This window comes from Flagellimonas aequoris, from assembly GCF_003584165.1.
GTDB lineage: Bacteria > Bacteroidota > Bacteroidia > Flavobacteriales > Flavobacteriaceae > Flagellimonas > Flagellimonas aequoris.
In genome coordinates, this window is sequence record NZ_QXFJ01000030.1 from 345,184 (window position 1) to 402,854 (window position 57,671).

Below are 57,671 nucleotides of genomic sequence, written 5' to 3' on the forward strand. Positions count from 1 at the left end.
AAAACCCCAATGAGGCCCATGATGCCCACAAGGGTTTCCATGACCGTCCACGTAGATAGGGTTTCCTTTACCGTAAGGTTGAAGTATTCCTTGAACATCCAAAATCCGGTGTCGTTTACATGGGAAAGCATCAAGCTTCCGGAACCAATGGCCAAAACCATTAATTCTGCACTGACACCTGTACTTGAAGCCAAGGGCAACACAATTCCCGCGGCGGTCAATCCTGCAACGGTGGCAGAACCAACACTGACCCTGATGGCCGTAGCGATAAGCCAAGCTAAAATTAAGGGGGAAATGCTGGAGCCTTTCAAACTGTCGGCAATATAATCGCTCACATGGCTGTCTATCAACACTTCTTTCAAAGCCCCTGCACCGGCAATGATCAATAAGATCATGGTGATGCCAGTAACGGAGGAAGTTAAGGACTCCATGATTTTGGACATTTCCTTCCCTTTGGCAATCCCTAAGGTATAAATCGCCAATAGTACGGAAATCAGTAAGGCAATCACAGGATTTCCGATGAACGTTAGGACACTTCGAAGCAAACTTTCCTCCATAAAATGTTCCGCCGCAATAGCTATCCCAATCAAAAGGATGGGCGATAGGGCAGTAAAAATACTGATGAAGGTAGATGGCAGCTCTTCTTCCGGAACGCTGTTCGGGTTATAAAACTCCTTGAGTGGTTTTGCCTCCACCTTTTTGATGGTACGCGCAAACAAAGGTCCAGCCACAATGATGGCGGGAATAGCAATGAAAAGCCCGTACAGCAAGGTTTTTCCAATATCCGCATTGAACATGGCCGCAATGGCGGTGGGTGCGGGGTGGGGCGGAAGGTAGCCATGGGTCACCGATAATGAGGTAAGCATGGGCAACCCGACGTACAATAAAGGAAGTCCCGTGGAATATGCTACGGTAAACACTAAGGGAATCAAAATCACAAATCCGACGGAATAGAACATGGGGATTCCGACAATGAAACCAGTGATGACCATGGCCCACTGTACGTGTTTCAATCCAAATTTGGCCACCAATTGGGTGGTTATCCGTTGTGCAGCGCCACTATCTGCAACCAATTTGCCCAACATGGCCCCAAGTCCAAGAATCAATACCAAAAAGCCCAAGGTATTGCCAATTCCCCGTTGAATGGACAGCACCAGGTTTCCCAGTTCCATGCCCTGAAAAATCCCAACGAAAAGACATACGATGATGAAGGATAGAAAGGCATTCAGTTTAAACTTGGCAATCAGTATGAACAAAAGGAAGATCCCGAGAACGGCAATAACGAGTGGCATAGGGTTGGAGTGTTTGTAGCTAAAATATGTGTCGCTAGCTAAAATAAGGATTTAAATGTAAAGACCTAGTCCGATTTTGATATCCAACAAATTTGGATTGATAGTAAACAAAAACCTTCCCCAATCGCTTAGGGAAGGTTTCGCCTTGTAGTGTATGTAATTAATTATTTCTGAATCAACTCATCCTGATTTCTGAACACCAGTTCGTCATCGAACGAATCCAATAACACAATACTGTCCGATTGGATCTTGCCTGCCAACAATTCCTTGGATAGGTTGTTAAGCACCTCTTTCTGAATCAATCGTTTAACTGGCCTTGCTCCATATTGGGGATCGTACCCTTTTTCTGCCAAATAGTTGATGGCTTCTTGGGTGGCATCCAAAGTGATGTGCTGTTTGGCCAACATTTTCTTCAAGCTGTTCAGCTGAAGTCCCACAATATCCTTGATGTCCTTTTTGTTCAATGGGGCGAACATGATGATGTCGTCAATTCGGTTCAAGAACTCGGGTCGGATGGTTTTACGTAACAATCCCAAAACTTCCACTCGAGCGGCTTCCGAAGCACTTTCCAAATCGATGGCATTTTCAAATTTCTCCTGAATGATATCGCTTCCCATGTTACTGGTCATGATGATGATGGAGTTTTTGAAATCGGCCAAGCGCCCCTTGTTATCGGTCAACCTACCTTCATCCAACACCTGGAGGAGAATGTTGAAGGTATCGGGGTGCGCCTTTTCTATCTCGTCCAACAAGACCACGGAATAGGGTTTCCTTCTCACGGCCTCGGTCAACTGACCTCCTTCGTCATAACCCACATATCCTGGAGGTGCACCGACCAAACGGCTCACGGAGTGGCGTTCTTGGTACTCGCTCATGTCGATTCGGGTGATGGCATTTTCATCATCGAACAGATAGGCGGCCAAGGTTTTGGCCAATTCCGTTTTACCCACACCGGTCGTTCCCAAGAAAAGGAAGGAACCAATAGGTTTCTTCTCGTCCTGTAGACCGGCACGACTTCTTCGGATGGCATCGGAAACGGCTGTAATGGCTTCATCCTGACCGACCACCCGTTGATGGAGCACATCTTCCAACTTCAATAATTTTTCACGCTCGCTCTGCATCATTTTGGTCACGGGGATTCCGGTCCATTTGGCAACCACTTCGGCAATATCTTCATAGGTTACCTCTTCTTTGATCAAAGTGCCTGCGGTTTGCTGTTTAGCAAGCTCATCTTCCAATTTGTCCAGCTTTTCTTGGGCCTCTTTGATCTTGCCATATCGTAACTCGGCCACTTTACCATAGTCTCCGTTACGTTCGGCGCGTTCGGCTTCCAGTTTGAAGTTTTCAATATCTTCCTTGGTCTTTTGGATATTGTCCACCACCGTTTTTTCACTTTCCCATTTGGCAAAGATCTCGTTTCGTTCTTCTTTGAGATTGGCCAAGTCTAAGTTCAAGGTCTGTAATTTGGCCTTGTCGTTTTCCCTTTTGATGGCCTCGATCTCAATCTCCAACTGCATGATCTTTCTGTCCAATACATCCAATTCTTCTGGTTTGGAGTTGATTTCCATCCGAAGTTTGGAAGCGGCTTCGTCCATAAGGTCGATGGCCTTATCGGGCAAGAAACGGTTGGTGATATAGCGTTGTGACAATTCCACGGCACCAATCACTGCCTCGTCTTTGATGCGAACCTTGTGGTGTGCCTCATATTTTTCTTTGATACCCCTAAGGATGGAAATGGCACTTTCGGTATCGGGCTCGTCCACCATGACCTTTTGGAACCTACGCTCCAATGCTTTGTCTTTCTCAAAGTATTTTTGGTATTCGTCCAAAGTAGTGGCACCAATGGCACGGAGTTCGCCTCTTGCCAAGGCGGGTTTGAGGATGTTTGCGGCATCCATGGCACCTTGTCCACCCCCAGCACCTACCAAGGTATGGATCTCATCAATAAACAACACAATATTGCCATCCGATGAGGTTACTTCTTTGATTACAGCTTTGAGACGCTCCTCAAATTCTCCTTTGTATTTGGCTCCAGCGATCAAGGCGCCCATATCCAGGGAGTAAATGATCTTGTCCTTTAGGTTTTCAGGAACGTCGCCCTGTACAATTCGGTGTGCCAACCCTTCCGCGATGGCGGTCTTACCCACACCGGGTTCACCCACCAACATGGGGTTGTTCTTGGTCCGTCTGGACAAAATCTGAAGAACCCTTCTGATTTCCTCGTCCCTTCCGATGACGGGGTCCAATTTGCCACTATCAGCCAATTGGTTCAGGTTCTTGGCGTATTTGTCCAGAGAGTTATAAGTTTCCTCGGCACTTTGTGAGGTCACCTTGCCACCTTTGCGCAATTCTTGGATGGCGGCCGTCAAATCTTTTTCGGTTACGCCTTGATCTTTGAGGATTTGGGAGACCTTGCTTTTTGATTTGAAGATGGCCAATAACAAATGCTCTAAGGAAACGAATTCATCACCCATGTTCTTGGCAATGATACTGGCTTCGTTCACGGTCTTGCCCGCTTCTCTTGACAACATGATCTCTCCTCCAGAAACCTTGGCAAAACTTTGAAGTTCCTTATCCAAGATTTGGTTGAGTAGGTTTACGTTCACGTTCAATTTTTTCAAAATAAAGGGAAGCACGTTTTCATCCACTTCCGCAATGGCTTTGAACAGGTGTTCGTTTTCAATTTGTTGATGCCCTAATTCTTTGGCCAATTGCTGGGCCCGTTGAATGGCTTCCTGTGATTTTATCGTAAAATTATTAAAGTTCATAGTCGTTGTTTTTCTCTGTAATGACAAGAATCCTACCAGCAACACATTACAGTCAAAATGTCCGAAGAATATTGAAAATAAAGGACATTTCGTCAGGTGTAAGCTTTTGGAAGTACTGCGACCTATGAACTAAATTTGCAGTATGGGAATATTTGACAGTGTCTTTGGAAAGAAGGAAAAACAAGGGCGTGAGAAAAAGCAGTTACCTTGGATAGAATTGGAGGAATTCGCGCAATTGGATGCAATTTCACGGAAATCAAAGGATAAAACTCAGGTAATTTACAAACACTCCAGTACGTGTGGGATCAGTAGTATGGTGTTGAGCATGTTTACCCAATCGTATGATTTGGATACGGATTGTGACCTGTATTTTTTGACCATTCAGCACCACAGGGACATTTCCAATGAAATTGCCCAAAAGTTTGGGGTAAGGCACGAATCCCCACAGTTGTTGGTCGTTAAGAATGGGGAAGTGACATTTCATACTTCGCACGGGGCGATAGCAGATATTGACTTTTCAAAATATTTGTAGAGACGAGAAAATCGAGAAAATGTCGGTTCGAGCGCAGTCGAGAACTTTTTTCTCATCTCGACTGCGCTCGATGTGACACTATTCCAAAATTGAATTAATTGAATTGATATTTTGAGACAATGCCCTTCAGTCTCGCCTTGAGGTCTTCTCCGGCATCATATACCATTTGTTCGTTGGATGGAAAGGGAACCTCCCTGGCATTTAGAAAGACCAAAAGGTCATCTTCCAAAGCTCTTTTATCCCCTTGGTAATTGGCAAATACATGCTCGAACACAAATTGACTGGATAGGGGGTAGGCGTTTATTTCCTGTCCGCTGTTCAAATCGGTGAACCGAACCTTAGCCCCAATTTGGGCACTTTTGGTTTGGGTGAACTGGAAGAATTTACACGTAACGGTACGCATTTTGTCTACCTTGATCTTGTTTCCTAAACTGTCCTTTACTACGTTTCCATTGGTATCCAACAGATATTCCCAGCCATCCTTGATTTGTTTCTCTTTGATGATTTGGGTTTCGTTTACACGCTCAGGAGAGACATTGATTTCCATGAAATCCAGGTTCATGGCATAATCATATTTTACATTGGCCAATGGGTTGGTGTGGTATTGCAACCAGAAATTGTCAATGCCGAAAGCATTAAAATCCAAAAGCTCACTTTCCAAGCGTTCTGGAATGATCTGCTCGGTTTGGTTGGCAATATCCACTCGGACATATTCCAATCCCTTGTTATAGGCTTCGTCCATTTTGGCAACGGTTTCCTTATACCCAGGATTGATTTCCTGTAGGTATTTCAAATCATCGTACGCGGCCCGAAAATCTGCCTTGTATTTGGCATTGGCCAATAAGCTGGAGGCATTTTCGTAAAGATGCTCTGAAAGGTCATCCTTGGTGGCCAAGATTTTGTTGTCGTAGTTCACAAAATTGAATTTGGCATTTCTACCTTCATCATTGATATGAAGTGGAAGCAGAGGTTTGATCCTTTCTTGGATTTGCTTCAACTGCAAATACCTGTTATAGATGTTTTCCAAATTGGCAGGATTGCCATCATTTTGCAAGAAAGCGATTTCTTGCTGCTCCCTTTCGGCATGTTTGGCAAAGGCTTCTTCCAAAAGGGTGATGTATTCCTGATTACCTTTTTTGGTCTTGTTTTCCGACAAATTTTTAATGGCCTTGTTCATGGCGGTAACATAGTTTCCGGTATTTAAGGCCTCTTGTGTTTTCTTGACACCTCCACAGGCGGCAAGAACAATAATTGCGGTTAAGAGTAGAACTTTTTTCATGGTCGTCGATTTTATTGGTTATTTAGGCGGGTTCAAGAGCTGTGCCAAAAAACCACATCTTATAAACGAAAAAGGATGAACGGTAGTATATTTTCGGTGAAAAGCTTAAAAATGAGTGTTTTGAGGCAATCTTCAAAAAGTTGAAAATTGTTAATTGCCGTTTGATAAATTTGATGGTCATTGCGCATTTTTTAGGATGTAATCCCCTTTCAATTTGTAATTTTACCGCTTATTAAAAACAATAGGCAATGCAACGAGACCAAGCGATTTTTGATTTGATAGCACAAGAAAGGGAGAGACAGATTGAAGGTATAGAACTGATAGCTTCGGAAAATTTTACCAGTCCACAGGTAATGGAAGCGGCAGGTTCCGTATTGACCAATAAATATGCCGAAGGCTATCCTGGAAAACGCTATTATGGTGGTTGTGAGGTTGTGGATCAGGTGGAACAACTGGCCATTGACCGGGCCAAGGAATTGTTCGGTGCCGTGTATGCCAACGTCCAGCCCCACTCGGGATCTCAGGCAAATGCTTCGGTGTACCATGCCTGTTTGCAACCTGGCGATACTATTTTAGGCTTTGACCTATCCCATGGTGGTCACTTGACCCACGGATCCCCCGTGAATTTTTCCGGTAAGTTGTACAATCCTGTGTTTTATGGTGTGGATGAAGAAACTGGAACCTTGAACTATGACAAGATCCAAGAAGTTGCCGATAAGGAAAAACCGAAATTGATTATTGCGGGTGCTTCTGCCTATTCCAGGGACATGGATTTTAAACGTTTCCGTGAGATTGCCGATAGTGTCGGAGCCATTTTGGTTGCAGATATTTCGCACCCTGCGGGACTTATTGCCAAAGGCATCCTGAACGACCCCATACCTCATTGTCATATTGTGACCACCACTACACACAAGACCCTGCGAGGTCCTCGTGGCGGTTTGATCTTGATGGGTGAGAACTTTGATAATCCATTTGGTATCAAACTAAAAAGCGGAGAGTTAAGAAAAATGTCTGCCCTTTTGGACCTTGCCGTTTTCCCAGGGAACCAGGGTGGCCCGTTGGAGCATATCATTGCTGCAAAAGCTGTAGCTTTTGGTGAAGCGCTTTCAGATGACTTCCTACACTATATGATTCAAGTGAAGAAAAATGCGGCAGCCATGGCCAAGGCATTCATGTCACTTGATTACAAAGTAATTTCAGGTGGTACGGACAACCATATGATGCTTATCGACTTAAGAAATAAGAACATTACCGGAAAAGATGCGGAAAAGGCCTTGGAGCATGCCGCGATTACGGCCAACAAGAATATGGTGCCTTTCGATACCCAATCACCTTTCATTACTTCGGGTATACGTTTCGGTACCCCGGCCATTACCACAAGGGGACTGAAGGAAGCGGATATGGAGACCATTGTCGGATTTATCGATGAGGTGATCATGGACCCCGAAAACGAAAAGAAAATAGGACAGATAAAACAAAAGGTCAACGATTTGATGAAATCGCGACCTTTGTTCAGTGCTTAGTATTTACTTGTAAGTACTTTTCTTTATTCGAAGAGGAACAAATCCTCTTTTTCCAGTTTCTTGCTTTTTAGGGAATAGATCATCACTTGGTGTTGGGCCTGGTCCTCAAAATATAGCCCCCAATAATCCAGATATCCGCATTGGCCGATTTTGGATTGGGAGTGATCCAACGTGGTATCTTCAAAAACGGGCACGAAAATCTCATACGGCATTTCGGTCAATCCCTTGGTGAAGTATACAAAATGCTCCCCAATACTGGATATGATGAGTCCCAATTGTTTAGGGATGCTTTGTTCGTATAATCTCGAGATAATGATAGAGGTTTCCCTAAAATGAAGGGAAAGCTCCATAATATCAAGGGAATGACTGTTCAAGGCGTTCAATTTTTCAAGCGCCTTTTCTACAGAAGACGACATATTGGACTGGCTTTCCTCGGAAAAGGCCAAACCTCCCCAGTCTCCATTGTTAAAATGTCTAAGACAATCCATTAACCCAAAGTTGAGATATAGGTCGATGATCAAATCGGCCCTGTTCTCAAGATTGTTGAATTTACATTGGACTTTGGCCGTTGCAAAAAAATCCTTTTCCAAGGTTTTAAGGAAATCGTCCAGTCCATTGGCGGCCTCAAAGACTTTTGCGCCGCTATTGCGATAATTGGTGTTAGCTTTTTTTGGGAACGACATGTTTTTGTGGGTTGTAATTTTCTCTTCACCTTAAAATTAGGATGAATCTTTTTGATGGGATTGCAGAAAATCCTTAAAAATTCTATGGGTTTTCCTTAATTGTAAGGATTTTAGCTCAGTGAAAGTCCAAAAACAATTGCCAAAATTGGCTTAAGTGGGTACTTGTCGCTATTAAGGCTAGATAAAGCCTCTATTTTTTGCAGCTAGAATCAAGGCCAAATCGTTCTCATTTTCGGTGCCGAAGAGGGTTTTTAAATGTCGTTTTCTGTTTTCAATGGAGGAAGGCGAGAGTCTGATATATTTTTCGAGATCCTTGTTCTTGGTACCCTTGGAGAGGTGGAACAAAATTTGTTTGTCCTTCTCATCCAGTTCTATATCATTGGCCATTTTCTTGCGAATGGCAGAAAGTGCCTTGGAAGAGTAGTAGGGAGGGTTGGATATGATGGTTTTTACGGCATCTTCCAAAGTTCTTGGGTCTATGTCTGTCTTTACCAAATAGCCATCTGGATCTACGGACTTTAAAATACTGTTGATCCTGTAGTTGTCACTAAAAGAAGACATGAATACGATCTTGCTTTCCGGTACTATTTTTCGAGCCAGGATTCCCAGATCCTCCCCGGTATACGGTTGTTCTTCGTTGGGTGCGAACAACTGCACGTCCAAAAAGAGGATATCGTATTTGAACGAGTGTACGGAATCTTCAATGAGTTTTTTTCCGGCGTCGTAGGTGGTGGCCGTATCCACAATAATATGGTGACCCTCTAGTTCAATGCCCTCAAGTATGAACTTGTAGCCGAGCATGGTCATCTCGTGGTCATCTATGGCTAATATTCTAAGCGTTTCCATTTGGTTCTTTTGTTGCAAGATTTAGGTGTTCAATACTTCTTTACGTTCCGCCACGTCGGAATCTATGTATGTGGCGGGAATGGTCACTATTATCGTGGTTCCTTTTCCTTTTTTACTGTCAATGTCCAACTTGGCATGTATTTTTTTAGATCGTGAAATAATGTTGCGCAACCCTATTCCACGTTTTCCCTTGTTCACGTCAAAACCGACACCGTCATCCACAATGGTCAACTTCAAGTTTTTCCCGAAGGATTCGAAGGAAATATCAACATACTGACTTTTAGCGTGTTTTACGCAGTTTTTAAGGGCTTCTTGGACGATCCTGTAGGCGTTGATCTTAATATCGCCCAACAAATTGTCCCAACTTACCTTATCATCAAATGTAAAGGAACATGATATGCCGGAAGAGTTTTGGATACCATCGATCAAGTCTTCCAACGATACAATAAAATTATGAAATTTTTCATAAGAGGCATTGTTGAGCTCATGGGAAATGGTCCTGATCTCTTCCTCTACCTCCCGTAATTTTTCAATGAGTTCCGCACGTTGGGCAATGGATGCCGGGTCTTCGCGTTCGTTCAAACCACTCAAGATGAGACGTATGCCCAGCATTTCACCCAAAATACCGTCGTGGAGTTCTTCGGAAATACGCTTTTGTTCCAGTTGCTTGCCTTCTTCAAACTTGCCCTGCTGGGAAAGCATCAGGTTGTAGATTTCTTGGTTGCTCTCCTGCTGTTTTTGCCTGAACTTGAGCCGGTTGTTGTTGATGTAAAGGGTAACGATGATCAAAAATGCGGTACCGAAAAGAATTAACGCAAAGGCGGCACCGACCCATACTTGTTTTTCCTGGGTCAGGATTTCATTTTTTTCGATTATTTCATCCGTTTCCATGCGAATACGGGCGAATTTATCCCTTTTGGTACGCTCCTCTTCTTTGATGGTTTCATTGAGTTTGTAATAATCATCAGCATAGGTGGAACCATTCGCAGGGTCCAATTTGGTCAACAACATCAGTGCTTCCAAGGAACGGTCATTGTTATAGGTTTCCTTGGCAATGGCATACGATTCTTGGGCTAGTTGGATGGCTTGTGATGTATCTCCCTTAGAGGCCAGAAGTTCGGCATAGTATTGTTTGGGGCGTGCCATCTCATAGAGTTGCTCGTTACTATTGTTAATTTCAATAGCCTCTTGCAGTAGACTTTCTACTTTATCTTGGTTACCGCCAGATTTGAATATGGAATAAGCGAGACCTGATATTGATTTGGTATAGAGCTCAGGGTCCTTGTCCTTAAATTCTTCGTCAGTTATAAGTTCTTGATATGATTCCTTTGCCTTTGGATAATTCTCCATATTCAAAAAAGCACTGGCTATATTATTTTGGTTTATCCAGCTTAGACGATTATTGGAAGAACCTGAAGTATTCAAATACTCACCAGCTTTTTTGTAGTATTCCAGTGATTTTTGGCTATCACCTATACCATTGGCAATAACACCCAGGACATTGTAACAATTGTGAATCCTTAAATCATCGCCAAGTTCATCAAAAATTTTTAAAGCGGAGGTAATGCTTATCTCAGCTCCTAAATAATCTTTATAAGAATCCTGAATCCTTCCCATGTTATACAACATTATCCCCTTTGACTGGAGCGATTCATCAGCAGGGAGTCTTTCAAAACTATTCAATGCCTTTTTGTAATGGTAAAACGCACTGTCTAACACTGCATATGATTCAAAAAAGAAGGCCAAATCCCAATGTGAATTACCTAAAACGTTAAATAACTTGACATTTTCAGCCATTTTTAAGATCTCTGTATTGGTCTGTCTAAAGTTGAGAGAGTCTTTCAAAGTTCTGTACACTAAAGAAACATCAGACAATTTTTCTATCCGATTAGTGTCATTAGATAATTGGTTGGCAGCATTTTGCGCCTTCGTTAGATAGAATTTTCTGTCGCTTAAAGTTAATTCTTTTCCGTTTCGGGCGATTTTAATCCATTCTTGAATCGAATCCAAATCAGGATTTGATGCAGATGTACCTTTTTTTGCCTCATAGGTACAACCCCAAAACAGGAGTAACGACAGTATTAAGGATTTAAATTTCAAAAACGAATAGTGTTAATATATCCAAGGTAACAAAAAAGCCCCAAACCATTAAAGGAAAGGGGCTGTGATATTGTGCAAAGTTGTTTATAAATCTCGTTGTTCACTAATGCTTTGTTCTAATCGCAACAGAGTCTGCTTCTGGATGCCTAGCTTAACTCTTTCTTTGGGGAGATTAGACTCGGTAAAATCAAATGCATTAATTGTCATATAGTTCGAAGAATTCTTGCTTGAAACTTTTTTATCATCGTTATTATTAAAAAGAAGCAGACCTAAAATGAACATATTTAGGAGGATTTTTATAACTCTTCGCATGATAGATTAATTACTGCCTTCTCTGCCTTCAGCAACAGTCTCATCTCCATCCGTTGCACTCTGGTCTACTTTTAATTGTTTAAAAGTTGCTTCGGTGTCCTGCACATCGGTATCGGCTTCACAGGAATAGAATCCAACGGTCAATAATGCCAGGGCCAAAATGCTTACTACTTTTCTCATAATGTTAGGTTTTAGGGGTGTTAAAATTGGTTTATGAGGCTAAGATATTTAAGCACAATACGGATATTGCCCCAACCCTTATGACTTTAGTGAAATATGGAAATCTGTTAGAATTTTGCGGTATTCTGCTAGAATTTTGCTAATTGAGTGCCTTTACGGCCGTTTTGGAGAGCATTTCCTTTAAGGTGTCTATTTTGTCCTTATAGGTCTTGGAGAAGGGGAGCTCCTCTTCGCGGTCATGGCTCAAGGTGCAAATGGATTTGCCATAATTGATCCGTGAAACATACCTGCTGTTCAAAATATAGCTTTGGTGGATTCTGATGAATCCTTCGGGAAGTTTGTCCTCAAACGATTTTAAGGTCTTGAAAGCGCTGATGACATTACCATCCCTCATGTAAAAGTCCGTGGTATTGTTGTCGGATTTTAGATAAAGAATGTTTTTGGTGTCCAAATACCTATAATCATTATAGGACTTAAGGCAAATGGTGGAGGGAATATCATCCTTTGGATGTTTCTTCCTAAGACGTAAAATGGTCTTTCTTACGTCAAATTCGTTGTGGGGGAGGATCCAATAATCAAAGAAACCGCTCTTTATGGCATTATATGCATATTTTTTGGTAGTGGAGTAACCTATAATAATAGGTAGCGTTTGCATGTATTGGTTCAATTCGGTCACCATTTGAAAATACTCCATCCCATCTTCCCCTAAATTGACCAGCACAAGGTCCGGCGTGTGCTTTAATATGGAGTCCAATCCTTCCGCGGCACTGGTGGCCACCCCGGTACAGGTCAAATCTTCATACTCTTCCAAATAGAGCTGTAACTGTAGCTTGGAAGTAGCGTTCGAGTCAATGATGTTGTAGGTATATTCCATGTGCAAAATGCTGATTGCAAGTTACTAACGCCCACAAAAATCTCATTGCAGTTTTCCCTTAAAAAAACTATGGGTTTCTCTCTAATTTGATTGATTTTCCTACAGTTTTCCTTAAAATTTCGTTAATGGATGCGTAATCGTAACGAAATGGTCGGTTTGCAACAAGCTATTTTTGTGTGGTGCTCGGAATGAAGATCTTAACCTTCAAAGCTTTGGAAGTTGGGTCTGCGGTGCCTGAATTTGTAGATTTTTCGCATAAGGTTTGGTCGGTTTTTAAGTGGGTTGTTATTTAGGTTTCCTACTAGTTTACGATTTGAGACCGTATTTTCCTAATTTTTGGGACCTTAAAGACGAATCAATAAGATGAAATTCGACGAACTGCATAAAACATTACGAACCAAACTTAAAAATCCGATCAAGTGAGGGGGTAGTAGGGATTCAGGATATGATTATGCAAACAAGGCCTGAACACGTTCCGGAACCCGTTTTGGTCTAAAGGTGGTGGCATCCAAAAGGCACCATTCGGTAATGCCCTTCACCAAGAGTTCATTGGTGTCTTTCTTCTTGATTTCCACAATCCTGGTAGAGATGGGGCCTTTGTTGCCCTCTATGTAGGTGTTTACCTGAATGGTGTCGCCCAACAGGGCAGATTTGTGGTATGAGATGTTATGGTTCCGAACCACCCAGATCATTTCTTTTCTCATGTCCTCCGTGGTCTCTTTTTCCCAATGTTTTTTGGAGATGGCCTGGATCCATTCCACATATCGGATGTTGTTCACATGGTTCAGGTCGTCAAGGTCATCCTGCACTACTTCAAAAACTTCGGAAAAGGCCTTCATCAATTCTTTTTAAGGATATGGACCTCAAAAAGCTTGTCCCAGTTTTTGCCGGTTACAAAGAAAGTCTCTCTTTCCGGGTGATAGGCTACCCCGTTCAGAACAGAATTGGTGTCATCCCATTCAGCACCCTTCTTCACCTGACTTTTTAAACCTCCAAAATTGATGACCCCCTCAATGGCGCCGGAAGTGGCATCGATGATCATCATACTTTCTTTTTGATACACGTTGGCGTAGATTTTTCCATCCACATATTCCAGCTCGTTGGCCATATTGAAGATGGACTTGTTGGTTACGGTCTCCACATGCCCTGTTTCTTCCAAGGTCTCTGGGTCAAGGAACCAGATTTTTTCGGTACCATCACTTTTGAATATTTTTTTGCCATCGTTGCAAAGGCCCCAGCCTTCCCTGCTTTTACCATAGGTAAAGCTTTTGATTTTTTCAAGGTTGGTGGCGTCGTACACAAAGCCCATTCCACTTTGCCAGGTAAGTTGATACAGTTTATTGTTCATCAAGGTGATGCCCTCGCCGAACATGGAGTTGTCCAGATCTATTTTTTGTAGCACCTCACCTGTTTCAAAATTCACCTTTCTTACTGTTGATGCTCCCTTTTTGCCAGTGCTTTCATAGAGCATGCCATCATGAAACTCCAAGCCCTGGGTATAGGCCTTGGTGTCGTGCGGATAGGTATTGATGATTTCATAGGTGTACACTTCTGGGGCGGAAGCGGCCAAAAGCCTCAAATCTTCTTCAACTTCCACAGATTGATCATCCAAATCAAATTTGGCGATCAATTTTTTATTTCCCAGGGTGGGAAGATTCAAAGTGATTTTTCCATTTTCAACAGGTAGCTCCTGTCCATCCATATAATAATGAAGGTTGGAAATTTCGAGTCCTTTCTTGTTTTTTAAGGCGACGCCAACCTGTTCATTTTGATGTAGGGTCTTGTTTTCCAATTGAATGGAAAAGAGTTTGGAAGGGTCCGAATTGCCTCCGCAGGCCAAAAAGAAGAGTAGTACCCCCGTTAAAGAAAAAAGTTTCACCATAATGTTCCGTTCATGTTTCATGCGATCTATTCCTAGAACTTCGAAATTAAGAATGAATTGGGATTGCGACAAATTTAAAAGGTCGTATATTTGCACTCGGCAAGTCCTACACGACCAGCTCCTGTAGAATCCCCCAGGGTGGGAACGCAGCAAGGGTATACGGTCGTAGCGGTGCGATGTAGGTAGCTTGCCGTTTTTTGTTTCCAGAATTTAAGCAATCATGGAAAATAAAGTTGTACTGATCACAGGAGGTTCATCCGGCATCGGAAAATCCATCGGAACCTTTTTATCAGCCAAGGGATGCAAAGTATACGGTACTGCACGTAATCCCCAAAACTACCCCGATTTTGACGCCTTTGAGTTGGTCCAATTGGACGTAAAGGATACTGATAGTGTCCAAAACGCCGTGAAGCAGGTCATCTCCAAAGAAGGTCGTTTGGACGTATTGATCAATAACGCTGGAGTAGGTATCACGGGGCCTATCGAGGAAACCCCACATGAAGAGATCTTGAATGTTTTTGATACCAATTTCCACGGTCCCGTACACATGATGAAGGCTGTATTACCACAAATGCGCAAGCAGGGTGGGGGTACTATCATCAATATCACATCAATTGCCGGATATATGGGCTTGCCCTATCGTGGATTTTACTCGGCCACCAAAGGTGCTTTGGGTCTGATTACCGAGGCCTTACGCATGGAAGTCAAAGATTTTGGAGTGACGGTCACCAATATAGCACCGGGGGATTTCGCCACCAATATTGCCGCTGGAAGATATCATGCGCCTGTTCTGGATGGCTCGGCCTATGAAGATAAATATGCTCAGACCCTGAACGCCATAGATGCCGATGTGGACAGTGCCGGGGACCCAATTCAGGTGGCAAAAGCGGTGTATAAGATCATCCAGCAGGATAAGCCCAAAGTACACAACCCCGTTGGAGCATTTATGCAAAAGTTCTCCTTGAAACTCAAGAGCATATTGCCCGATAAAGTCTACGAAAAGCTATTGATCAACCATTATAAATTGTAGCTTTATACTTCTTTAATACAAATCATAAACAGTTACTGATGAAATTTTTTATTGATACCGCAAATCTTGACCAGATTAAGGAAGCCCAGGCATTGGGTGTGCTTGATGGGGTAACCACCAATCCATCCCTAATGGCCAAGGAAGGCATTACAGGAAAAGACAATATTCTAAAACACTACGTGCACATCTGCAACATTGTGGAAGGCGATGTTTCTGCTGAAGTGGTCGCCACCGATTTGGAGGGGATGATCAGGGAAGGGGAGGAGCTTGCCGACCTTCACGAGCAGATCGTGGTGAAAATACCGATGATCAAGGATGGGGTAAAGGCCCTGAAATATTTCTCGGACAAGGGAATCCGTACCAATTGTACGTTGGTGTTCTCCCCAGGGCAGGCCTTATTGGCCGCCAAGGCGGGAGCTACCTACGTTTCCCCGTTTTTGGGAAGGTTGGATGATATTTCCACCGATGGACTTAACCTGATTTCCGAGATTCGCTTGATCTATGACAACTACGATTTTGAAACGCAGATATTGGCCGCATCCATTCGCCATACCATGCACGTGATCGATTGTGCCAAGATAGGGGCAGACGTCATGACAGGTCCATTGTCCTCCATCGAAGGCCTATTGAAACACCCGCTTACCGATATTGGGTTGGCCAAGTTTTTGGAAGATTATAAAAAAGGAAATCCCTAAAAGAAACTTAAGATACATTGAAATAGCCCTGGATGAAAATTCAGGGTTTTTTATTTATAAGGATTTAAAGAGGTCGGCAAAACCATCTATGACTACGGTATCCTTGGCAATCACACATTTGTTGAGACCGTCAATGATCATGGCCATTTGGATTTCCTTGAAGTTTTCCCCATAAAATTGTTTGTTCTTGTCCAAGTGGTACTCATCCATCAGCATTTTCCATTGGGGGTAACTGGTCCTTAGGTTGATACCCACAAAATTGTAACGGGGATATTTTTTTTCCAGTTCGGTAATGTGCTGGTTCACATTTCTAAAATGTTTCTTTTGGGAAGCGGTCCAAAAATAAAATACCGTATTCTTTTTGCTATTGGCCAACTCTTTGAGGGAAATTTCGTTGTTGTCCGCATCTTTCAGTGCCAAATTAGGAAGCGTAGTGTTAGGCTGAAGGTTTTTGATGCTTTTGTAGAGTAAGTCGATTTCTTCCTTATGTTCCTCGTTGGAGGAAAGTGATCTGAATTTATCGATGAACAAACGACATTCCTCGCTGGGGTTGTGTTCCTTCAATAGATAGTCAATGGCAATGTTACGAAATAGAATATCCCTGAGGTTTTGCTGTTTCACGATGCTGTCCACAAGCGTCAGCTTATGTTTGTTCAGGTGCAAACGATCGCTGACGGGCTGCCCTTCGTCGGCACAGTTTTCCAAACAGGTCATATAGGCCAAATTCCCAAAGTGCCACTTCATATAATCAAAGTAGGGCTTGAAATAGGTAAAGTCCTTATTGTCTAGATTTATGGTCTTTCTGAAATCATAAAAAGAAGCAGGTAGATCATGAAAGGCCACTTCCCCGGTCTTTTTCTTATGATAAAATGGATATTTTTCCTTAGTGATATAGATACTGTAATCTATGGATGCCTTGGCCATATCCAATACGCGGTCAGACAATTGGTTGTCAGTGGCAAATTGGTGTAAATGTTCCAATTTAATGTCCCGTAAGGAATCCATTTTATCACTGAATTCATTGGGGTCCAAAGGATAGAAATCCTGAATCAGGGGTTCGTCCTTTTCGTTGCTCAGGAACATCTCGATCAAAAAGTTGTTGATTTCACTCCCTTTGCCGGAATACACCAAGGATTCGTCGAACTCTACCGTATTCAAACGGGCCAACAGACTATCGCCCTGTTGAAGGTACACGTATTGAAGTTCCGGTGTGTGGTCAAAATGGTACAGGCCTTCGTCAATACCGTCAAGATGGAATGCAAAGCGGTTATTATCATCCAGCTTCACGGAGTCCACATAAGTGTCGTTGTGGTAAAGTACCACATAGTCACTAGTAGGATTTACGATTTCACCCCCAAAAAATACAGTGGATTGTTGTTCTGTTTTGTCGGAACAAGAGAAAATGAATAGTAAGGTGAGGCCGAGTAAAAATTTTACCATATGCAGGGAACCTTCCATTAGGCTACCAAAAATAGCAATACGGGTGGGTCGACGCTGTTAAGGGGTCGTTAAATGTTGTTAATGTGTTCATTTAAGCCGTTCAATTAACTTGGTTTATGTTAGAAATAAGGATTCGTTTTAGCTACTTTTGCACAAAAATTACATAGTTGCATGTTATCAGTATCCAATTTATCCGTACAGTTTGGCAAAAGAGTATTGTTCGATGAAGTGAACGTAACCTTCACCCATGGTAACTGTTACGGGATCATTGGCGCCAACGGTGCCGGAAAATCAACATTTCTTAAGATTCTTTCGGGACAGATCGACCCTACCTCGGGACATGTGCATTTGGAGCCGGGCAAGAGGATGTCCATATTGGAACAGAACCACAACGCTTATGATGAGTTTTCGGTGTTGGAATCCGTGGTGATGGGTAACAAACCCCTGTTCAAGATCAAAAAGGAGATAGATGCACTTTATGCGGACTATACAGATGAAAATGCCGAGAAGATAGGGGAACTTCAGGTGCAGTTCGAAGAAATGAATGGCTGGAACGCGGACAGTGATGCCGCCGCACTCCTGTCTAATTTGGGCATTACCGAAGACCTGCACTATACCACCATGGCGGACATGGATTCCAAATTAAAGGTGAGGGTGCTTTTGGCACAGGCCCTTTTCGGAAACCCGGATGTATTGATCATGGATGAGCCTACCAACGACCTGGATTATGAGACCATCAACTGGTTGGAAAACTTTTTGGGCAACTATGAAAATACGGTGATCGTAGTGTCCCACGACAGGCACTTTTTGGATGCGGTCTGTACCAACATTGCGGATATCGACTTTGGTAAGATCAATCTGTATTCCGGAAACTATTCGTTCTGGTACGAGAGTAGCCAATTGGCGGCCCGCCAACGTGCCCAACAGAACAAAAAGGCCGAGGAAAAGGCCAAGGAACTCCAAGAGTTTATCATGCGTTTCAGTGCCAACGTAGCCAAGAGCAAACAGGCCACATCGCGTAAAAAAATGTTGGATAAATTGAAGGTGGAGGATATCAAACCGTCGAGCAGAAGATACCCGGCCATCATTTTTGAAAGGGAGCGTGAAGCGGGCGATCAGATATTGAACGTTGAAAAACTTTCTGCCACCTCTGATGATGGGGATTTGCTGTTTCAGGATGTGAACATCAACTTGGCAAAAGGGGACAAGGTGGCCATTCTATCAAAAGACTCTAGAGCCACTACGGCTTTTTACGATATCATTTCTGGGAAAACGAAGGCCACCAGTGGCAACTATCAATGGGGGGTGACCACTACTCAATCCTATTTGCCAGCAGACAATTCAGACTTTTTTAAAGACAACATCAATTTGGTGGATTGGCTCCGTCAATGGGCCAAGACCGAAGAGGAAAGGGAAGAAGTGTACATCAGGGGATTCTTGGGTAAAATGTTGTTCAGCGGGGAAGAGGCACTTAAAAAGTGTACGGTTTTGTCCGGAGGAGAAAAAGTGCGTTGTATGCTAAGCCGTATGATGATGATCCGTGCCAATGTGCTTTTGCTGGACGAACCTACCAACCACTTGGACCTGGAGAGTATCACGGCCTTCAACAACTCCCTGAAAAACTTTAAGGGAACGGTACTATTGACCACTCATGACCACGAATTCGTCCATACTGTCGCCAATAGGATCATTGAACTTACCCCCAAGGGTACCATTGATCGTTACTTGACCTTTGATGATTACATGTCCGACAAAACCATTAGGGAGCAGCGCGAAAAAATGTATGCCGTTACGGCCTAGGCATTGAAATACTTGCTGTTCCAAATGGCGGGGTTAAAGTTTTTCCCCAAGGCAAATCCGTAATAGATTACCACGGATGCAATGCATTTGAACATAAAAAAGTAAATGATCCAGAACTCTGCCGTAGTGTTTTTCTTTGAAAAAAGACCATCTGGCACCATTAAGGTCACCAAATAGCTGATCATTAGGACCAACACCACCAAGTTTCCGATATTCTTGAAGGGCCATACCAGCAATTTTCGTAGTGGATGAAGGTCATTGCCCCATTTGTGCACCAAATAAAAATAATCGTTGCCGATGGGTGCAAACAATAAGGGGTCGTCCTTGTCTTCCAGTTTGAACAGCTTGGAAGGGGCCATGATCTTGAATCCTTTGAGTTCCGTGTTGTGGATACTTTCCAGATGCTTTATTTTGGAAATAGCCTCTTGCGGAATCTCTCCTTTAAAGTAAGAGCTGTTCAAAAATCGTAATCGGTAATCGATACAGATTTCCTTGATTTGATCAATGTGGAAGATTTTGTCGGTCTCCAAAAGGTCAAATTCGAAAGCATTGGTATTTGCGGTGTTCTTTGTGTTCAGTTGTCGGTTGATTTTTTCCTCTTTCAAGGTATCCTGCCTTAAAATTTCCTGAACATCGGCCAAGATTTCGGCTTCGCTTTTTTGTTTTCCCTTGGTTTGTTGGAGTTTACGTTCAATGTCGGTACTTCGGAGCATCATATCAATTTTCTTAGCAATGTTCTCAAAGTTAAGCAATTGAAATCTCGAATATGACACATGTCATAAAATTCAATATGTTAAGATTTTGTTAAATGAAATCCCGTACCGAAAAACTGCCACGTAATTCGTTAAAATGATGTAACTTATCGACGTTTTTGGTATTTAATCGTATAACCATACTTTAAAAAAGGAAAGTCCCAAATCGTCAGAACACTAATGAAAGCCCCCATAACCAAAATCCTACTCGGCATCTGTATGGTCTTTACCATCTCCACTTTTGCCCAAAACACATCCAAATCCCTAGATTTTAATTCCGAAGAAGCCAGCAATCACAAGATTCTTTTGGCGGCCGTTAAGGCCACACAATTGGAAGATTTGCTCGATAAATCTGGACCGTTCACCATTTTTGCTCCTTCCGATGCCGCTTTTGAAAGATTTTCAAGCGAAAAGATAGCCCAACTCATCAACGCCAAGGACAAAAGTGAACTGAAATCCTTGCTTACCTATCACATCGTGGCAGGGCAATTGACGGCAAGCCGCATTTTAAGGGCTATGTGTAGGGGTAATGGCAAAGCGAGCTTTACCACGGTCCAGGGTAAAAAATTAATGGCCCACATGGATGGTTACGATATTGTCCTCACGGATCCCATGGGCAATACGGCACGCATTACAGCTGCCGACCTTAATTTGAACAAGGACGATGTGGTTCACGAAATTGACAGTGTGATCCTACCTACCCAAATGTAATCAACGAAGTTCCGCTCCCAACTCTTTTTGATACTGGGCCAAGAGTTTGCCCATAATCTTATCGATTTGCTTATCGGTAAGGGTTTTTTCCTCATCCAACAACGTAAAGCTCACCGCATACGACTTTTTCCCTTTGGGAAGGTTTTTTCCTGTGTATACATCAAACAGATTGACCTTTTTAAGGAGTTTTTTCTCTGTCTTCCAGGCCATGTCATAAACCTTTTGAAAACTTACGGATTCATCCAACAAAAGGGCAAAATCCCGGGTTACTTCGGGGAATTTTGGAATCTCTTTGAAAGTCACATTTTGAGTAGTAATGGATTCCAAAATGGTATCCCAATCAAAATCGGCATAAAAAACCTCCTGTTTCAGGTCGAACTTTTTCAGTTCTTTTTTGGAGACCAATCCAAAGGAAGCCAATATTGCTTTGTTTTTAACAAGACATAGTCCTTCGGATAAATGGGTTGCATGCAAGGGTTGCGCCTCTACATCTTTAATACCCAAACGCTCAAATACGGTCTCTACAACTCCTTTTACATAAAAGAAATCGGTTTTTTTGGATGATGCGGCCCAAGAATCCTGCTTGCGCTCGCCTGAAATGTAGAGCGCCAAATGACGTTTTTCTTGGTGACCACCATCCACCTTATGATAGGTTTTGCCAAATTCAAAAAGCTTAAGATCCGTTTTCTGCCTATTGTGATTGTATCCCACAGTCTGAAGGCCGGAATATAGCATGGAGGTCCTCATCACGGATAGGTCCGAACTCAGGGGATTCAACATTTGCACAACAGTGCTATCTTCCTCGGAAGAAATAGTATCCGAAGAAACCAAGCTGTTGGTCATGATCTCATAAAAGCCTTTGGCGGCCAAAGTATCGCCGATAATGTCCTGGATCCTGTGGTTCTCAAACCTAGAGGTCTTGGCTATAGAAGCGTTCAGTTTTTCCTTGAAATCGATATTGTTGTAGCCATATACCCTTAGAATTTCCTCGATGACGTCCACCTCACGGGTAACATCCACACGGTAAGTGGGAATAGTCAATCCAAGGCCGGATTCCGTAACGTTGTTGATGCGGATTTCCAAGGAAGACAAAATGGATTTGATCTTATCCTTGGGAATCTCCTGTCCGATTAGGTTGAATATTTTATCAAAAGTCAAAAAAACGTGTCTTTCCTGTGGTTTTTTAGGATACAGGTCCACAATTTCTGAACTGATGTAGCCTCCGGCAATTTCTCTGATCAACAACGCAGCGCGTTTTAACGCATATTCCGTCATGTTGATGTCGATGCCCCGCTCAAAACGGAAAGAGGCATCGGTATTGAGTCCGTGTCTTTTGGCCGTTTTTCGAATGGCAATGGGGTCAAAATAGGCACTTTCCAAAAATATGGCCGAGGTATTTTCCGTAACCCCAGAGTTGATTCCACCAAAAACACCTGCGATACACATGGGTTTTTCGGAGTCACAGATCATTAGGTCATCCGAATGTAGTTCCCTTTCCACACCGTCCAGGGTCTTGAACTTGGTTCCGGAGGGCAGTGTTTTCACTTCTATTTTATTGCCTTTGATTTTGGAGGCATCAAAAGCGTGCAAAGGTTGGCCCAGGTCATGGAGCACATAGTTGGTCACATCCACCACATTGTTGATGGGGGATAGGCCAATGGCCTTCAATCGGTTTTTTAACCAATCTGGGGAATCTTGAACAATAAGGTTGCTGATGGTCACCCCACAATATCTTGGCGCCAACTGGCTGTCCTTTACCTCTACATCAATCTTCAGGGACCGATTATCAATGGAAAAGTTACTGGTCGATGGGGTGACCAGCTCTTTTTGTATCTCTTTCTGTTCCAATCCCGCCTTCAGGTCGCGCGCCACGCCAAAATGGCTCATGGCATCGGCACGGTTGGGGGTAAGTCCTATTTCGAACACCTCATCATCCTCTACATCAAAAATTTTGGAGCAAGGGGTACCTGGTTTTAGTTCTTCATTGAGGATCATGATGCCATCGTGACTGTTGCCCAACCCAATTTCATCCTCGGCGCAGATCATCCCTTGACTTTCCTCTCCGCGAATCTTTCCCTTTTTGATAACCCAAGCTTCACCTTCTTTGGTGTAAAGGGTAGTGCCAATGGTGGCCACGGGCACTTTTTGTCCGGCCGCCACATTGGGGGCACCACAGACAATCTGTAACGGGGTTTCTTGACCAATGTCCACAGTGGTCAATTTGAGTCGGTCTGCGTTCGGATGCTGCACGCAAGTAAGCACATGTCCTACTACAATACCCTTTAAACTGCCTTTCACTGATTCGAAATTGGATATACCCTCAACTTCCAGGCCCAAATCTGTTAAAAGTTCGCCTGTTTTTTGCGAGTCCCAATCAATATGCAAAAATTGCTTCAACCAGTTGTAAGAAATCTTCATACCCCAATTTTAGAGTGGACAAATATAAAACAATAGGGGAACAGATTCAACGTAAATAACGACCGTATACCGTTTGGTTTGATATGTTATCGATTGGTTTTGCTACTTTTAAGAAAAATCTTTCATTATATGAGAAGGAATTGGCCGTTGTTATTGATTGTGGCACTGTTGATTACCTCCTGTAAGAAGGAGGTGAAAAAGGAATTGACATTGGGCGACTGGAGGGGAGAAATGGGAGTCTCCGAAGGAAAGTCATTGCCTTTTAATTTCACTTTGTCCAAAGATGGGGAGGGAAACTACATCATGAAAATGTACAATGCGGAGGAAGAAGTTGTGGTGGACGAGTTCAACTTTGAAGGTGATTCCATCAACATTAGGATGCCCATTTTTGAAGGACACATTTCCGGGACCTTTTCGAAAAACGAGATTACTGGGGAATTTATTGAGGAGAGCAAAGAACGTAGGGTACCGTTTAGAGCTATTTATGGAGAACATGATCGTTTTGCGGTACAGCAGGACGCAGCAGTGAATATTTCAGGAATATGGGAAACCTATTTCAACGTGAATACCGATGGGGAATACCCTGCCAAGGGCATCTTCATGCAAAATGGCAACACAGTCAAGGGTACCTTTAGGACCAATACCGGGGATTACCGCTATCTTGAAGGGGTGGTTTCTGGAGATAGCCTAAAACTTTCCGCTTTTGATGGTTCTCACGTGTTCCTATTCTTGGCTCAGGTTACCGACAGTACTTTGGATGGTAAGTTTTATTCAGGTAGGCATAGTGTACAGGAATTTTTGGGCGCCCGTAACGAAGCCTTTGACCTTCCCGATTCGGACAATCTCACCTTTCTACGGGAAGGTTACGATAAATTGGATTTCGCCTTCCCGGATGAAACGGGTAAAATGGTGAGCCTTTCCGATCCTCGTTTCAAGGATAAGGCGGTACTTATTCAGATTATGGGAACCTGGTGCACCAATTGCTTGGATGAGACTCGTTTTTATGTGGACTTTTTAAAGAACAACCCCAATCTGGATGTCCAATTTATTGGTCTGGCCTTTGAGTATGCCAAAACAGAGGAAAAAGCTTTTGAGGGCATTAAGCGGTTAAAAGAACGCGAAGAAGTGACCTATCCGATATTGTTGGCCCAGTATGGCACTTCCAACAAACAAAAGGCAAACGAAAAATTGCCGATGCTCAACCATATTTTATCGTACCCTACAACTATCTATATTGACAGGAATGGGGAGGTCCAAAAAATACATACAGGGTTCAATGGCCCAGCCACAGGCGAAAAATTTGAACAGTTCAAGCAACAGTTCGATGAAACTTTGGAAAAACTGACAGGGGAAAAAGTGGTGGCTATATAATGGTAGATTTGCCGAGGTCTATGTTCTCATCGTTCATATTGAAGTTGTCCTCAATATCCACAATGTTATGCGCGATAAAATCACCCACTTGGTTGGTCCCGTATTGACTTTTGGACTTTAAATCTGAAGTTACGATTCCTTTTTTAAGGGATTTGTCCACCGCCTTTTTTACCGCCATGGCTTCTTCATGTAATCCAAAATGTTCCAAGAGCATGGCCGCGGATAGAATGGAGGCAATAGGGTTGGCAATGTCCTTGCCCTTGGCTTGTGGGTATGATCCGTGGATGGGTTCAAATAGGGCATTTTCATCCCCAACAGAGGCAGAGGCCAATAATCCAATGGAACCGCTGATGACACTTCCCTCATCGGAAAGGATGTCGCCGAACATATTTTCGGTCAAGATCACATCAAACTGGGTCGGGTTCAAAATAATCTGCATGGCTGCATTGTCCACAAACAGATAATCCAAGGTAACTTCAGGATAACTTTCCCCGATTCGGGTCACCACTTTCCTCCAAAGCCTTGAAGATTCCAGCACGTTGGCCTTGTCCACCAAAGTAAGTTTCTTTTTTCTTCCTTTTGCGGCCTTAAAGGCCAAATGGGCCACACGGCTGATTTCCTCTTCGGAGTATTCGCAAAGGTCGGAAGCAACAGTGCCTGCTTCGTTCAATTTTTTCTCCCCAAAATAAATGCCACCAGTAAGCTCTCGATAGATTACAAAATCCGTCCCGGATATGATTTCCTTTTTGAGCGGGGATTTGTTTAATAGGGTAGGATGTGAAAGTACAGGTCGGATATTGGCAAATAGGCCAAGTTCTTTCCGTAATTGTAACAACCCTTGTTCGGGTCGTACCTTGGCATCGGGATCGTTATCATATTTGGGGTCACCAATGGCACCGAACAAAATGGCATCGGCTTCGTGACAGAGTTTGAGGGTGCTTTCGGGCAGGGGAGTGCCTTTTTTGTCTATGGCAATGGCTCCAACGGGAGCTTCCTTGTATGCAAAGGTATGGTTAAAGGTTTCCTCTACGGCCTGCAAGCATTTGACTGCCTGGGCCAACACTTCCGGGCCAATTCCATCTCCAGGGAGCAAGGCAATCTTTAGGTTCATAACCGTGGTTTAGGCAATGTTCTGAATACTGATATTGCTGGTTTCCACAATCTCATGGATGTCGTTGTCCAAGATTTCCTTTTTGCGGTCAGCATATTTAAGGAAGTTTTCATAGACCACATCCAATTGCAGTTTGGTGAGCTCGTAGCCTACCTTTTTGGCACGATAGGCCAAGGCGGCACGTCCACTTCTGGCGGTCAGAACAATGGAGGATTCGCTTACCCCAACATCTTTCGGATCGATGATTTCATAGGTTTCCCGCTGCTTGATCACCCCATCTTGGTGGATCCCTGAACTGTGGGCAAAGGCATTGGATCCCACAATGGCCTTATTGGGTTGCACTGGCATTCCCATTTTTTGGGAAACCATTTGGCTGGTATCCCACAACAGTTTACTGTTGATATTGGTGTCCAGGTTCAGGTAGGGGTGTTGTCTCAAAATCATGACCACTTCCTCCAATGAAGTGTTCCCTGCACGTTCCCCGATACCGTTGATGGTGCACTCAATCTGTCTTGCCCCATTGATCACCCCGGCGATGGAGTTTGCGGTGGCAAGACCTAGGTCGTTATGGCAATGGCAAGAAAGAATGGCCTTGTCGATGCCCTTTACGTTTTCCTTTAGATATTTCATTTTGGCACCATACTCCTCTGGAAGGCAATATCCAGTGGTGTCCGGGATATTCAATACGGTAGCACCAGCTTTGATGACCGCTTCACAAACTTGGGCCAAATATTCATTGTCGGTACGGCCTGCGTCCTCTGCATAAAATTCCACATCCTCAACAAAGGTCTTTGCGTAGGCTACGGCCTCAACGGCTCTTTCTATGATTTGTTCCCTAGTGGAGTTGAATTTGAACTTGATGTGGGAATCGGAAGTTCCGATACCGGTGTGTATTCTTGGCTTTTTAGCAATTTTGATGGCCTCGGCGGCCACTTCGATATCTTTTTTAACGGCACGGGTCAACCCGCAAACCGTTGCATTCTTGACCAATTTGGCAATTTCATGTACAGATTTGAAGTCGCCCGGGGATGAAATGGGAAAGCCGGCCTCGATCACATCAACCCCTAGTTGATCTAACCGTTCAGCGATGACCAATTTTTGTTCCGTGTCCAATTTGCAACCCGGAACTTGTTCTCCATCTCTTAGCGTTGTATCAAAAATTTGTACCTTATCTTTACCCATTATTCCAATCTGTTTTTCTAAGACATACGAAAATAGAGAAGGTAGGGCGAAGATGAAAAGTAGGCTGATGTTTGTTACAACGTTAAATCACACACTGAGTAGTTTAATTTGCTGAATTACAATATTTTAAATTGATTTTTTTACGATGACAAATGCCCATAAGGACGCGTTGTTCGTGTTGATAAAATCGCTTTCCAAATCGGAAAAGCGCCAATTTAAACTCTATGTTGGCCGATTGGGGGTCAATACGGATGCAAAGTTTTTGGCCCTTTTTAATCTGTTGGACAAGATGCGGAGGTATGATGAACGCCAAATTTTGGAAAGCGGCATTGTTAAAAAAGCACAACTTTCAAACCTGAAAGCACACCTTTACAAGCAAATTTTGGTAAGCTTGAGGTTGAACCCAGTGAACCAAAATGTTCGAATCCAGATCAGGGAGCAATTGGATTTTGCCACCATACTATACCAGAAAGGACTCTACAAGCAAAGCTTGAAGATTTTGGACAAGGCCAAAAGTTTTGCCATAGAAAACGAGGAAAAAAATGTGGCCTACGAAATTGTGGAGCTCGAAAAGGTAATCGAGACCCAATATATTACCCGAAGCATCCCAGACCGGGCAGATGAACTGGCGGTACAGGCCAAGGAACTCAGTGCCCATAATGTCATGACCAGTAAATTGTCCAACCTTTCCCTTCAACTGTACAGTATGATGTTGAAGGTAGGATATGTACGGAGTGACGAGGATCTTAAGATAGTAAAGAATTATTTTGAGGCACATTTGCCCAATTACGATATCGATAGTCTGGGGTTCCGGGAGAAACTATGGTTGTACAAAGCCTATTTGTGGTACAGTCTTTTGACCCAGGACTTTTTGTCAGCGTACAAATATGCCAGTAAATGGGTGGATCTCTTCAATGACAATAAAGGGATGATTCCCTTGAACCCCGTGTTCTATTTGAAAGGGAACCATTATTTATTGGAGTCCCTCTTTTTTGTAAAATATGCTTCCCAGTTCAGGGAAACCTTGGAACGGTTGGAGGAACAAGTGGAGGATCCCAATTTTCCACAAAACGACAACATTGCTTCCTTGGCATTCTTGTACATCAACACCAATAAATTGAACCTTCATTTTTTGGAAGGGACCTTTGACAAGGGACTCTATTTGGTGAATATCATTGAATACGGAATCAAAAAACACAAGGAAAGGATAGATGAGCATCACATCATGTTACTCTATTATAAAATTGCCTGTCTGTACTTCGGTAATGGTGACAACAAGAACTGTATTGTCTATCTGAAAAAGATCATTTCCAACAAGAATCTAAAAATGCGGGAGGATTTGATGTGCTTCGCCCGGGTGTTGAGCTTGGTTGCACATTATGAGGCAGGTATGGACTATCATTTGGAAGTACAGCTTAAAAGTACCTATAAGTTTTTGTTGAAAATGAACGACTTACATGCTGTTCAAAAGGAAATGATTAAATTCTTGAGAAACCTTGGGGACATCTACCCAACGGACCTCAGGAACGAGTTCCAAAAGCTGTACAACGAGTTGAAGAAATACGAGAATCACCCCTATGAAAAGAGGGCTTTTCTGTATCTGGATATCCTTTCTTGGCTGGAAAGTCATTTGGAGAACAAGCCCGTGGGGCAAATTATTCGGGAAAAGGCCATGGCCCTTACCCGGTAGTACAGGCATCCCAAAGCGGATCTTTTGGTGGCGGTGCCACAAATTTGATGTTTTCCTTGGTAACGGGATGTTCCAATTCCAAGCTTCTGGCGTGTAAATGTATACCACCGTCTTGGTTGCTTCGGTCCGCACCGTATTTAAGATCGCCTTTGATCCAGCATCCGATGGCGGCCAATTGGGCCCTAATTTGGTGGTGCCTTCCAGTTTTTAAATCTATTTCCAACAAATAGTAAGTATCCAGCTTTTGGATCAACCTGTAGTCGAGGATGGCTTTTTTACTGTTCGGTACTTCCTTAGGATGGGCATAGGATTTGTTCTGCTTTGGGTTGCGCACCATCCAATGGATTAGCGTATCGCTTTCCTTTTCGGGTGGATTTTTCACTAAGGCCCAATACGTTTTTTTGGTCTTTCCTTCGGAAAAAAGTTTGTTGAGTCTTGGAAGCGCTTTGGAGGTCTTTGCAAAAACAACAAGTCCAGAAGTAGGTCGGTCCAACCGATGGACCACACCCAAGTACACATTGCCAGGCTTGTTATATTTTTCCTTGAGGTATTCCTTGACTACATCGCTCAAAGGCGCGTCCCCTGTTTTATCGCCTTGTACAATATCGCCAACCCTTTTATTGATGACAATAAGATGGTTGTCCTCAAAAAGTACTTGGAGGTTGGATTTGTCAGATCTTAAGATTTTTGGACTGTTGGATTGTTGGATTTCGGGTTTGTTAGATTTCACGCTAGGGTTGATTTGAACTTTGAGGTCATTTTGATAATCCCATTCAGTTTTTCGATGAGTTCCTGTGTTTTTTCTTTTGAGACAAATCCCAGGTCATTTGAAATTAGAAGTTGTGTTTCCAATTCATACATGGAGCCTATTGCAATTTCCAAAAACCTTGAGAAATCTTTGTTTGATTTTCTGGAACAACCTTCTGCAATATTGGATGGAACAGAAACAGAGGCCCGTCTTAACTGATTGATGATTCCAAATTTTTCGGTTTCAGGAAATGAAGTGGTGACCTCATAAATATCTGAGCAAAATTCCTTGCTCAGCTTCCATGTGGTCAGCTCTTTAAATCGATGCATATCTGTTGATCTAAGGAGGCTGAAATTATTATGTTATCTTTTTATTGATTTTCCAATAATCAAACTATCCAATTGTCCAATAGTCTAGTATGATTCTTCCTCGTTGGGAAAATCCTTGGATTTCACATCATCCACATATTGGGAAATGGCGGCACTCATTTCATCGTAAAGATTCAAATATCTTCTGAGGAACCTTGGGTGGAACTCATGGGTCATGCCCAACATGTCGTGGACCACCAAAACCTGTCCATCGACTCCGCCTCCAGCACCAATTCCAATTACAGGAATGGAAACACTTTCCGCTACTTCCTTGGCCAATTTGGCTGGAATTTTTTCAAGAACAATGGCAAAGCAACCTAGTTCCTCCAGCAATTTGGCATCCTCCTTCAATTTGTCAGCTTCTTCCTCTTCCTTGGCTCTTACGGTGTAGGTTCCAAATTTGTAGATAGATTGCGGTGTAAGCCCCAAATGTCCCATCACGGGAATACCTGCTTCGAGAATCCGGCTGATGGAAATCTTGATTTCTGCACCACCTTCGACCTTCACGGCATGGGCACCACTCTCCTTCATGATCCTGATAGCCGAGCGTAAAGCCTCTTTGGAATCACCTTGGTAACTCCCAAAGGGGATATCCACGACCACCAGTGCTCTTTTGGCGGCACGTACCACCGAAGAAGCGTGGTATATCATTTGATCGAGGGTAATGGGCAAAGTAGTTTCATGGCCTGCCATGACATTACTGGCCGAATCACCCACCAAAATGGCGTCCACATTGGCGGCATCCACAATTTTTGCCATGGAATAGTCGTAGGAGGTCAACATGGAAATTTTTTCCCCGGTTTGTTTCATTTCTACCAAAGACTTTACCGTGACCCTTTTGTATTCTTTTTTTGCAACAGACATTATCTTCTTTATTTACCAGCTAAATGTAAGCAGATTTGTTTAATTTGGGCTTCAATCAAAAAACTAAAGAGATGAGAAAACTACTCAGCGTACTGATACTGTTTCTTTTAGCCATTGCTGTCAATGCGCAAGGTTCAAATCCATCCGAGGAAGCGACCAAAGACAAAATCAGAGGGGTGATCGAAACCTTTTTTGATGGTTTCCATAAACAGGATTCCACCATCATTAAATCAACGGTTGCCAATCATGTGGTGCTGCAGACTACAGGTAAAAATCAGGAAGGAAAAACATTGTTCAAAAACGAGGAGTTTTCCAAATTCCTGAAATCTATTGTCAGCATTCCTGATAGTGTGAAGTTTGAGGAGAAATTGACTTCCTTTTCCATTCAAATTGACCGAACCATGGCCAATGCTTGGGTGGGGTATGAATTTTGGTTGAACGATACCTTTAGCCACTGTGGTATTGACTCCTTTCAATTGGTGGATTTTGATGGGGAGTGGAAAATTGTGTATCTGATAGACACTAGGGGAAAAGAAGGGTGTTTGGATTAACAGTCACTCAAAAATACCCCAACAGCAAGACCTCCTTCGGAGGTTTCCTTGTATTTGGAACTCATATCCTTTGCAGTTTCCCACATAGTGTTCACCACTTTATCCAGAGGTACTTTGGCGTCCTTGGGGTCGGTGTCTAATGCCAATTCCGCAGCATTGATGGCCTTTATGGCACCCATGGCATTGCGTTCAATACAAGGCACCTGCACCAATCCGCCAATAGGGTCGCAGGTAAGCCCAAGATGGTGTTCCATGGCAATCTCGGCGGCCATCAATACCTGTTCAGGGGTACCACCCATGAGTTCGGTCAATCCTGCTGCGGCCATGGCCGATGAAACCCCAATTTCTGCCTGACAACCACCCATGGCAGCGGATATGGTGGCCCCTTTCTTGAAAATACTGCCCACTTCACTGGCCACTAGTAGAAACTGCTTGACATCATCAAAGTTGGCGTCGTGGTTTTCGATAACCATATAGTACATCAGCACGGCTGGGATGACCCCTGCACTTCCATTGGTGGGAGCGGTGACCACCCTGCCCAATGATGCATTCACCTCATTCACACTCAGGGCAAAACAACTGACCCATTTGATGATCTGGCGGAATTTCACCTCGGTATCCCGAATACCCTCAAGCCATTCCTGTGGATTGGAGTAGGGGACTGTCCCTTTCAGCTTTTGGTGTAGGTCATAGGCGCGTCGTCTTACGTTGAGTCCGCCTGGGAGTATGCCTTCGGTATGACAGCCCACGTACATGCACTCCAGCATGGTGTTCCATATGCTTTGTAGGCCTTCATCAATTTCCGTTGCTGTTCTCAAGGACAGCTCGTTTTCCATGACAATTTCTGAAATGGATTTCTTCTCCGTCTCACAGAAATGGAGCAGTTCGTTCCCTGTTTTAATAGGATAAGGAAAGGTTTTGAAGGTCTCCTTGTTCTCTTTGGAATGGATGAGTTCCTCTTTCACCACAAACCCACCACCAATGGAATAATAGGTTTCTTCTGAAATCTCCCCATTCGAGAGTTGAGCGGTGAAGCGAATTCCGTTGGCATGAAAAGGTAAAAATTCTTTTTTGAAGGAAATATCCTGGGTATAATCAAACGGAACTTCCCGTTTTTCACCAAAAAGTATCTTGCCTTGGTCTTTTATGCTGTCAATACTTCCTGAAATACTGTCAATGGGTACCGTCACCGGATCGGCTCCCAATAGGCCCATGGCCACGGCAATATCGGTGGCATGCCCTTTGCCTGTGAGTGAAAGCGACCCGTAAAGGGAAACCGAAACGGACTGTACTTGGTCAAAAACACCATCCTCCTCCAACTCGGCTATCCACCGTTCCGCGGCACGCCATGGGCCTAGGGTATGTGAGCTGGAAGGGCCAACCCCAATCTTGAGCATGTCAAACACACTGATACATTCCATTGGTTCAATTTATGTCTCCAAATATAACATCTTGCACCTAAAAAATTGAGAATTTCGAATTGGGAAAGGCTTCATTTTGATTTTTGATCAAACGGTGCTGGATTAAGGGCGTTCCAGAAAAATATCCTCAATTAGCTGACACCTTGTCAGATTATCGCCCGTGGCATGATCATTGACATTTCATGTCCGAAGACAAAAAGAATTTTAAACAGATATAACTTAGATACAATGAGCAAAATTATAGGTATAGACTTGGGTACGACCAACTCCTGTGTCTCTGTAATGGAGGGGAACGAACCAGTGGTGATTCCAAATGCCGAAGGTAAACGTACAACCCCATCCATGATTGCCTTTGTTGAAGGCGGGGAGATCAAAGTGGGAGACCCAGCTAAAAGACAAGCGGTAACCAATCCACACAAAACGATTTATTCCATTAAGCGGTTCATGGGTAACAAATACTCAGAATCACAAAAGGAAGCGGAAAGGGTTCCATACAAAGTGGTAAAAGGCGATAACGATACCCCAAGGGTGGATATCGATGGTCGTTTGTATACCCCACAAGAACTTTCGGCCATGATCCTTCAAAAAATGAAGAAGACTGCCGAGGACTACTTGGGACAAGATGTGACCAGGGCGGTAATCACCGTTCCTGCTTACTTTAACGACTCCCAAAGACAGGCCACCAAAGAAGCCGGTGAAATTGCCGGGCTTACCGTGGAACGTATCATTAATGAGCCAACCGCAGCCTCTTTGGCCTACGGTCTGGACAAAAAGGACAAAGACCAAAAGATTGTAGTGTTCGACTTTGGTGGTGGTACGCATGACGTTTCCATTTTGGAATTGGGTGATGGTGTATTCGAGGTTTTGGCCACAGACGGTGACACTCACTTGGGTGGTGACGACGTGGACCAAAAAATCATTGATTGGTTGGCCGAAGAGTTCAAGAAAGATGAGGACATGGATCTTAGAAAAGACCCCATGGCCCTTCAAAGATTGCGTGAAGCTGCCGAGAAAGCCAAAATCGAATTGTCCTCTTCTGCACAGACAGAGATCAACTTGCCTTACGTGACGGCAACAGCTTCTGGACCAAAACACTTGGTGAGAACGTTGACCAGGGCCAAGTTTGAGCAATTGATCGAGGATTTGGTAAAAAGAACCATCGCTCCTTGTGAGACGGCATTGAAATCTGCAGGACTTTCAAAAAGCGATATAGATGAGATCATCTTGGTAGGTGGTTCTACCCGTATCCCTGCGGTACAGGAAGCCGTTGAAAAATTCTTCGGTAAAAAACCATCCAAAGGAGTGAATCCAGATGAGGTGGTGGCCATTGGTGCCGCTATCCAAGGGGGTGTATTGACCGGAGATGTGAAGGATGTATTGCTATTGGATGTTACGCCTCTATCCTTGGGTATCGAGACCATGGGTGGTGTAATGACCAAATTAATTGAGTCCAACACGACCATTCCGACCAAGAAGTCACAAGTGTTCTCCACAGCGGCGGACAATCAACCTTCGGTAGAAATCCACGTGCTACAAGGGGAAAGACCTATGGCAGGGGACAACAAAACCATCGGAAGGTTCCACTTGGACGGTATTCCACCAGCACCAAGAGGTACCCCTCAAATTGAAGTGACCTTCGATATTGATGCCAACGGTATCATCAAGGTTTCCGCAACGGACAAAGCCACGAACAAGACCCAGGATATCCGAATCGAGGCTTCTTCAGGTTTGACCGAGGAAGAAATCAAAAAGATGAAGGCCGAAGCCGAGGCCAATGCCGAAGCGGATAAGAAAGCGAAGGAAACTGCCGATAAGTTGAACGAGGCCGACGGTATGATTTTCCAGACCGAAAAGCAGTTGAAGGAGTTTGGTGATAAATTGTCAGCCGACAAGAAAAAGCCAATTGAAGATGCTTTGGAAGAATTGAAGAAGGCTTATGAAGGTAAGGACCTTGTAGTGATCGAGCCGGCTTTGAACAAGATCAACGAAGCTTGGAAAGTAGCTTCCGAGGAAATGTACAAGGCACAAGCCGACGCAGCTCAGGCGAACGGAGCCGACACTTCTGCAGGTGCAGATAGCGCTGCCAGTGGTGGAGCCACTGAAGGCGACAATGTGGAAGACGTTGACTTCGAAGAAGTGAAATAATACACATTCAGTTATAATCAACAACAGAAAAGCCCCGATTTGAGTCGGGGCTTTTTTTATTCCAAAAGTGTTCAGGTCAGGACTATCCCATAAAAGGTGTAAGTGAAAATAGCAAAGCAATTTTTTGTATATTTAAGCATAGCACATAGGAGCACCTCAAATTCCCTCCCCCATATGATGTAAGGTGCCTGTGATTGACTAAACACTAAAATCATGAAAAACAAAGTTCGAGGGTTACTTTCTACGTTTATTATTTTCTTTTTTTGCATTACCGTGGGCCTTGCCCAAAGCTTGGATTTTAATCATAACAAACCGTATTGGAGCAGGCTGTCCTTTGACTTTCAGGACAATTTCAGGGATTCCCTGGCATTATGGCCGGAGCGTGTGATGCTCCAGATTGCCAATGAACATATTGATGCCGACGAACCTCTTTTTTTCAAGGCATATCTTACCACAGAGAAACAACCCAAGCGATATAGCAAAAGTGCGGTGTTGAATGTGGAATTGTTGGATGACAATGGAACGTTGCTGAAACGGCAATTCCATAAAATAGTAGATGGCATGGTTCAAGGGCAATTGGAACTCCCTAAAAATATGAAGTCCGGCAGCTATGCGGTCAAGGCATACACCCGTTGGTCGCAGAATTATGGTCCTGATTTCGTTGCAAAGGAGAAAATTCGGATAGGAGACTTAACAAACGGGAAAGAAATAACAAACGCTGTTTTCAAGGTGTCCATCATGCCCGAAGGTGGAACACTTTTAAATGGTCATGAGAATAGGGTCATCATCAAATTCCCTTTGGACCAGAACCTAAAAATGGTTCAAAGAGGAAGAATACTGGATGAAAACAAGCAAGAGGTGGCCCATGTTTCCTTTTACTCTTCAGGTCTGGGCACTGCCATTTTTAAACCGATGAAGGATAGTACTTATCAATTGGAATTGGAAGATGGAACGCTTTTCCCCATTCCGATGGCAGAAACAGAGGGATATCTTTTACATGTGAACAATCTGGATGAAAACAATGCCAAAATCCGGATCACTGCATCGGACAATGCCCCAAAATCTGAATTGAGGCTGATAGGAACGTCCGGGGGAATAACCTATTTTGAAAAGAAATTGAATTTCCACAATGACAAAATTTTGGATGTGGAACTTTCCAAGGCCAATTTTCCGCATGGTGTCTTTACTTTAAAATTGGTGGACAACCTTGGTTCGGAATTGGCAGACAGACCTATCTGGATAGACGGGGCTAGACTTCATATAGACATAAAACCTGTTGGCTCAGGTGCCGATACCAATCAAAAAACATACAAAATAAAGGTGACCGACCATACCAATACACCTATAAAATCACAGCTTGCCGTAAGTGTCAATCGACATCATTTGGAAACCGAAAAGAGTTTGGATGAAAATAGTGTGGAACAAAGCAGTTTGTACACTTTCTCTGAAATCTTGGACGAAAGCAAAGTGTCGACCTACAGAAAAAAAACATTTTTAAAAGATTTGGACCTTTTGTCATCTGCCAATGAGTTTGGGACCCTTTCCAAGGAAGAAGACATGACCAGCGATATCAAATTTTCATTTCAGAAGGGATTGGAGATTATGGGACATGCTTTTGATTTGAACAATACGCTATTGAGAAATACCACGATACAAGTGGTAGCCTCAAATGATAAAGATGTTTGGATCGGGGAGGTTGAAACGGATGGGCAGGGACTATTGAAATTAGACGATATCCAGATAGAAGGGGAGGCCACCTTAATATCCAGGACGAAAGGCGATGATGTGAAATCCAGATTGGTAAAGATTGTGCCCATACCCATGATGAAACAGAAAAAAAAGGTTTTAATGCCCTATGTGGCGGAAAACCCGAAACAAGTAGAAGAAGGTAAACCAACCGTTGTTTCGGAACCTTTCTATATTGATAAATCGGAAAAAATCATTGAACTGGGAGAAGTGGAAGTAGAGGGAAAAAGCGTTGAAAGGAAAAAATATACCCCGTCCTTGTATGGTATCAATTTGCCTCCAAACCGAATAAAATATCAGGATTTTGAAAAACCCAAAAGCTTACTTCAGCTACTTGCGGAACTTCCCGGGGTTATAGTAAGTGGTGTGGAAACATTAAACCCAAAGGCGAGTGTATTGGGAGCAGTAGGACCCATTTTATGGGTCGTGGATGGCTTTCCATTGTCCCAAGAAGGGACCGGAACGCAGATGGGTACCAGTTCCCAAAGTGCTCTTGTTGAAATTATGACCCTGGTCAGTGACAGGGATGTTGAAAGAATAGAATTGTTGAAAGGACCAGAAGCATCCATTTTTGGAAGCAGGGCTTCTGGAGGTGTTTTTATCATTTACACCCGGAAAGGGAACGAGTTGGAATATATTCCAAGGAAGGAAGGCCAATTGACCTTTGAAGGGTACACCACCGCTCTCGATTTTAATGAATACAAGGAAAGCCTTTCCCGAAGAAAGGGGGAAAAAATCAATTTGCTGTATTGGAACCCACAACTGGAAACCGATGAAAATGGGGAGGCGACCATAACGATCCCTCTGCCTTCCGATAATTCTGGTATCAAGATTGAAGCGAGTACCATATCGCTGGATGGAAAGATTGGGATGGCGAGTATCATAAATTAAAAAGCGGGGGCCCGCCCCCCGCTTTTTCTGTGATAACATTTTTTGGGCCTAGGCCGCATTGAGTTGGCGAATCTCCATTTCCTTTAACTTTTGCAAAGCTTCCGATTTGGAGTTCACATTCAGTTTGACGTAAATGTTCTGGATGTGAAAATTTACGGCACTGGGTGTCACGCAAAGTCGATCGGCGATCATTTTATAGGTGAATCCTTGGGTAAGCAGTTCAATGATCTGGTTCTCCTTTCGTGAGAAGGAATCAAAGGATTTGGTCTGGAACGAGCTGATGATTTTCTTCGCCACGTCCAGTTCCAAGGCCACACCATGCTGTCCCAATGCATCGAGCGCATGGAACAATCGCTCTTTGGTCAATGGTTTGATGAGGTAACCGCACGCCCCTTTTTTAAAGGCTTCCTTAATGAGCTTAAAGTCGTTCTTTTTACTCATCATCAAGACCTTGAGGTCTTCGTTCTTTTTGTGGAAATACTCCAGTCCGTCAATGCCGGTAATACTGTTCAATTGGGCCTCGCAAAGGATCACGTCCGGTATGGAGCGACCAAAATTGGACAGCAGTTCATGCACCGATTTGTAGATTCCATGCAGCTCGTAGGTTACATCATCGTTAAAATAAAGCCTGTAGATGGGGTCCAGTGCTTCATCATTGTCGATGATGGCAATTTTTACTGTGTTAGTTTTCATGATAAGAAAGATTTGGGGGATTAATTCTTTTACATTTTTTAAACTTTAAAGGTTAACATAGGACAAATGGAGTCCTTTCCGCAGTTTGAACGGATTAAGTTTTGATAAAACCAATGGGGCACAAAGTTTTGTCAAACAGAAACTTGCGCTATGGAAATACCAGGGCTTAAAAATTCAAACCAGGTACAATCCCTTTGGGATTGGATCAAAAATTGGGTTTAGTCGAGGTAGGGTTTACCTCGTTGGAAAGCTATTCCAAATGGGACTTTGGGATGCCTTTTTTCCGAGTGTTGTAGTTTTTCTTCATGACTAATAGATTTGGGATTGTATTATTTCAAGAGTCAAATTAGAATTTTTTAGAATGCAATAGAATTTTTTGTAGTGTTTTTCGTTCAACTGCACTTATGAAATATCGTTATAACGTGCATTTTGTCCGATAAAATACATGTAACCTATTGATACGTAGTGGTGTAAATAAAAAAATAGGGTGCCGTCCCATCAGCACCCTATTCTTGGTAAAATCGGTCAGATTGAAATAATACAACCCGCTTTCTATGATAGACTGTCAGTTCCCCCTGTCTTTCTTATCATGGTCATGAGTGTTTCGATTCTCGGCTAAGTGAAACAGCTTCATTATGACACTTCAGGTAGTTGACCGATTCCGTGTAGTAAGTTATTCAGTTTATTGTTGGTCCTCGTACGATGTGGTTGCGTACTCGGAACTTGTGTTCATTACGGTTTGGAGACCGGCATCACTTTCCGCAACATCGTTGTACCCATCTTGCTTATTGGAACGTCCGTAGGCTACGGTATATTGTGAAATGGTGTTGTTGAAACCTCTGTTGGACACGACCAACCCTAATTTCTTCTCTGGACTCAGTTGGATGGCATACTCATCGCTCTTGCTGTTGATATGGCCACCTAGGTTTACGGATGGGGTCAATGTGTTCTGTACCACTTGGGTGGCGTAAAGGTCAAGACCTCCATATCCTTCCCTACCTTCGGAAGCGAAGAACAATAATGTACCATTGTAAATGCTGGGATACAACTCATCTTCCTTGGTATTCACTTTGGGTCCCAGGTTTTTGGATACACCCAAGCTACCATCGGCCTTAATATCGGCCACGTAGATGTCATATTTTCCATAGCTTCCTTTCATGTTGGAAGCGAAGAACAATCTTTTTCCATCCTCTGAAACCGTTGGATGTTTTGCTGAATAGTGGTTGGGACACACATCCATTTTGGTAATGTTGGTCCATTCACCATTGACTTTTTCAGCTCGGTAAATTTCATGTACCAATTCTTTCTTGGAGAAAACACCGTAAAGTGGTTTTTGGTACGAAGCTTTGCTGAAGTAGGCTGTTTTACCATCTTTTGTGATGGACATGGATGGGACATAACCATCTACCGAGGATACTCCACCTTCCATATTGTCGGTTAGCATTTCTTTTGCCATTTGGCCAAAAGTGGTTTGGCTTGCAAAAATCATTCCTGTAACAAGTAGGCTGTATAAGATTGAACGTGTCATGATGTATTGATTTGGGGGTTAATACATGACAAAGATCAAAAAGAATTCAAGGGAATACTTATGAATTTTTCATAGGTTTTTAATTTTAACGATTAAAAAGTGCAGTTTATCGAATATTTTTTACCGTTTTTTCAAATGAAAAGCATCGATGGTACTGTTTAACGGAATTTTTGGTCGTTCATCAGTGGCTCTGCAAATCAAAAAGATTGATTTTCATTACTTTAAAATAACAAAGAAGTCCCTTAACCCACTAAGGATGCTTTGGACGGCATAAGAAGCCAAGATCAATCCCATGACCTTGCTGATAACGGTAATGCCATATTCGCCGATGCGTTTCTGCACCACATTTGCGGCCAAGAGAATCGTCATGGTTATGGCTATCACCACCAATACCAGAAAAGTGGTTATGGCCTGCTGCTGTATGGAATAAATATGATTGTCGGTCAAGAGCACTACTGCCATAATGGCCCCGGGTGATGCAATGGATGGAATGGCCATAGGAAATATGGTGACATGTTTATAATCCGTAATGTGGTGTTTTTCGGATTGTGGTTTTCCTTCCCCGAAGATCATCGTCAAGGCAAAAAGAAACAGAATGACCCCACCGGATATCTGGAAAGCATCCAAGGTAACATCCATGCCCTCCAAAATCACCTGTCCTACCAGAATGAAGAAGAGCAAGATGGCAAACGCAACAATGGAAGCCCTGATGGCTACCTTTTTCTTATGTCGCTCACTAAACTGTTTGGTGGCCTCCAAATACACAGGTACCGATCCAAGAGGGTCGATTACGGCGATAAGGAAAAGAATGGTGGTCAGAATTTCTGTGATCATAGGAATGAGTTGGAATACCAAAAATAAGGGTTTTGGGAACGTCAATCTTTGGAATGGAACAGCTTTTTAATGCCTTTGGGTGGTTCAAAACGATACCCAAAGTAAAGCAAGCCGTAGAATTGGTCCGTTTCAACGTTGGAGGCATCATCCTCGTTGTACCAATCCGCACTGAAATTGAGGTTGATACCGAATATGACCTTTTCCGAGCTAAAGCCCAAGTTGATGCCCCCTGCCAAATTCTTGGTAAAGTAGGTGTTCTTTTCCACTTCGGGAGGAGTATCGGTCCGGATTTCATATCTCGAGGTCTTGATGCCCAATGAAGGGGAAATGTTTCCGGATAGGAACCAGTTGTCGTGCAATACAAACGTATAATAATAGGAAGGGGCCAAACGAACGTTGAAGAACTTTTCAACGGCATCGACACTTTCCTCCTTCAACCTGAAAAGGGTATAATCGTAATACAATGAAGCCACAAGACTTCCACTGCTTTTACGCTGCCATTCGTTTTGGTATACGATGTTCCTATATGAAAAATCAGGATTGAAGACATACGAAGTGGACATACCATAAAGGGTATTGCCCAAACCCTCAAATTGGAGGTAAGGGTTCGTCCCCTTGGTCCAATCTGGCACAAAATCCCTAGTATTCCTTACATAATACCCTTTGACGTTGCTGTAGGTAAGGCTTTGCACCCATTTGCCAAGAAAAAAACGAAAACGATAATCGGTAAAGGAAGATGTTCCCTTCAAATCCTCGTCCGAATTGGCGCCGAGAAATTTGGGCACCACACCTATGCTAACCCCGATGAACTCGTAGTCCAACGACAAGAACAACCGGTACCTGTTGTTGGGCAATAAATGAAGACGGGAGCCATCTTCCCTGTTTTTGTACAAGATAACATCGGACCTGGTATCTACATTGGCCTTTAAAATGATCTTGTCCGTGTAGTTGATGATTCGGGTAGTATCCGTTTGTGAATGACCAAAAGTCAACAGAAAGAAGGCACAAACACACATTGGCCATAAGGCAGGGAAAAGTTTGTTCCAAGCATGTGATAGAGTGACCATGTGGCCAATATACGGAGCATTTGCATCATTTCTTCATATACCCCTGTGATTCAAGATGTTTTGTCCTTTTGTTATTTGTTGACAAACGGGATTTGTTTTCGATTCTTCCATACCAATATGACACAAAAAATAAAGGTAACGAGCGCTAATGTGAATAAGGTGCCTCCATCATTTTGGACCACGACACCAAGCTTTGTGATATGGGAAAACAGCGCGCCGCTCATGATGCCTACTCCCAAGATGGCTCCAAGCCATGTAGTTCTGGGTACGAGGATGAGAATCGCCACAATCAGTTCCACGACCCCAAGCCCGATCCTGCCTACGGGTTCCAGTCCCAAGGTTTCAAAGATATGGATGGATTCCGGTGCTCCGGAAAATTTAAAATAAAGGGTTTGTAACAAGATGACCGCAGGTACAATTCTAAGGGCCATATCAAGGATGGATTTTGATTTCATGATGATGGTGTTTGTTCATTTGACATTATAGTCGTAAAAATCCGTCAATGTTAACGCCGTCACTTTTAGGTCAATAATGCGGGCTATCGTGACATTTATCATACTATTTTGACCGTCTAGTCCGTAGGTTTGTGACCAGTATCAACTTTACAGCAACTGATGCTTGTTCACACTACCATTACAGGTGAAAAAAGTCATTTACTGTCTAAAAATCTGTACAAATGAAAAATCTCTTTTTTTTGATGTGCGCCTACCTCTGTACAACAGCAATGTTTTCGCAAGCAGGACACATCATGCAAGGTGTGGGTTCGGTGAATATGTCCATGGGTGGAGCAGCCACTGCACAACCACTGGATATTTCTGGAGCGCTCCATTGGAACCCTGCGACCATTTCGACCTTTGACGACACTATCCTAAAACTGGATGTTGGGTTGTTCTTTTCTTCTCCTGAACTGAGTTCTACCGTTCCTGAATTTGATGGTGAGGGACAACCCACCGGAAATTTCTTCAGCGGAACCACCGAGGATGATCGTGGTGTTTCCCCAATGCCTGCATTGGCTATGGTTTGGGGCAAGCCAGAGAGCAAGCACACTTTTGGTGCTTCCATTTTCGGGATCAGTGGTTTTGGGGTAACTTTTCCGGAAAGCACTTCCAACCCCATCAACATGCCACAGAGCATGGGTGGTTTTGGACGGGTGGAATCAGATTACATGCTGCTCCAAATTGGATTGGCATGGGCCTATGAATTGACCGATGAGTTTTCTTTCGGTATTCAACCTACCATTGATTATGCGGCATTGGAATTGATGCCCAACCCAACGGCCAACCCCACACAAGCTGGGTATCCTTCTACAGACAAGGCTTCAGCCATTGGATTTGGTGGTCAAGTGGGTCTTTTTTACAATTCCCCTTCGGGCATTAAAGCAGGGGTTTCCTATAAAACCACCCAATATTTCGGGGATTTTGATTTGGACAACACCTATTTGGACGGTACCACAGGAACCAACTCCTTCAATATGGATTACCCTGCCATTTTATCCTTTGGTTTGGGCTATTCCTTGGGCTTTATTGATTTGGCCTTGGATTACAGGATCGTGGATTACGAAAACACCGATGGTTTTTCTTCCGTTGGATGGACAGAAACAGCCTCCGTACAGGGATTTGGCTGGAAGAACATCAATATCGTTTCCGCTGGTTTGCAGTACAAGGGTATCAACAAGTTTCCGATACGGGTAGGGTATACCTATAGTTCCAACCCTATCGATAGCGATGTGGCCTTTTTTAATATTCCCGCGACCGCTATCATCAAAAATGCTTTTCAAGTGGGATTTAGCTACGAGTTCAGTGATAAGTTCACCATGGATGCCCTTTACCATTATGGTTCCAGTGGAGGATCTACCTCAGGTCCATTGTTGAACCCTCAATTTGCACAAGCGTACCCACCTTATGGTGCCATTCCGGGAAGCGCAGTGTCTTATGACATGACCACTTCCATGATTGGAATTGGCGCATCAATCAAATTATGAGATAACGGAAAATAACCGACCAACACAAGAAAGCCCCCAAATTTGGGGGCTTTTTCATTTGATGTTATAGTTCGATGTCCAATGCGATGGGGCAGTGGTCCGAGCCCAGCACATTCGGAAATATTTCAACGGATTTCACTTTTTCCATAAGATTGGGACTCACCAAAAAATAATCGATGCGCCACCCCACATTGCGCTCCCTAGCCTTAAAACGGTAGCTCCAATATGTGTAGGCTTCCTCATCTGGGTGCAGCTGTCGGAAAGAATCCACAAAACCTGAATTCAAAAAATTGTCCATTCCATCGATTTCAATTTGGGTATACCCCGCTGTTTTGTTGTAGTTGGATTTATCGTTTTTTAGATCAATAGGTCGATGTGCCACATTAAAATCCCCACAAACGATAACAGGTTTTTTGGTCTCTAAATCTTTCAAGTAGGCCAGAAAATCCGCATCCCATGTCTTTCGATAATCCAAACGATCCAGTTGCTGCCCAGAATTGGGTACGTATACATTCACCAGATAAAAGTTGTCGTATTCCGCACATTGGATCCTTCCTTCGGTATCGTGCTCCGGAACACCCATGTCATTGTTGATGGACAATGGTTTTTGTTTGCTCAGCAGAGCAGTCCCGGAATATCCTTTTCTTTCGGCAGAGTTAAAATAGGAAACATAATTCCCCATAACGGAAAGCTCGTTTTCCACTTCATGTTCCTGTGCTTTGGTCTCTTGCAAGCAAAGAATATCGGGTTCCAGATTTTTGATGTTTTCAAAAAAATCCTTTTTTACAACGGCCCTCACACCGTTCACGTTCCAAGAAATGATTCGCATGGCTTCTGCTTTAGACTTAATGGTTAAAGATAGGGAAATAGGATGGTCCTGGAAAGGCAAATAATGATACCAGGATGTTTAAAAACACAAGTGGGGCACTGACCTAGATCATAGTATACAGCATCACCTAACAGTATTTTTATGGAATAAATAATTTGGGGTATATGAAACTTTCTGCCAACGCCATTCAGTTGCTCGAAGCAAGGTATTTCCTAAAAAATACCGAAGGAAGGATTGTGGAATCCCCGGAACAATTGTTTAAGCGGGTGGCCAAACATATCGCGAGTGTTGAAGAGGATAAGGCCGCATGGGAAAATCGTTTCTATGATTTGATGGCCCATCTCTATTTTTTGCCCAATTCGCCCACTTTGATGAACGCCGGACCGCCAAACGGACAGTTGAGCGCCTGTTTTGTGTTACCGGTGGAAGATAGTTTGGAAGGTATTTTTTCCACGTTGAAGGATATGGCATTGATTCATCAGAGTGGAGGGGGAACGGGGTATAACTTTTCCAAACTTCGTCCTCAAGGTGACCGTGTCTCAGCGTCGGGTGGAACTTCTTCAGGTCCTTTGGCGTTTATCAAAGTATACGATACAGCAACCGAACAGGTAAGGCAAGGTGGCAAGAGAAGAGGGGCGAATATGGGTATTTTGAATGTAGACCATCCCGATATCGAAGCTTTCATCACGGCAAAATCAAAAGGGGACGAACTTCAAAATTTCAATCTTTCCGTTGGGATTTTGGATAGTTTCATGAGGGCGGTGCAAAATGATGATACTTGGAATTTGATCAACCCAAGGAACAACAAAATTACCAAGACCATAAGGGCCAAAGAACTGTGGGATTTGATCATTTCGCAGGCATGGGCCACAGGGGATCCTGGGTTGATTTTTTTGGACACCATCAACAAACATAACCCTTTACCCAAACTTGGTAAAATACAAAGCACCAACCCTTGTGGTGAAGTTCCCTTGTTTGAATACGAAAGCTGTAATCTGGGATCGTTGAACCTTTCAAAAATGGTCAAACATGAGAATGGTATATGGCAGGTGGATTGGAAGACATTGGAACATTGTGTTCAAGTTTCCATGCGATTTTTGGATAATGTCATTTCAGTCAACCATTATCTGCTTTCCCAAATAGAAACCGTGACCAAGAACAACCGAAAAGTGGGTCTGGGCCTTATGGGGTGGGCAGAATTGTTGGCCATTTTGGACATACCCTATGCTTCGGACAAGGCTGTGGAGTTGGGAGAAAAAATTATGCGGTTCATTCAGGCAAAAAGCTACGAAACCTCAGAAGCGTTAGCAAAGGAATGGGGAGCGTTTCCCAATTGGGAAGAAAGTATTTTCAGTCCCAAGACTCCTCTGAGGAATGCCACTTGTAATAGTATTGCGCCTACAGGCAGTATTTCGGTGATTGCCGATACATCCTATTCCATCGAACCTTTGTATGCCTTGGCATACAAGCGGGTGGGTATCTTGGAAAACGAGACCCAGTTGGAGATCAATCCAGTATTTGTTTCGAAGATGAAAAAGTTGGGATTTTGGAATGAAAGTTTAAAAAATGAAGTGTTATCCTCTGGAAGCATCCAACATCTGGTCACTTTGCCATCAGAAGTCAGAAAGCTCTTCGAAACCAGTCTTGAGATACCTTGGCAATACCATTTACAGCACCAAAGGGCCTTCCAGAAATACACGGACAATGCTGTATCCAAGACCATCAATTTAAGCCATGAAACAGATACGGATACCATCTCTGAAATTTACCGCACTGCCTGGGAATATGGACTAAAGGGTATAACTGTTTATAGGGATGGCAGCAAGGCCAACCAAGTGCTACAGGCCTGTCAGTTAAATAGAAGTGCCAACTGCTAGACGGGACTGATCTTTTACGAAATGGCCGCCGCCAAGGCAATTTCCACCATATCCGTGAACGAGTTTTCTCGGGCTTTGGCAGATAACCGTTCCCCGGTCACCAAGGAATCTGAAATGGTGAGAACGGTGAGGGCCTTTATATTATATTTTGCAGCAACGGTATAAAGTCCTGCCGTTTCCATCTCCACACAAAGAATACCGTACTGGGCCCAAAGCTTGTATTCCTCGGGGTCGTCCCCATAGAATTCGTCCGAGGAAAGGATGTTGCCCGCCTTTACGGGGATGTTGTGTTCCTTGGCATAATTTACCGCTTTTTGGAACAGTTCAAAATCGGCAGTGGGGGAATAATCCGAGTTGAGAAACCGGGAATTGTTCATGCCAGAGGTGGTAGAAGCCGCCATGGCCAAGACCACATCGTTCACTTTTACATCTTCTTGGTACGACCCGGCCGATCCCACCCGAATGATGTTTTTTACGCCATAATCCTTGATGAGTTCGTGAAAGTAGATCATGGATGAAGGCATGCCCATACCGCTTCCCTGTACGGAAACCCTGTGGCCCTTATATGTGCCTGTGTAGCCCAACATACCACGAATCCTATTATAGCAAACAGGGTCGTCCAAAAAAGTTTCGGCAATCCATTTGGCCCGTAGGGGATCCCCGGGCATCAATACGGTTTCTGCGATTTCTCCTTTTTTGGCTTCTATGTGTATGCTCATGCGAATGGTTTATTTCAATAGTGTGGGCCCGGAAGAGGTTCCGATGCGGGAAACACCCAGTTCTATATATTTTAATGCGGTCTCTTTATCCTTGATGCCGCCTGAAGCCTTAATCTTTGCCTTGTCACCGACCATTCTTTTCATCAAGATCACATCTTCAAAAGTGGCACCGCCACTACCAAATCCAGTGGAAGTCTTTACAAAGTCGGCACCAGCCTCCACGGAGAGGGAACAGGCCATTTCCTTCTCTTCATCAGTGAGATAGCAGGTTTCCAAGATTATCTTCAAAATTTTATCACCAATGGCCAATTTAATGGCTTGGATTTCATTTCTTACAGCTTCGTACATCTTGGATTTCAGCCATCCTATATTGATGACCATGTCAATTTCATCCGCGCCTTGTTCCACACAGTCCTTGGCTTCGAATACCTTGGCTTCGGTGGACATGGCCCCCAGAGGAAACCCGATAACGGCGGCAAGTTTTACCTTGGAATTCTTCAACTCCTCTTTGGCCAGGGAAACATGGCAACCGTTCACACATACCGCATAAAAACCATAGGTTTTGGCCTCGTTACACAACTGCTTGATATCAGCCACAGTAGCCGTGGGTTTTAGATAGGTATGGTCTATGTACTCGGCTAAGGACATATCAAAGGGCAAAGAGATGTTCGAGTTTCATCAGAACCATCATTTCAGACCTGTTCTTGCCTGCAAAGGAACTTGCAATGGATTCCGCAGTTTCCAAAATCAGGGCTTTCAACTCCTGGGTAAACTTTTCGGGATGGTCCTTGTAAAAATCCTTGAACTCTTCAAAATACTCCGTTCCGTCTTTTTCCTCTTCGTCCAACCAATCAAAAACTGTTTCTATCTGGTATGCGGCATCGGTTTGGAACTCATCTTCCACGGGGTCCACATCCAACCAATATTGCCGAACATACTTTCGTACCCTTTCAATCTCAGCGGGACGTACAGTGTTATCTGACATAGCCACGGCATAAAAAAGTTTCCCGAGGTTCTGGTAAAATTCATTTCCTATTCTCTCTGAATTGAGCATATCTTAAAAATTTGTATCCTGTAAAAGTACAATCAATGCCCCATGTTTTAACAGGACACTGGTCATTTTTTGCTTTAGGGAACAAATCTAATTGCTTCTGCGGGTAACAGTTTTGTTACTGCGTCCCCTGTTGGCGTTGTTTTCTTGGTGATAGCGTTGGATGTTGTCATCGTAATAATTGTGCACCCTTTCATACCGATATCTGTTCAGGTCAGTGGCCCGATATTGATTGGGAAGTTCCCGACGTCGTACCCAGACCCCACCGTCCAAGTAAACATAGGTCCTTGTGGATAGGTCATAATAAATGCTTATTTCAGGGAAGAAAACATATCGTACCGCTTCAACCCTGTGAGGGTAAAACCAAGGAGGTGGCGGGTCTGCCAATCGGTGCGAGACAATAACGGGACCACACGCCTGTAACCCCAATAAAGCGAACATCAAGATCGAATAAAAAATAGTCCTTTTCATGGCGAAACAATTTAGTATTACAAGGTAGTGCAATGGCCCATTTCGAGTAAATGATCTATGTCATTCCGAAATGTTATGGTTTGAGGTAGTTTTATTTAATTCTTGAATAGGCTACAAACCCATTTAGCCGTGTTTATGGAGATAAAGTTCAACATGGTCAATAGGACCAAGCAATTCTTTATGGAAATAGGAGATTTGGCCTATTTCGCGGCCCGCTTTTTTAAACAGGCCGTAAAACCCCCATTTGAATTCAAGGAACTGTTGAGACAATGTTACCAGGTCGGGAACCGATCGTTGTTGTTGGTCGTTACCACGGGCTTCATCATTGGTTTGGTACTGACCCTACAGACCCGGCCTACCCTTATCGAGTTCGGGGCGGTGTCTTGGATGCCCAACATGGTCGGCATTTCCATCGTTAGGGAAATCGGTCCGGTCATCACCGCTCTGATCTGTTCCGGACGTATCGCCTCCGGGTTTGGTGCCGAATTGGGTTCCATGAAGGTGACCGAACAGATAGATGCCATGGAAGTTTCTGGGACCAATCCCTTTAAATATTTGGTGGTGACCCGAATTTTGGCAGCAACCCTCATGTTACCGTTATTGGTCATTTTTGGGGATTTGATCGCATTGTACGGTTCCTCCTTAGTAGAATATTTTAAGGGAAATGTTTCGTTTCGGTTGTATTTTAACAAGGTTTTTGAAGCCCTTTCCTATGGGGATTTGATTCCGGCGACCATAAAGTCCTTCTTTTTTGGTTTTGTCATTGGTCTCACCGGTTGTTACAAAGGGTACAAAACAGGTCGAGGAACGGCAGGTGTGGGCATTGCGGCCAATACGGCAGTGGTGATGGCGTCGTTGCTGTTGTTTGTAGTGGATTTTATCGCGGTGTTCGTTTCGGATATTTTTTATGAATTGTAGATGGAAACCAAGGAAAAAATAGTGGCAGGAGTAACAGAAGCGAGTGGGGAAGTGGTCATCAAGATCAAGGACCTATGCAAGAGCTTTGGCGACAACCAGGTTCTGAAAGGATTCAATATGGAACTACGGAAAGGGGAAAACCTGGTAGTCATGGGAAAATCTGGTTCTGGAAAATCGGTCATGATCAAATGCTTGGTTGGTTTGATGTCCCCCGATAGCGGTTATGTAGAGGTTTTGGGCAAGGATATCAACAATTTGGATCAAATCGCCTTGGACGAACTCCGTTCTGATATAGGGTTTCTTTTTCAGGGCAGTGCCCTTTACGATTCTATGACGGTACGGGAAAACTTAGAATTTCCCATGCGCCGACATCGTAAGAAATTCGAAGGAATCACCGACACCTTACCTTTGGTAAGGGAAGCGCTCGAGAATGTGGGATTGGCCCATACCATGGATTTGATGCCCTCGGAACTCTCCGGAGGAATGAAAAGACGGGTGGCTTTGGCCAGGGCCATCATCCTGAAACCAAAATTGATATTGTATGACGAGCCCACCAGTGGTCTCGACCCTATAACCTCCAAAGAAATTATAGAACTCATGCGGAGCATTCAGAAGAAATATGGTACGTCTGCATTGATCATTACACATGATGTGGATTGTGCCCGGGTAATTTCCGAACGGATGATCTTGTTGGTGGATGGAACAAATTACGCAGAGGGGACCTATGCGGAACTGGTAACCTCGCAAGACCCTAATGTGAACGCTTTTTTTAAAAAATGATATGGCGAACAAAACTTCCATACAGAATCTAAAACTGGGCATCTTCGTGGTGCTGGGCACCGTGTTGATCTTGGTGGCATCCTATCTCATCGGGAACAGGCAGAACATGTTCGTCAAAAACTTTACGGTGAATGCCGTGTTCAGGAACGTAAACGGGCTTCAAGTGGGAAACAATGTGCGTTTTTCGGGAATCAACATTGGTACTGTGGACAAAATAGAGATGATGAACGATACCACCATTTACGTCTACATGAAAATGGAGGAAAAAATGCGCAGTCACATAAAGAACAATGCCATAGCCACCATAGGTTCCGATGGTTTGGTGGGCAGCATGTTGGTCAACATTGTACCGGGAGTAGGTGAGGCTCCTTCGGTACAGCAGGGCGACCAACTGGTATCCTATAGCAGGATTGCCTCCCAGGATATGTTGAATACCCTAAATGTGACCAATGAGAATGCCGCTTTGTTGACTTCCGATCTCTTAAAAGTGACCCAATCCTTGGTAGAAGGAAAGGGAACCTTGGGACGATTGCTCAACGACACCCAAATGGCGGACGATTTGAAGGCGACCATTACCAACCTGAAATATAGCAGCAACAAGGTCAATACCACCTTGGATGAACTCCAGAAAGCCATTGAAGGCACCAGAAGTGATGAAAGTATCGCGGGAGTGCTGTTGTCGGACAGTATATCGGCCACAAAGCTCAAGAATATCATCCAGAATTTGGAAACCTCCAGTGTTGAGATCAACAGGATGACCCAAAACCTGAATGCCGTTGTAGAGGACATCAACAAAGGGGAGGGCATGCTGCGTATGGTGGCCACGGATACGGCAATGGCCAATCATTTGATGAAAACCATGCAGAATATTGAAGAGGGGACCGAAAAATTCAATGAAAATATGGAAGCCCTAAAGCACAACTTCCTTACCCGGGGCTATTTTAGAAAATTGGAGAAGGAACAGAAGAAAGCCAATAATCAAAAAGAGTGAAAGGGAAGCTGGCTTTATGGGTTCAGTATGATGCCGTCCTCCATTTGTATGATGCGGTCTGTGCGTTTGGCAAAATCCTCATCATGGGTAACGACCAATAGGGACAACCCTTGTTGTTCCTTCAGATTTTTGAAGATGTTGAACACATTCTCCGAGTTATGACTGTCCAAGTTTCCAGTAGGTTCATCACCCATCAAAATGGTAGGGTCGTTGATCAAGGCACGGGCAATGGCCACCCGTTGTTTTTCCCCACCTGATATCCTTGAGGCCCTTTGGTGCGCTAAATGGCCGATGTGGAGCATTTCGAGCTTTTGGTGTGCATCGCGTTCAATTTCCTGATTCGACTTTTCCCCAAGCTTTTTGGCCGGGAGCATTACGTTTTCCAACACACTGAACTCTGATAACAGGTAATGGAACTGGAACACAAAGCCGATGTTCTTGTTCCGGATCCGTGATAATTGCTGATGGGTCTTTCCCGTTACCAATTCGTTGTTGAGGAAAAGCTCACCCGTGTAGTCCGTGTCCATGGTGGAAAGGATATACAACAACGTAGATTTTCCAGACCCGGATTTTCCCATGATGGAGGCAAATTCACCGACCTTCACCCCAAACGAAACATTCTTTAGAACATGGAAGTCCTTGGGTTTGCGGAAGTGTTTGTTGATATTTTTGGCTTCTAGTACAAAATTCATGGTTCAGCTAAGTTCCTCTTATGATTTCTACGGGGTCAATTTTCTTGGCTCTGTTTGATGGCAGATATCCGGCCACAAAAGTGGATAGCAAGGCAAAGGTGATACCGATGAAGTAGTAAGTAGGGTTATAATTTACGGGATACGTAGTGATGGTGGGTAGGGCCTCCGTTTCAAAAGGAGCGTGGTCTATGAGCCGGGAAAGTACAAATCCGATGAGCAATCCCAAAACGCCACCAATAAGCCCAATGATCATGGCCTGCCCCATGAAAACATATTGTACATCCCTGCCTGAGAAACCGGTCGCCTTTAAAATGGCAATATCCTTCATCTTTTCGTAGATAAGCATGTTCAAAATATTGTAAATGCCAAATCCGGCCACGATCAAAAGAGTTATCGATACGGCATAGGTGATCAGGTTTCTGATGTTGGAACCTGTTTCAAACTGGGCGTTGGCCTCGTTGATGTCTATGGCCTTAATGTTGAATTGTTTTTCCAAACGGCGGGCCATGGGTTCGGCTTGTGCAATATCCACTAATTTAATGTTGATGTCGGTGACATAATTTTCTGCTTCGCCCAAAATGCGTTGAACGGTGTTGAGGTTGGCAAAGCTCTGTACATTGTCAATGTCGGCTATACCGCTTTGGTAGATGCCCACGATCTTTAACGGAAAAATATCACCGGCAACGGTGCTTATTTGGACTCGGTCCCCAACGGACAGGGACATTTTTTCGGCCAGTCCCGCCCCCAAAAGAATGCCGTTGTCATTATTGTTAAGCGCTTCGGGGGTCCCTTCCACAATATTATCCTGGATGTTGGACAAGCGCACTTCTTCCATAATATCCACACCCACCAGATTGCCTCCCAACTCAATGGAACCCGATAGGTAAAAAATCTGGGCTCTTAACTGCGGTGTGGCTCCTTTTACATTGGGATTTTTCTTGAGGTAGTCCAAAATGGGAAGGGCATTGTGTATTTTCTTTTGGTTTTGCTTCGGTTTTATGGAATGGACCATATTGAAGGCATCCTTAAAATCGGAGTAGAGCGAAATCGGCTGGTTTTCGGAAGGCCTTATTTCATTATACATATGGATGTGCGGCGTTTGGTTCAATACCAAATCATCTAGCATACCATTGAGTCCCGTCATAAAACTCACCAAGGTAATATAGGCCCCAATCCCAAAGGTAACCCCGAGTGTGGCGGTCACGGTGGATTTCATCTTGGTCAACAGATGGGTCTTGGCAATGCCCAATATCACGCTCCAATTGGTCATGGTTCCGGTTTGTAAATGGCCGTTTTTTCATCGATGCCGCCCAAAATCTCCACGCTTTCCAAATTTTGTAGCCCAATGGTGACTTCGATTTCCCCGTTGTCCGTTAAAACTTTGGACCCATTGATAAGGTATTCCTTGGGAATGGTAAGGGTCTCTTCCTTTTCAGCTATGATGATGTTCCCTTCACCCGATAGACCGGGATACAAGGTGGCTGGAGGGTCCGTAAAAAGCGCCTCCACCTTGAAGGTTTGGGAGCGGTCGTCCTTTCTGGGATATATTTTGTCCAATGTGGCCTCAAATACCTCGGAATTATAGGAGTCCAAGGTGATTAATACCTTTTGTCCGATTTTCAGCTTGACAATATCCACCTCATCCACCAAGAGTTCCACAATAAATTTATCGCTGCGACCAACGGCTGCAACAGGTTCTACGGTATTCACGATTTCACCAGGGTTTTTATAGAGGGCATATACCGTTCCATTGATCTTACTGGTAATGGTAAAGTCGTTGGTTGTGGTCAGTGAGGTTTGGTAATTGTTCTCCGCCTGCCTCAATTGGGTTTCCAGTTCGTTTTTTGTTTGAGAGTATTTCTTTTTGAGGAGGTTCAGGTTGTTTTGGGAAAGCTCATAGGAAAGTTTTCGGGTGTCGTATTCCACTTTGGAACCAATGTTCTGGTCCCATAGGTTCTTTTGGCGAAAATAATTGATGGAATCGTTTTTCAACTTGAGTTCGGCAGCTTGTATTTCATCCTTGATGCTGCTGAGGACCGCCGCACGGCCACTGTAGTTTTCACGGGCCAATTGCAGGGCCAACTTGGCATTTTCCATATTCAATTCGGGAGAGGTATTGGTAATTTGGAGAATTCGGTCGCCTTTGGCCACTTTATCGCCTTCTTCCACCCAGTTTTTGTCCAAAATACCCATCACGATGGAATAGGCTTGGTACAGACTATCAGGCTGAACCGTGGCCGAGGCATAAACAGATTCCGTCAGCGGCATCTTCTCGGGATATATTTTTTCTTTTTTCTCACCACAGGAGAAAAACATCAGGACAATGATACAGATTGATAAAAAATACTTCATTGCATGTTTCATGATAGGACCATCAAAGTACCAATAAAAATACAATTTGAAACATGAGTTAAGTCAGTAAGGGAACGATGGTGCGGTACAGGGGAAGAATTTTTTATTTTTCTTTGAATTTATTGGCCGTCAATGACATAGATCATTGCAAGTTTAACCTAACCATATTTCCTTTGCAACAAAAAGGCGAATGATACTGACTGCTGTAATATTGTTCGTTGTGCTGCTCATCCTCGGGTTGCTCTTTGTCCCGATTCAAATTTATATCGATACGGACACATCAAGGTATTTTGTAAGGGTGAAGGGACTTGCGAAGGTTGACTTAGAGCCAGACGAAAAGGAAATAGTACGAGTGCGAATGCGGATACTCTTTTTTGAACGCAGTTTTTATCCCATCACCAAACCACCAAAACCAAAGGAAAACGTTGTAAGGCAAAAAACCAGGCCAAAAAAGAGGTTGAAGTTCAGGAAAATTGCCCGTCTCATAAAAACTTTCGAGATAAGAAGGTTTGTAGTGGAAATGGATACGGGGGACTACGTAGCAAATGCCAAAATGTATCCTCTTTTTGTACTTCTTAACCAGTTTGTGGGCAATTTCCACATCAATTTCCAAGATAGGAACCGATTACTGATGGATGTACGTAACAGGCCCATCAGGATGATAAGATCAATTGTTTAACAGTAAAATAAAAGGCCATGGATTTACATTTTGAAGAATTATTGAGCAAGGTCACAGACTTTATTAAGTCAGAAGCAAAGACCGAGACCATCATTGGCGAACCATTTGAGTTGGGAGAATTCAAATGTGTTCCAGTGATCAAGGTGGGTATGGGCTTCGGCTCCGGAGGAGGCGAAGGAATTGAAGGAAAAGAGCGTAAAGGCGAAGGTGCCGGTGCCGGTGCGGGAATCGGAATCCAACCCATCGGATTTTTGGTTACCAAAGGGGATGAAATCTCCTTCTTGGAAGCCGGAAAAACACACGGTTTGGCAGCTGCCTTTGAAAAAGTGCCCGACCTTATTGAACGCATTGTCAAGGAACGCAACAAAAAAGAAGAAGTTGTAGCTTAAAATCCCGTGTTCCTGACGAGTTGGGTTGCCCGTGTGGCAAGGACGGGCAACCCAGTTTCAATGCCTTGCTGGCATTCCTCCCAAACTCCAAAAGTCTTTCCGATTGACCAATATCATTTCCCAATCATCTTGGTGTATCTACATTTAATTTCTCTAAGGGTTGATTTGGAACATTACCCTGAATTTAAATACCAAGGCCATGAAACGCATATTGTTGCCCACCGATTTTTCAAAGGATGCATGGAACGCTATCGAGTACGCACTGCATTTTTTTAAGGAAGAAAAATGCACGTTTTACATACTGAATACCTATACACCAGCTTTTTATAGGGTTGATTATCTCATGGGTGGTCCCGCCATGAGCGCGATTCCCGATGTTGGGGTGGATATTTCACTGGAAGGATTGGAAAACACACTGAAACGCATCGAAGAACAGTACAACAATCCCAACCACACTTTTGAAATTTTGTCTTCGTTCAACACCTTGCCCGATGAGGTCCATGATATTTCCGAAAGAAAAAAACTGGACATGGTGGTCATGGGAACCCAAGGGGCATCAGGGGCGAAGGAGTTTTTTCTGGGATCAAACACCGTACATGTCATCCGTAAGGCTGTAGTACCTGTCTTGGCCGTTCCCCAAACATATGAGTACAAGGAAATAAAGAACATGCTAATGCCCACGGGGTATGAGACCAAGTACAAACCCAATGAATTGAAACCTTTGGTGGATACCGTCAAAAGGTTCAAGGCCACGTTGCATGTAGTGCATGCTCTTGAAGATTATAATTTAACTGATTTACAGAAAGATAGCAAAGAGCACCTAAAAGATATATTCAAAACCCTTCCTGATGTTATCTTTAGGGATAGCACTGGGGAATACATGCCCAATATTGTTCATTCCTATATTGACAAAAATAATATTGGTTTGGTGGCCATGATGAACAGGAAACACACGTTCTTGGAGCAGCTTTTGCTGAAACACCACGTGGATGTAGTTGGCTATCATTGTCAAGTTCCATTTTTGGTACTGCCGGACACTTCAGAACTCCCCAAATAAATTGCCATGAAAAATATACTCTGTCCCATCGATTTTTCCGAAAATGCTTGGAATGCCGTTTTCACGGGAACCAAGCTTTTTGCAGAACAGGAATGCAAGTTTTATCTGTTGCATGTCCATGAACCCAAAATGCGTAATATCTCGGGCCAAAAGAGTAGTGCCCGGGCAGGTATGGTCTATCAATCCATGGCCACGGCTGTGGAGAATGAACTCCACAAGGCCAAGACCTACATGGAAGAACATAACACTAACCCCAAACACCATTTTAAGACCATATCCATGGCAGGGGATCTACCACATACCATTCGTGAACTTATTCCAAAATACGATATCGATACCATCGTGATGGGCACCCAAGGGGCAACAGGAGCCAAGGAAGTTTTCTTGGGGAGCAATACGGTCAAGGTTTTAATGCATATTAAGGACTGTACCATGTTGGTGGTACCTCAATCATTTGATTTTCAAAATCTTAAATCCGTTGTTTTTCCTACGGATTTCACCCACTTTTTTCCAAAAGGTGCATTGGAATATCTATTGAAACTCTTCGAGCTATGGAACCCCCAAGTGAAGATTTTCCATGTGGCCCAAGAATTTATCATGTCGGAAAACCAACAGGAGAACAAGGAAATTCTCAAAAAGCGGTTCGAGGGATTTTCTGTTTCCTTTCACCGAGTAGTTATCGAAACAACAGTGACGGAGGCCATCATCACCTTCGCGAAGGACCAGAATGCAGATCTCATCGTGCTCACCAAATATTCACATGATTTTTTTGGAAAACTTACCCAGGAACCCGTGGTCAAAAAAGTAAGTTTCAAGACCGATGTGCCCCTCTTGGTTCTCCCCAATTTTGGTGAAGATTAAAGATGCCATTTCCTTATTTTTGCTTCCATGAAATACCTAGTGTACTGTGCTTGTATTTTTTTATTCCTATTGCAAGGTTGTTCCAATGCCCCTATGATTTCCGGTACTTTGGATATGACCGAAGGACAGGAATGGAAACCGATGGTGTATTTGGTTCAGCCAGAAGGTTTTGGTGCATTGGGACAAAGTTTTACGGGGAAATTGTTGGACTCTTCAAAGGTGGATTCCAACGGGCGTTTCCAATTTGGAAAGCAAGTGAAGAACAAGGATGCCACTTTGTTTGAGGTGGTCGTTCAAAAAGAAGAGGAACGGTATTCCAATAGATTGGAGAATGAAAATCCGGAAACGGACAATTATTTCCCACTGGTTTGGACACCTGGCGAACAGATTGTCATGAAAGCCGCCATAAATCGATTCCAAGCTTCGGCCACCGTGGAAAACCCTTCAAGCGTGAATGCTGCTTTTATGCAACTACGAGACATAAAGAAAGATGCATTTACACAATACCAGCAATCCCTTGAGCAACAGGAAGGGGATGAGCAATTGTTAGAACGAGAAAAAAACCATCATACCTATCAGTCTTCATTGATGCAGTTTGCGGATACCACACAGCAACTGTTTCCTGCCCTGATGGCCATCCGTTGGGTAAGTCCAGAAGGAAATTACGAACGCATTCCTGAATTTTTGGTGGGGCAAA

General features: G+C 43.6%; 53 protein-coding genes and 1 other RNA gene (2 of these 54 only partly in view). 22 read left to right on the forward strand and 32 right to left on the reverse strand.

From position 1 onward, the window contains the following. Positions 1-1,292: the 5' portion of a gluconate:H+ symporter gene (locus tag D2U88_RS14995; protein WP_119641354.1), read on the reverse strand. Its footprint begins 22 nt before the window's first position; only the first 1,292 of its 1,314 coding nucleotides appear in the window; it begins with the start codon at positions 1,290-1,292; its stop codon lies off the left edge, out of view. Positions 1,293-1,456: 164 nt separating this feature from the next. Then, complete coding sequence (clpB, locus tag D2U88_RS15000) at positions 1,457-4,060, reverse strand: ATP-dependent chaperone ClpB (protein WP_119641355.1); 2,604 nt, start codon at positions 4,058-4,060, stop codon at positions 1,457-1,459. 142 nt (positions 4,061-4,202) lie between these two features. Here clpB and ytxJ point away from each other — a divergent pair, with 142 nt between their 5' ends. After that, positions 4,203-4,592 (forward strand): bacillithiol system redox-active protein YtxJ, encoded by a 390-nt coding sequence (gene ytxJ / locus D2U88_RS15005; RefSeq protein WP_119641356.1) that lies wholly within the window; start codon positions 4,203-4,205, stop codon positions 4,590-4,592. A gap of 94 nt (positions 4,593-4,686) precedes the next feature. Here ytxJ and D2U88_RS15010 read toward each other — a convergent pair whose 3' ends face one another. After that, the gene (locus D2U88_RS15010) at positions 4,687-5,871 is read right to left on the reverse strand and encodes a hypothetical protein (RefSeq protein ID WP_119641357.1); all 1,185 of its coding nucleotides are present in this window, start codon (positions 5,869-5,871) and stop codon (positions 4,687-4,689) included. Positions 5,872-6,119: 248 nt separating this feature from the next. Here D2U88_RS15010 and glyA point away from each other — a divergent pair, with 248 nt between their 5' ends. Continuing rightward, positions 6,120-7,394 carry a serine hydroxymethyltransferase gene (gene glyA / locus D2U88_RS15015; protein ID WP_119641358.1) on the forward strand — a complete coding sequence of 425 codons (1,275 nt, stop codon included), beginning with the start codon at positions 6,120-6,122 and terminating at the stop codon, positions 7,392-7,394. Between the two features lie 23 nt (positions 7,395-7,417). Here glyA and D2U88_RS15020 read toward each other — a convergent pair whose 3' ends face one another. From D2U88_RS15020 to D2U88_RS15050, 7 genes are all read right to left on the reverse strand, one after another. Then, complete coding sequence (locus D2U88_RS15020; protein WP_119641359.1) at positions 7,418-8,077, reverse strand: hypothetical protein; 660 nt, start codon at positions 8,075-8,077, stop codon at positions 7,418-7,420. A gap of 177 nt (positions 8,078-8,254) precedes the next feature. After that, positions 8,255-8,923: a response regulator transcription factor gene (locus tag D2U88_RS15025; protein ID WP_119641839.1), complete on the reverse strand. Its 669-nt coding sequence runs from the start codon at positions 8,921-8,923 to the stop codon at positions 8,255-8,257. 21 nt (positions 8,924-8,944) lie between these two features. Next, entirely contained in the window at positions 8,945-10,540 is a 1,596-nt protein-coding gene (locus tag D2U88_RS15030) for a tetratricopeptide repeat-containing sensor histidine kinase (RefSeq protein ID WP_182859191.1), read from the reverse strand. Between the two features lie 801 nt (positions 10,541-11,341). After that, positions 11,342-11,515 (reverse strand): hypothetical protein, encoded by a 174-nt coding sequence (locus tag D2U88_RS19575; protein ID WP_182859192.1) that lies wholly within the window; start codon positions 11,513-11,515, stop codon positions 11,342-11,344. Positions 11,516-11,654: 139 nt separating this feature from the next. Beyond that, positions 11,655-12,389, reverse strand: a complete 735-nt coding sequence (locus D2U88_RS15040; protein ID WP_119641362.1) for a LytR/AlgR family response regulator transcription factor — start codon at positions 12,387-12,389, stop codon at positions 11,655-11,657. Positions 12,390-12,838: 449 nt separating this feature from the next. After that, positions 12,839-13,228, reverse strand: coding sequence for an acyl-CoA thioesterase (locus D2U88_RS15045; RefSeq protein ID WP_119641363.1), 390 nt, complete (start codon positions 13,226-13,228; stop codon positions 12,839-12,841). Continuing rightward, entirely contained in the window at positions 13,228-14,292 is a 1,065-nt protein-coding gene (locus tag D2U88_RS15050; RefSeq protein WP_313782338.1) for a glutaminyl-peptide cyclotransferase, read from the reverse strand. The genes D2U88_RS15045 and D2U88_RS15050 overlap by 1 nt, the downstream gene beginning before the upstream one ends. A 76-nt stretch (positions 14,293-14,368) precedes the next feature. On the opposite strand from D2U88_RS15050, the gene ffs reads away from it, so the two are divergent. The 3 genes from ffs to fsa all read left to right on the forward strand — a co-directional run bounded on the left by ffs (position 14,369) and on the right by fsa (position 15,996). Then, positions 14,369-14,467, forward strand: an RNA gene (gene ffs / locus D2U88_RS15055) — signal recognition particle sRNA small type. A gap of 24 nt (positions 14,468-14,491) precedes the next feature. Beyond that, entirely contained in the window at positions 14,492-15,301 is an 810-nt protein-coding gene (locus tag D2U88_RS15060) for an SDR family oxidoreductase (RefSeq protein WP_119641364.1), read from the forward strand. Positions 15,302-15,339: 38 nt separating this feature from the next. Then, on the forward strand, positions 15,340-15,996 hold the full coding sequence (gene fsa, locus D2U88_RS15065; protein WP_119641365.1) for a fructose-6-phosphate aldolase: 657 nt from the start codon (positions 15,340-15,342) through the stop codon (positions 15,994-15,996). A 54-nt stretch (positions 15,997-16,050) separates the two neighbouring features. Here the strand turns inward: fsa and D2U88_RS15070 are convergent, their stop codons facing one another. After that, positions 16,051-17,436: a TlpA family protein disulfide reductase gene (locus tag D2U88_RS15070; RefSeq protein WP_235855800.1), complete on the reverse strand. Its 1,386-nt coding sequence runs from the start codon at positions 17,434-17,436 to the stop codon at positions 16,051-16,053. A gap of 171 nt (positions 17,437-17,607) precedes the next feature. On the opposite strand from D2U88_RS15070, the gene D2U88_RS15075 reads away from it, so the two are divergent. Beyond that, positions 17,608-19,236, forward strand: a complete 1,629-nt coding sequence (locus D2U88_RS15075) for an ABC-F family ATP-binding cassette domain-containing protein (RefSeq protein WP_119641367.1) — start codon at positions 17,608-17,610, stop codon at positions 19,234-19,236. On the opposite strand, the gene D2U88_RS15080 is transcribed toward D2U88_RS15075, so the two are convergent. Continuing rightward, positions 19,233-19,952 (reverse strand): hypothetical protein, encoded by a 720-nt coding sequence (locus tag D2U88_RS15080; protein ID WP_119641368.1) that lies wholly within the window; start codon positions 19,950-19,952, stop codon positions 19,233-19,235. The genes D2U88_RS15075 and D2U88_RS15080 overlap by 4 nt on opposite strands. A gap of 216 nt (positions 19,953-20,168) precedes the next feature. Here D2U88_RS15080 and D2U88_RS15085 point away from each other — a divergent pair, with 216 nt between their 5' ends. Then, positions 20,169-20,699: a fasciclin domain-containing protein gene (locus D2U88_RS15085; protein WP_119641369.1), complete on the forward strand. Its 531-nt coding sequence runs from the start codon at positions 20,169-20,171 to the stop codon at positions 20,697-20,699. Here D2U88_RS15085 and pheT read toward each other — a convergent pair whose 3' ends face one another. Then, complete coding sequence (gene pheT / locus D2U88_RS15090; RefSeq protein ID WP_119641370.1) at positions 20,700-23,117, reverse strand: phenylalanine--tRNA ligase subunit beta; 2,418 nt, start codon at positions 23,115-23,117, stop codon at positions 20,700-20,702. A 129-nt stretch (positions 23,118-23,246) separates the two neighbouring features. On the opposite strand from pheT, the gene D2U88_RS15095 reads away from it, so the two are divergent. Then, positions 23,247-24,488, forward strand: a complete 1,242-nt coding sequence (locus tag D2U88_RS15095) for a peroxiredoxin family protein (protein ID WP_119641371.1) — start codon at positions 23,247-23,249, stop codon at positions 24,486-24,488. On the opposite strand, the gene leuB is transcribed toward D2U88_RS15095, so the two are convergent. Continuing rightward, positions 24,481-25,599 (reverse strand): 3-isopropylmalate dehydrogenase, encoded by a 1,119-nt coding sequence (leuB, locus tag D2U88_RS15100; protein WP_119641372.1) that lies wholly within the window; start codon positions 25,597-25,599, stop codon positions 24,481-24,483. The genes D2U88_RS15095 and leuB overlap by 8 nt on opposite strands. 9 nt (positions 25,600-25,608) lie before the next feature. Then, on the reverse strand, positions 25,609-26,781 hold the full coding sequence (locus D2U88_RS15105; RefSeq protein WP_119641373.1) for a 2-isopropylmalate synthase: 1,173 nt from the start codon (positions 26,779-26,781) through the stop codon (positions 25,609-25,611). A 145-nt stretch (positions 26,782-26,926) separates the two neighbouring features. Between D2U88_RS15105 and D2U88_RS15110 the strand changes: the two genes are divergently transcribed. Beyond that, a complete protein-coding gene (locus D2U88_RS15110) occupies positions 26,927-28,471 on the forward strand; it encodes a hypothetical protein (protein ID WP_119641374.1) in 1,545 nt (514 codons plus the stop codon). Here D2U88_RS15110 and D2U88_RS15115 read toward each other — a convergent pair. From D2U88_RS15115 to panB, 3 genes are all read right to left on the reverse strand, one after another. Next, a complete protein-coding gene (locus tag D2U88_RS15115; protein ID WP_119641375.1) occupies positions 28,461-29,201 on the reverse strand; it encodes an RluA family pseudouridine synthase in 741 nt (246 codons plus the stop codon). The genes D2U88_RS15110 and D2U88_RS15115 overlap by 11 nt on opposite strands. Continuing rightward, on the reverse strand, positions 29,198-29,548 hold the full coding sequence (locus D2U88_RS15120; protein ID WP_119641376.1) for a four helix bundle protein: 351 nt from the start codon (positions 29,546-29,548) through the stop codon (positions 29,198-29,200). The genes D2U88_RS15115 and D2U88_RS15120 overlap by 4 nt, the downstream gene beginning before the upstream one ends. An 84-nt stretch (positions 29,549-29,632) precedes the next feature. Next, complete coding sequence (gene panB, locus D2U88_RS15125) at positions 29,633-30,451, reverse strand: 3-methyl-2-oxobutanoate hydroxymethyltransferase (RefSeq protein ID WP_119641377.1); 819 nt, start codon at positions 30,449-30,451, stop codon at positions 29,633-29,635. A gap of 71 nt (positions 30,452-30,522) precedes the next feature. On the opposite strand from panB, the gene D2U88_RS15130 reads away from it, so the two are divergent. Next, the gene (locus D2U88_RS15130) at positions 30,523-31,002 is read left to right on the forward strand and encodes a nuclear transport factor 2 family protein (protein ID WP_119641378.1); all 480 of its coding nucleotides are present in this window, start codon (positions 30,523-30,525) and stop codon (positions 31,000-31,002) included. Here the strand turns inward: D2U88_RS15130 and D2U88_RS15135 are convergent. Then, positions 30,999-32,423, reverse strand: coding sequence for an L-serine ammonia-lyase (locus D2U88_RS15135; RefSeq protein WP_119641379.1), 1,425 nt, complete (start codon positions 32,421-32,423; stop codon positions 30,999-31,001). The genes D2U88_RS15130 and D2U88_RS15135 overlap by 4 nt on opposite strands. A 228-nt stretch (positions 32,424-32,651) precedes the next feature. On the opposite strand from D2U88_RS15135, the gene dnaK reads away from it, so the two are divergent. Together dnaK and D2U88_RS15145 are read left to right on the forward strand one after the other, a co-directional pair. Beyond that, positions 32,652-34,568: a molecular chaperone DnaK gene (gene dnaK, locus D2U88_RS15140; protein ID WP_119641380.1), complete on the forward strand. Its 1,917-nt coding sequence runs from the start codon at positions 32,652-32,654 to the stop codon at positions 34,566-34,568. A gap of 213 nt (positions 34,569-34,781) precedes the next feature. Then, positions 34,782-37,205, forward strand: a complete 2,424-nt coding sequence (locus tag D2U88_RS15145) for a TonB-dependent receptor (RefSeq protein WP_119641381.1) — start codon at positions 34,782-34,784, stop codon at positions 37,203-37,205. A 48-nt stretch (positions 37,206-37,253) separates the two neighbouring features. On the opposite strand, the gene D2U88_RS15150 is transcribed toward D2U88_RS15145, so the two are convergent. From D2U88_RS15150 to D2U88_RS15175, 5 genes are all read right to left on the reverse strand, one after another. After that, a complete protein-coding gene (locus D2U88_RS15150; protein ID WP_119641382.1) occupies positions 37,254-37,898 on the reverse strand; it encodes a response regulator transcription factor in 645 nt (214 codons plus the stop codon). 682 nt (positions 37,899-38,580) lie between these two features. Further along, positions 38,581-39,426, reverse strand: coding sequence for a TolB family protein (locus D2U88_RS15160; protein WP_119641384.1), 846 nt, complete (start codon positions 39,424-39,426; stop codon positions 38,581-38,583). A gap of 216 nt (positions 39,427-39,642) precedes the next feature. Continuing rightward, positions 39,643-40,257 (reverse strand): MarC family protein, encoded by a 615-nt coding sequence (locus tag D2U88_RS15165; protein WP_119641841.1) that lies wholly within the window; start codon positions 40,255-40,257, stop codon positions 39,643-39,645. 44 nt (positions 40,258-40,301) lie between these two features. Next, positions 40,302-41,327, reverse strand: a complete 1,026-nt coding sequence (locus tag D2U88_RS15170) for a DUF4421 family protein (RefSeq protein ID WP_119641385.1) — start codon at positions 41,325-41,327, stop codon at positions 40,302-40,304. 71 nt (positions 41,328-41,398) lie between these two features. Beyond that, entirely contained in the window at positions 41,399-41,782 is a 384-nt protein-coding gene (locus tag D2U88_RS15175; protein ID WP_119641386.1) for a DoxX family protein, read from the reverse strand. A 221-nt stretch (positions 41,783-42,003) separates the two neighbouring features. On the opposite strand from D2U88_RS15175, the gene D2U88_RS15180 reads away from it, so the two are divergent. After that, entirely contained in the window at positions 42,004-43,308 is a 1,305-nt protein-coding gene (locus D2U88_RS15180) for an OmpP1/FadL family transporter (protein ID WP_119641387.1), read from the forward strand. Positions 43,309-43,372: 64 nt separating this feature from the next. Here D2U88_RS15180 and D2U88_RS15185 read toward each other — a convergent pair whose 3' ends face one another. Further along, positions 43,373-44,137: an exodeoxyribonuclease III gene (locus tag D2U88_RS15185; protein WP_119641388.1), complete on the reverse strand. Its 765-nt coding sequence runs from the start codon at positions 44,135-44,137 to the stop codon at positions 43,373-43,375. A 164-nt stretch (positions 44,138-44,301) separates the two neighbouring features. Here D2U88_RS15185 and D2U88_RS15190 point away from each other — a divergent pair, with 164 nt between their 5' ends. Next, positions 44,302-46,014 (forward strand): adenosylcobalamin-dependent ribonucleoside-diphosphate reductase, encoded by a 1,713-nt coding sequence (locus D2U88_RS15190; RefSeq protein ID WP_119641389.1) that lies wholly within the window; start codon positions 44,302-44,304, stop codon positions 46,012-46,014. Between the two features lie 14 nt (positions 46,015-46,028). On the opposite strand, the gene deoD is transcribed toward D2U88_RS15190, so the two are convergent. The 4 genes from deoD to D2U88_RS15210 all read right to left on the reverse strand — a co-directional run bounded on the left by deoD (position 46,029) and on the right by D2U88_RS15210 (position 48,255). Further along, a complete protein-coding gene (gene deoD / locus D2U88_RS15195; RefSeq protein WP_119641390.1) occupies positions 46,029-46,733 on the reverse strand; it encodes a purine-nucleoside phosphorylase in 705 nt (234 codons plus the stop codon). A gap of 9 nt (positions 46,734-46,742) precedes the next feature. Further along, entirely contained in the window at positions 46,743-47,381 is a 639-nt protein-coding gene (gene deoC / locus D2U88_RS15200) for a deoxyribose-phosphate aldolase (RefSeq protein ID WP_119641391.1), read from the reverse strand. Position 47,382: 1 nt separating this feature from the next. Continuing rightward, on the reverse strand, positions 47,383-47,787 hold the full coding sequence (locus D2U88_RS15205; RefSeq protein ID WP_119641392.1) for a hypothetical protein: 405 nt from the start codon (positions 47,785-47,787) through the stop codon (positions 47,383-47,385). 87 nt (positions 47,788-47,874) lie between these two features. Next, positions 47,875-48,255: a hypothetical protein gene (locus D2U88_RS15210; RefSeq protein WP_119641393.1), complete on the reverse strand. Its 381-nt coding sequence runs from the start codon at positions 48,253-48,255 to the stop codon at positions 47,875-47,877. Positions 48,256-48,390: 135 nt separating this feature from the next. Between D2U88_RS15210 and D2U88_RS15215 the strand changes: the two genes are divergently transcribed. From D2U88_RS15215 to D2U88_RS15225, 3 genes are read left to right on the forward strand one after another with little or no spacing between them, the layout of a single operon-like run. Beyond that, positions 48,391-49,173 carry an MlaE family ABC transporter permease gene (locus D2U88_RS15215; protein ID WP_119641394.1) on the forward strand — a complete coding sequence of 261 codons (783 nt, stop codon included), beginning with the start codon at positions 48,391-48,393 and terminating at the stop codon, positions 49,171-49,173. Continuing rightward, positions 49,174-49,953, forward strand: coding sequence for an ABC transporter ATP-binding protein (locus tag D2U88_RS15220; RefSeq protein WP_119641395.1), 780 nt, complete (start codon positions 49,174-49,176; stop codon positions 49,951-49,953). A 1-nt stretch (position 49,954) separates the two neighbouring features. Further along, positions 49,955-50,944: an MlaD family protein gene (locus D2U88_RS15225; RefSeq protein WP_119641396.1), complete on the forward strand. Its 990-nt coding sequence runs from the start codon at positions 49,955-49,957 to the stop codon at positions 50,942-50,944. Positions 50,945-50,958: 14 nt separating this feature from the next. Here the strand turns inward: D2U88_RS15225 and D2U88_RS15230 are convergent, their stop codons facing one another. Genes D2U88_RS15230 through D2U88_RS15240 form a run of 3 tightly spaced genes read right to left on the reverse strand, consistent with a single transcriptional unit; the run spans position 50,959 to position 53,988 of the window. Next, positions 50,959-51,636, reverse strand: a complete 678-nt coding sequence (locus D2U88_RS15230) for an ABC transporter ATP-binding protein (RefSeq protein ID WP_119641397.1) — start codon at positions 51,634-51,636, stop codon at positions 50,959-50,961. A gap of 7 nt (positions 51,637-51,643) precedes the next feature. After that, a complete protein-coding gene (locus D2U88_RS15235) occupies positions 51,644-52,906 on the reverse strand; it encodes an ABC transporter permease (protein ID WP_119641398.1) in 1,263 nt (420 codons plus the stop codon). Continuing rightward, entirely contained in the window at positions 52,903-53,988 is a 1,086-nt protein-coding gene (locus D2U88_RS15240) for an efflux RND transporter periplasmic adaptor subunit (RefSeq protein WP_119641399.1), read from the reverse strand. Before D2U88_RS15240 ends, D2U88_RS15235 begins: the two co-directional genes overlap by 4 nt. 190 nt (positions 53,989-54,178) lie before the next feature. On the opposite strand from D2U88_RS15240, the gene D2U88_RS15245 reads away from it, so the two are divergent. The 5 genes from D2U88_RS15245 to D2U88_RS15265 all read left to right on the forward strand — a co-directional run. Beyond that, positions 54,179-54,667, forward strand: coding sequence for a hypothetical protein (locus D2U88_RS15245; protein WP_119641400.1), 489 nt, complete (start codon positions 54,179-54,181; stop codon positions 54,665-54,667). 17 nt (positions 54,668-54,684) lie between these two features. Next, positions 54,685-55,056, forward strand: coding sequence for a GerW family sporulation protein (locus D2U88_RS15250; RefSeq protein WP_119641401.1), 372 nt, complete (start codon positions 54,685-54,687; stop codon positions 55,054-55,056). 199 nt (positions 55,057-55,255) lie between these two features. Then, positions 55,256-56,113 (forward strand): universal stress protein, encoded by an 858-nt coding sequence (locus D2U88_RS15255; protein WP_119641842.1) that lies wholly within the window; start codon positions 55,256-55,258, stop codon positions 56,111-56,113. Positions 56,114-56,119: 6 nt separating this feature from the next. After that, on the forward strand, positions 56,120-56,974 hold the full coding sequence (locus tag D2U88_RS15260; RefSeq protein ID WP_119641402.1) for a universal stress protein: 855 nt from the start codon (positions 56,120-56,122) through the stop codon (positions 56,972-56,974). Positions 56,975-57,001: 27 nt separating this feature from the next. Then, positions 57,002-57,671 carry the 5' portion of a TlpA family protein disulfide reductase gene (locus D2U88_RS15265; RefSeq protein ID WP_119641403.1) on the forward strand. Its footprint extends 518 nt past the window's final position, so only the first 670 of its 1,188 coding nucleotides appear in the window; the start codon lies at positions 57,002-57,004; its stop codon lies off the right edge, out of view.

Excerpts from the sequence above, each read along its gene's own strand:
- clpB (WP_119641355.1), bottom strand. The coding sequence starts at position 4,060 with ATGAACTTTAATAATTTTACGATAAAATCACAGGAAGCCATTCAACGG.
- ytxJ (WP_119641356.1), top strand. The coding sequence starts at position 4,203 with ATGGGAATATTTGACAGTGTCTTTGGAAAGAAGGAAAAACAAGGGCGT.
- D2U88_RS15010 (WP_119641357.1), bottom strand. The coding sequence starts at position 5,871 with ATGAAAAAAGTTCTACTCTTAACCGCAATTATTGTTCTTGCCGCCTGT.
- glyA (WP_119641358.1), top strand. The coding sequence starts at position 6,120 with ATGCAACGAGACCAAGCGATTTTTGATTTGATAGCACAAGAAAGGGAG.
- D2U88_RS15020 (WP_119641359.1), bottom strand. The coding sequence starts at position 8,077 with ATGTCGTTCCCAAAAAAAGCTAACACCAATTATCGCAATAGCGGCGCA.
- D2U88_RS15025 (WP_119641839.1), bottom strand. The coding sequence starts at position 8,923 with ATGGAAACGCTTAGAATATTAGCCATAGATGACCACGAGATGACCATG.
- D2U88_RS15030 (WP_182859191.1), bottom strand. The coding sequence starts at position 10,540 with ATGGGAAGGATTCAGGATTCTTATAAAGATTATTTAGGAGCTGAGATA.
- D2U88_RS19575 (WP_182859192.1), bottom strand. The coding sequence starts at position 11,515 with ATGAGAAAAGTAGTAAGCATTTTGGCCCTGGCATTATTGACCGTTGGA.
- D2U88_RS15040 (WP_119641362.1), bottom strand. The coding sequence starts at position 12,389 with ATGGAATATACCTACAACATCATTGACTCGAACGCTACTTCCAAGCTA.
- D2U88_RS15045 (WP_119641363.1), bottom strand. The coding sequence starts at position 13,228 with ATGAAGGCCTTTTCCGAAGTTTTTGAAGTAGTGCAGGATGACCTTGAC.
- D2U88_RS15050 (WP_313782338.1), bottom strand. The coding sequence starts at position 14,292 with ATGAAACATGAACGGAACATTATGGTGAAACTTTTTTCTTTAACGGGG.
- D2U88_RS15060 (WP_119641364.1), top strand. The coding sequence starts at position 14,492 with ATGGAAAATAAAGTTGTACTGATCACAGGAGGTTCATCCGGCATCGGA.
- fsa (WP_119641365.1), top strand. The coding sequence starts at position 15,340 with ATGAAATTTTTTATTGATACCGCAAATCTTGACCAGATTAAGGAAGCC.
- D2U88_RS15070 (WP_235855800.1), bottom strand. The coding sequence starts at position 17,436 with ATGGTAAAATTTTTACTCGGCCTCACCTTACTATTCATTTTCTCTTGT.
- D2U88_RS15075 (WP_119641367.1), top strand. The coding sequence starts at position 17,608 with ATGTTATCAGTATCCAATTTATCCGTACAGTTTGGCAAAAGAGTATTG.
- D2U88_RS15080 (WP_119641368.1), bottom strand. The coding sequence starts at position 19,952 with ATGATGCTCCGAAGTACCGACATTGAACGTAAACTCCAACAAACCAAG.
- D2U88_RS15085 (WP_119641369.1), top strand. The coding sequence starts at position 20,169 with ATGAAAGCCCCCATAACCAAAATCCTACTCGGCATCTGTATGGTCTTT.
- pheT (WP_119641370.1), bottom strand. The coding sequence starts at position 23,117 with ATGAAGATTTCTTACAACTGGTTGAAGCAATTTTTGCATATTGATTGG.
- D2U88_RS15095 (WP_119641371.1), top strand. The coding sequence starts at position 23,247 with ATGAGAAGGAATTGGCCGTTGTTATTGATTGTGGCACTGTTGATTACC.
- leuB (WP_119641372.1), bottom strand. The coding sequence starts at position 25,599 with ATGAACCTAAAGATTGCCTTGCTCCCTGGAGATGGAATTGGCCCGGAA.
- D2U88_RS15105 (WP_119641373.1), bottom strand. The coding sequence starts at position 26,781 with ATGGGTAAAGATAAGGTACAAATTTTTGATACAACGCTAAGAGATGGA.
- D2U88_RS15110 (WP_119641374.1), top strand. The coding sequence starts at position 26,927 with ATGACAAATGCCCATAAGGACGCGTTGTTCGTGTTGATAAAATCGCTT.
- D2U88_RS15120 (WP_119641376.1), bottom strand. The coding sequence starts at position 29,548 with ATGCATCGATTTAAAGAGCTGACCACATGGAAGCTGAGCAAGGAATTT.
- panB (WP_119641377.1), bottom strand. The coding sequence starts at position 30,451 with ATGTCTGTTGCAAAAAAAGAATACAAAAGGGTCACGGTAAAGTCTTTG.
- D2U88_RS15130 (WP_119641378.1), top strand. The coding sequence starts at position 30,523 with ATGAGAAAACTACTCAGCGTACTGATACTGTTTCTTTTAGCCATTGCT.
- D2U88_RS15135 (WP_119641379.1), bottom strand. The coding sequence starts at position 32,423 with ATGGAATGTATCAGTGTGTTTGACATGCTCAAGATTGGGGTTGGCCCT.
- dnaK (WP_119641380.1), top strand. The coding sequence starts at position 32,652 with ATGAGCAAAATTATAGGTATAGACTTGGGTACGACCAACTCCTGTGTC.
- D2U88_RS15145 (WP_119641381.1), top strand. The coding sequence starts at position 34,782 with ATGAAAAACAAAGTTCGAGGGTTACTTTCTACGTTTATTATTTTCTTT.
- D2U88_RS15150 (WP_119641382.1), bottom strand. The coding sequence starts at position 37,898 with ATGAAAACTAACACAGTAAAAATTGCCATCATCGACAATGATGAAGCA.
- D2U88_RS15160 (WP_119641384.1), bottom strand. The coding sequence starts at position 39,426 with ATGACACGTTCAATCTTATACAGCCTACTTGTTACAGGAATGATTTTT.
- D2U88_RS15170 (WP_119641385.1), bottom strand. The coding sequence starts at position 41,327 with ATGGTCACTCTATCACATGCTTGGAACAAACTTTTCCCTGCCTTATGG.
- D2U88_RS15175 (WP_119641386.1), bottom strand. The coding sequence starts at position 41,782 with ATGAAATCAAAATCCATCCTTGATATGGCCCTTAGAATTGTACCTGCG.
- D2U88_RS15180 (WP_119641387.1), top strand. The coding sequence starts at position 42,004 with ATGAAAAATCTCTTTTTTTTGATGTGCGCCTACCTCTGTACAACAGCA.
- D2U88_RS15185 (WP_119641388.1), bottom strand. The coding sequence starts at position 44,137 with ATGCGAATCATTTCTTGGAACGTGAACGGTGTGAGGGCCGTTGTAAAA.
- D2U88_RS15190 (WP_119641389.1), top strand. The coding sequence starts at position 44,302 with ATGAAACTTTCTGCCAACGCCATTCAGTTGCTCGAAGCAAGGTATTTC.
- deoD (WP_119641390.1), bottom strand. The coding sequence starts at position 46,733 with ATGAGCATACACATAGAAGCCAAAAAAGGAGAAATCGCAGAAACCGTA.
- deoC (WP_119641391.1), bottom strand. The coding sequence starts at position 47,381 with ATGTCCTTAGCCGAGTACATAGACCATACCTATCTAAAACCCACGGCT.
- D2U88_RS15205 (WP_119641392.1), bottom strand. The coding sequence starts at position 47,787 with ATGCTCAATTCAGAGAGAATAGGAAATGAATTTTACCAGAACCTCGGG.
- D2U88_RS15210 (WP_119641393.1), bottom strand. The coding sequence starts at position 48,255 with ATGAAAAGGACTATTTTTTATTCGATCTTGATGTTCGCTTTATTGGGG.
- D2U88_RS15215 (WP_119641394.1), top strand. The coding sequence starts at position 48,391 with ATGGAGATAAAGTTCAACATGGTCAATAGGACCAAGCAATTCTTTATG.
- D2U88_RS15220 (WP_119641395.1), top strand. The coding sequence starts at position 49,174 with ATGGAAACCAAGGAAAAAATAGTGGCAGGAGTAACAGAAGCGAGTGGG.
- D2U88_RS15225 (WP_119641396.1), top strand. The coding sequence starts at position 49,955 with ATGGCGAACAAAACTTCCATACAGAATCTAAAACTGGGCATCTTCGTG.
- D2U88_RS15230 (WP_119641397.1), bottom strand. The coding sequence starts at position 51,636 with ATGAATTTTGTACTAGAAGCCAAAAATATCAACAAACACTTCCGCAAA.
- D2U88_RS15235 (WP_119641398.1), bottom strand. The coding sequence starts at position 52,906 with ATGACCAATTGGAGCGTGATATTGGGCATTGCCAAGACCCATCTGTTG.
- D2U88_RS15240 (WP_119641399.1), bottom strand. The coding sequence starts at position 53,988 with ATGAAGTATTTTTTATCAATCTGTATCATTGTCCTGATGTTTTTCTCC.
- D2U88_RS15245 (WP_119641400.1), top strand. The coding sequence starts at position 54,179 with ATGATACTGACTGCTGTAATATTGTTCGTTGTGCTGCTCATCCTCGGG.
- D2U88_RS15250 (WP_119641401.1), top strand. The coding sequence starts at position 54,685 with ATGGATTTACATTTTGAAGAATTATTGAGCAAGGTCACAGACTTTATT.
- D2U88_RS15255 (WP_119641842.1), top strand. The coding sequence starts at position 55,256 with ATGAAACGCATATTGTTGCCCACCGATTTTTCAAAGGATGCATGGAAC.
- D2U88_RS15260 (WP_119641402.1), top strand. The coding sequence starts at position 56,120 with ATGAAAAATATACTCTGTCCCATCGATTTTTCCGAAAATGCTTGGAAT.